Source organism: Streptomyces sp. NPDC026206, assembly GCF_040638465.1.
Classification (GTDB): domain Bacteria; phylum Actinomycetota; class Actinomycetes; order Streptomycetales; family Streptomycetaceae; genus Streptomyces.
In genome coordinates this window covers 234,069-290,774 of record NZ_JBEZYL010000004.1, presented here as the reverse complement: position 1 = coordinate 290,774, position 56,706 = coordinate 234,069, and the positions used below count along the sequence as shown (strand labels likewise).

Sequence of the window (56,706 nt, the reverse complement as noted above, 5' to 3'; positions counted from 1 at the left end):
TGGCAGGGAAGACGTACGACGAGATCGTCGCCGAGCTGGGGGTGGCGAAGAGCTCGGTGTCGCTGTGGGTGCGGGATCTGCCGAAACCCGAGCGACGCATAAGGGAGCACTGCCGCGCGATGGCCGAGGCCCGCTGGGAGCCGATCCGGCAGGCGCTCGACCTGGAACGCCGACAAGCGAAATCCACCGCAGCGAAAGAGATCGGCACACTCTCCGATCGCGACCTGTTCATCGCGGGTGTCGCCCTGTACTGGTCCGAGGGCACAAAGAGCAAGTCGCACCGGCCTAGCGAGCGGGTCACCTTCGTCAATAGCGACCCGGACATGATCAGCCTCTACCTGGCCTGGCTGCGCCTCCTCGGCGTCGATCAGAGTCGCCTCAAATTCCACCTCTTGATCCACGAGTCCGCCGATGTCGCCGGGGCGGAGCGCTTTTGGGCAGAACACGTCGGCCCCGACGTCGGCAGCTTCGGCAAGACGAGCCTCAAGAAGCACAATCCGAAGACCGTCCGCAAGAACACCGGCGAGGACTATCGAGGATGCCTCGTGGTCCGCGTCCTGAAGGGAGCCGACCTGTACCGTCGCATTGAAGGCTGGTGGTACGGCATAGTGGTCTCTGCATGTCAGTCCGATCAAGAGAATCGGACATAACGGACGAACTATCCCGGGTCGTCTAAAGGCAGGACAAATGGTTTTGGTCCATTGAATGAGGGTTCGATTCCTTCCCCGGGAGCTCAAAGTTCGAATGCAGAGGGTCCTGACCACCAGGTCAGGACCCTTGCGCGTTTCCCCCCTCTTACGCCCCGGTATCCTGCGGGTGTCCACCCCCTCGAAGCCGAAGGGCACACCCGTGAGCGCCAACCGCCCGGCAGCCGTCGTCGTCCTCGCAGCGGGTGAGGGCACCCGCATGAAGTCGGCCACCCCCAAGGTCCTGCACGCGATCAGCGGCCGCTCCCTCGTCGGACACGTCGTCGCCGCCTCCCGCGAGCTGGACCCCGAGCACCTCGTGGTCATCGTCGGGCACGCCCGCGAGCAGGTCTCCGCGCATCTGGCCGAGATCGACCCCGGCGTCCGCACCGCCGTCCAGTACGAGCAGAACGGCACCGGCCATGCCGTGCGCATGGGCCTGGAGGAGCTGTCGGACAACGGCATCGCCCTCGACGGCACCGTGGTGGTCGTCTGCGGCGACACCCCGCTGCTCACCGGCGAGACGCTCCGGCGGCTCTCCGGTACCCACGCCGCCGACGGCAACGCCGTGACCGTGCTCACCGCCGAGGTGCCGGACTCCACCGGCTACGGCCGCATCGTGCGCGACGAGGCCACGGGTGCGGTGACCGCGATCGTCGAGCACAAGGACGCCACCGAAGCGCAGCGCGCCATCCGGGAGATCAACTCCGGGGTGTTCGCCTTCGATGCGCAGCTGCTGGCGGACGCGCTCGGCAAGGTCCGTACCGACAACAGCCAGGGCGAGGAGTACCTCACCGACGTCCTGGGCATTCTGCGCGAGGCCGGGCACCGGGTGGGGGCCGCCGTGGCGGGCGACCACCGGGAGATCCTGGGCATCAACAACCGGGTGCAGCTCGCCGAGGCCCGCAGGCTGCTCAACGAGCGGCTGCTGCACGCCGCGATGATGAGCGGCGTGACGGTCGTGGACCCGGCGACGACGTGGGTGGACGTGACGGTGACGTTCGAGCCGGACGCGCTCGTGCAGCCGGGCACGCAGCTGCTCGGTGCCACGCACCTGGCCACCGGCTGCGAGGTCGGCCCGAACAGCCGCCTGACGGACACCACGGTGGCCGCCGGTGCCCGGGTGGACAACACCGTGGCGGATTCCGCGCTGATCGGTGAGGGTGCGCTCGTGGGCCCGTACGCCTATCTGCGGCCGGGTACGCGGCTGGGTGCCAGGTCGAAGGCCGGCGCGTACGTCGAGATGAAGAACGCCGAGATCGGCGAGGGCACGAAGGTGCCGCATCTGTCGTACGTGGGCGACGCCACGATCGGCGACCACACCAACATCGGCGCTGCGAGTGTCTTCGTGAACTACGACGGTGTGAACAAGCACCACACGACGATCGGCTCGCACTGCCGCACCGGATCGGACAACATGTTTGTGGCTCCGGTCACGATCGGGGACGGCGCGTACACCGCAGCCGGCTCGGTCATCACCAAGGATGTGCCCCCGGGTTCGCTCGCTGTCGCCCGTGGCCAGCAGCGGAATATCGAGGGTTGGGTTGCTCGTAAGCGCCCGGGAAGTGCCGCCGCACAGGCCGCTTCCGCAGCTCGCCAGGAGCCCGACGGCGAGCAGTGACCGTGACGCGGGACGCCGTCTGGGGCGTACCGTGATAAGCGCACTCAAAGCGACATCCAAGGAGACTGTGCTGTGACCGGGTTCAAGACGACCGGCGAGAAGAAGCTGATGCTCTTTTCCGGCCGCGCCCACCCCGAGCTTGCCGAGGAGGTCGCGTACCAGCTGGGCGTCGGCCTGGTCCCGACCAAGGCCTTCGACTTCGCCAATGGCGAGATCTATGTCCGCTTCCAGGAGTCGGCGCGCGGCGCCGACTGCTTCCTGATGCAGAGCCACACGGCTCCCATCAACAAGTGGGTCATGGAGCAGCTGATCATGCTCGATGCTCTGAAGCGGGCCTCCGCCCGGAGCATCACCGTGATCCTGCCGTTCTACGGCTATGCCCGTCAGGACAAGAAGCACCGTGGCCGTGAGCCCATCTCGGCCCGCCTGATCGCGGACCTGATGAAGACCGCGGGTGCCGACCGCATTCTCACGGTCGACCTGCACACGGACCAGATCCAGGGCTTCTTCGACGGCCCGGTGGACCACCTGTTCGCGCTGCCGATCCTCGCCGACTACGTGGGCGCGAAGGTGGACCGCGACAAGCTGACCATCGTCTCCCCCGACGCCGGCCGGGTGCGGGTCGCCGACCGCTGGTGCGACCGTCTGGGTGCGCCGCTGGCGATCGTCCACAAGCGTCGCGACAAGGACGTGGCCAACCAGGTCACGGTTCATGAGGTCGTCGGTGACGTAAAGGGCCGTGTCTGCGTGCTCGTCGACGACATGATCGACACCGGTGGCACGATCTGCGCCGCAGCCGAAGCGCTGTTCGCACACGGTGCCGCGGACGTCATCGTGACGGCCACGCACGGTGTGCTCTCCGGTCCGGCCGCGGACCGGCTGAAGAACTCGAAGGTGAGCGAGTTCGTCTTCACCGACACCCTGCCCACCCCGAACGAGCTGGAGCTCGACAAGATCACGGTGCTGTCCATCGCGCCGACGATCGCGCGGGCCGTGCGCGAGGTGTTCGAGGACGGTTCGGTCACGAGCCTCTTCGACGAACTGGGCTGAACGAACCGGGCTGAGCCGGGCCCGGCTGATGTAACGATCATGCAGGCGTGCTGATCGATTTCGGAGCGGCCTCCCCACCGGGTAGACTCATCGAGTTGCTCGGCGAGGGAGGCCGCACCGCTTTTCACGAAGCGCGGTGTGCGGCGGTCCGTTATCGACGCGCTCTTCGTAGCAGGCCTGTCGTGGGCCGGGTAACCGCCCCATTGACTGCTCACGAGGAGTGCACCATGGCTGAGGTCAAGCTCACCGCCGCCGCCCGTACCGACTTCGGCAAGGGCGCTGCCCGCCGCATCCGCCGCGAGGCCCAGGTTCCGGCCGTCATCTACGGTCACGGCGGCGAGCCGGTCCACGTGTCCCTGCCGGGCCACGACCTGATGATGGCGCTGAAGACCCCGAACGTCCTGCTCTCCCTGGACATCGAGGGCCGCACCGAGCTCGTCATCCCCAAGCAGGTCCAGCGTGACGCCCTCAAGGGCTTCATCGAGCACGTCGACCTGCTGGTCGTCGAGCGCGGCGAGACCGTCACGGTCGAGATCCGCGTTCAGACCGAGGGCGACCTGGCCCCGGGCGGCAACCTGCTCGAGCACACCCTGACCGCCCTGCCGGTCGAGGCTGAGGCCACGCACATCCCCGAGTCCGTCACCGTCTCCATCGCGGGCCTCGAGGCCGGTGCCTCCGTCCTCGCCAAGGACATCGTCCTGCCGGCCGGTGCCGCGCTGGCCGTCGACGGCGAGACCGTCGTCCTGCACGTCGTCGCCGGTTCGGTCGAGGCTGCGGCCGGTGCCGAGGGCACCGAGGCCTGATCCTCGGATCCCCGGTACTCCGGATAACTCCGGTTTTTCTTTGCGACCGCCGTCCTGCTCCACTGGAGCGGGGCGGCGGTTGGCTATGAAGGAGATATGCAGATGACGGACGACTCGAGCCCCTGGCTGATCGTGGGCCTCGGCAACCCCGGCCCCGAGTACGCGGGCAACCGCCACAACGTGGGCTTCATGGTGGCCGACCTGCTCGCCGAACGGATGCGGGCGAAGTTCAAGGCGCACAAGGCGCGGGCCCAGGTCGTGGAGGGCAGGCTGGGCGCGCCCGGTCCGTCGGGCCGCCGGGTGGTCGTCGCCAAGCCGATGTCGTTCATGAATCTGTCGGGCGGGCCGACGGCCGCGCTGCGCGACTTCTACAAGGTGCCGGTCGAGCGGATCGTGGCGGTGCACGACGAGCTGGACATCGACTTCGGGCAGCTGCGGCTGAAGCTGGGCGGCGGTGACAACGGCCACAACGGCCTGAAGTCCATCACGAAGGCGATGGGGCCGGACTACTGCCGGGTGCGCTTCGGCATCGGGCGGCCGCCGGGCCGGATGCAGGTGGCGGACTTCGTGCTCAAGGACTTCTCGTCCACCGAGCGCAAGGAGCTGGCCTTCGAGGTGGACCGGGCCGCGGACGCGGTCGAGACGCTGATCGTCGATGGTCTGGAGCGGGCGCAGACCACGTACAACGCGTAGACCCCCGCCCCTTTTGTCCTCAATCGCCGGACGGGCTGGATCGCCGGCCCGTCCGGCGATTGAGGACCGGGGTCCGGGGCGGAGCCCCGGCGGTCAGCCGGTGTTGCGCAGGCCGGCGGCGACACCGTTGACGGTCAGGAGGAGTGCCCGTGACAGCAGGGGGTCGGGTTCCTCGCCGCGTGCGGTGGCCTGGCGTTGCCGGGCCAGGAGGGTGACCTGGAGGTAGGAGATCGGGTCGAGGTAGGCGTCGCGGATGTGGAAGGTCTGGCGCAGGACGGGGCTGGAGTCCAGGAGCTGGGTTTCGCCGGTGATGCGCAGGACTTCCTGGACGGTGAGGGCGTGTTCGGTCTTGATGGTGTCGAAGACGTGCCGGAGCTCGTCGGGTACGAGGGTGTCGACGTAGTGCTGGGCGATGCGCAGGTCGGTCTTGGCCAGGGTCATCTCGACGTTGGAGAGGAAGTTCTGGAAGAAGTGCCAGCGGGTGTGCATTTCGTCCAGGACCGTCTCCAGGCCTGCTTCGCGGGCGGCCTTGAGGCCGGAGCCGACGCCGTACCAGCCGGGGACGATCTGGCGGGACTGGGTCCAGCCGAACACCCACGGGATGGCCCGTAGTCCGTCCAGGCCCGCCCCGGAGTCCGGGCGCCGGGAGGGGCGTGAGCCCAGGTGCAGCTCCGCGAGCTGGTCGACGGGGGTGGAGGCGAAGAAGTAGGCGGGCAGGTCCGGGTCCTCGACCAGGCGCCGGTAGGCGCCGTGGGCGGCGTCGGAGACGGTGTCCATGGCCGCGTCCCAGCGGGCGAGTGCCTCATCGGACTGGCGGGGGGCGGTGTGCAGGGCGGAGGCCTGCAAGGTCGCGGCCACGCTCAGTTCGAGGTTCTCGCGGGCGAGAGCGGGGATGAGGTACTTGTCGGAGATGACCTCGCCCTGCTCGGTGACCTTGATCTCGCCCTCCAGGGTGCCCCAGGGCTGGGCGAGGATCGCGTCGTGGGTGGGGCCGCCGCCCCGCCCCACGGTCCCGCCCCGGCCGTGGAAGAGCCGCAGCCGCACCCCGTAGCGGTGGGCGACGTCACGCAGACGGCGCTGGGCACGGTGGATCTCCCACTGCGAGGTGGTGATCCCCCCGAACTTCGAGGAGTCCGAATAGCCCAGCATGACTTCCTGGACATCACCGCGCAGGGCGACCAGGCGGCGGTAGGAGGGGTCGGCGAGCATCTCGTCGAGGATGCGGTCGGCTTCCTTGAGCTCGTCCGTGGTCTCCAGCAGCGGCACGATCCCGATCTTCGCCCACCCCGCGTGCAGATCCACCAGACCCGCCTCACGGGCCAGCACCGCAGCCGCGAACACATCATCGGCGCCCTGGCACATCGAGATGATGTAGGACTCCACCACCTCCGGCCCGAACCGCTCCAACGCCTCACGGATCGTATGGAACACCCCCAGCGTCTTCGCACCCCCGGCATCCAGGGGAGCGGGGCTGGGTGCGAGCGGGCGGCGTGAGCGCAGTTCCTTGGCGAGCAGCCGGCGGCGGTAGTCGCGGGGCATGTCGGCGTAGCGCCAGGACTCCTCGCCGAGGCGGTCGAAGAGCTGGCCGAGGGCGTTGTGGTGGGCGTCGGCGTGCTCGCGGACGTCCAGGGTGGCCAGGTGCAGGCCGAAGGCGGCGAGGGTGCGCAGGACGCGCTCCAGCCGGCCGTCGGCGATGAGCCGTCCGCGGTGGGCGCGCAGCGAGTCCTGGATGAGCTGGAGGTCGGCCAGCAGCTCGCCTGTGCCCAGGTAGTCGCGGCCGTCCTGGTGTGTGGTGCCCTTGGCCAGGCGCTCGCGGGTGTTGACGAGCTTCTGGCGGATGCAGGTGGCCTTGAGCCGGTAGGGCTCCTCCGCGTTCAGCCGCTTGTAACGGGGGCTGATCTCGGGCAGGAGTTCGAGGTCGCGCTGCAGGGAGGTCAGCAGCTCCTCGGTGGCTCCGCTGTTGCGGATGGAGTTCGACAGGGCCCCGCGCAGGACGTCGATCAGTTCGAGGGCGTCGGTGATGCCGTGCTCGTGCTGCAGTATCAGCACGTCCCAGGTGACCTGGGGGGTGACGTTCGGGTTGCCGTCGCGGTCGCCGCCGATCCAGGTGCCGAAGGTCAGCGGACGGGTGTCGGCCGGAAGGGGGACGCCGACGCGGTCGAGCTCGGCGGCGAGGTCCTCCAGGACGTCGCCGACGGCGTTCGCGTGCAGTTCGTCGAGGTAGTAGATGGCGTTGCGGGCCTCGTCGGTGGGCTCGGGGCGGGCCACGCGCAGCTCGTCGGTCTGCCAGAGCAGGTCGATGTTCTCGGCCAGGCGTACGTCGGTGCGGCGGCTGTCGCCGCTGCCGAGGGTGTCCAGGAGCTCGGCGATGCGGCGGAGCTTGTTGAGGACGCTGCGCCGGGCGGCCTCGGTGGGGTGCGCGGTGAAGACCGGGCGCACGCCGAGGTGCTGGACGGCATGCCGCAGGTGCTCGGGGTCGGCTTCCTTGAGCTGGTCGGCGGTGCGGGCGAGGATCGAGCCCTCGTCGTCGCGCTTGGCGCGCAGTTCGCGGCCGCGGTGGACCTGCTCGGTGACGTTGGCCAGGTGGAAGTAGGTGGAGAAGGCCCGTACGAGCTTGGCGGCGGTCTCCGGGTCCGTGGCGCCGAGCAGCTCGGCGGCGGCCACGCCGTCCGTACGGGTCAGGGCGCGTACCCGTTCGACGAGGGCGAGGAGCTCCTCACCCTCCTGGCGGACGAGGGTCTCGCCGAGGATGTCGCCGAGGCGGCGGATGTCGGCGCGCAGGGCGGCGCTGCGCTGTGCGGCGGCGTCGTCCTCGCTGAGCTGCGGGTTTCCGGCGGCGACGGTGATGTGGTCGGCACTGCTCACAGGTGCGGCTCCTTGCAGTGTTTCTGAGCACGTCTGGAGGGGTGGCGGACCGCGCTGTCCGACGTCCCCAGCATAGGTCTCCGCACGACGCGCGGTTGTCCACAGCCTCTTGCCCACCTGGTGCGCCCTGCCATACTTACGAAGCCGTAGGTTACGGAACCGTAGCCATGCTCCGAGCCCCATGAGGGAATCCATGACTGCAAGCCCCGACGTGATCGAAGATGCGCCGAAGGCCCAGGAGACTGTGCTGCCCGCCGGCACGCTGGGCAGCGACAGCAAGCGTTCGGTCGAGCAGATCACGCTGCTGCTCTTCATCGCCGTGCCGTTCGTCGCGCTGCTCGCGGCCGTTCCCTTGGCCTGGGGCTGGGGCGTGAGCTGGCTGGATCTGGGGCTGTTGGTGGCGATGTACTACATCGGCTGCCACGGCATCACGATCGGCTTCCACCGTTACTTCACGCATGGTGCGTTCAAGGCGAAGCGGCCGCTGCGGATCGCTTTGGCGGTCATGGGCTCGCTGGCGGTGGAGGGGCCGCTGGTGCGCTGGGTGGCCGACCATCGCAAGCACCACAAGTTCTCCGACGCGAAGGGTGACCCGCATTCGCCGTGGCGGTACGGCGAGAGTGTGCCGGCGCTGATGAAGGGGCTGTGGTGGGCCCATGTGGGCTGGATGTTCGATGAGGAGCAGACGCCGCAGCAGAAGTACGCGCCGGATCTGATCAAGGATTCGGCGGTCCGGGCGGTGTCGCGGCAGTTCGTGCTGTGGACGTCGGTCTCGCTGCTGCTGCCGCCGCTGGTCGGCGGGCTGGTGACGTGGTCGTGGCAGGGCGCCGTGACGGCGTTCTTCTGGGGTTCGCTGGTTCGGGTGGCGCTCCTGCACCATGTGACGTGGTCGATCAATTCGATCTGCCACGCCGTCGGCAAGCGTCCGTTCAAGTCGCGGGACCGTTCGGGCAACGTGTGGTGGCTGGCGGTGCTCTCGTGCGGTGAGTCCTGGCACAACCTCCACCACGCCGACCCGACGTCGGCGCGTCACGGCGTGCTGAAGGGGCAGCTGGATTCCAGTGCCCGGATCATCCGCTGGTTCGAGAAGGCGGGCTGGGCGTACGACGTGCGCTGGCCGGACGCGGAACGTATCGAGTCCCGGCGGCAGTCCGAGGGGTGCCCCCGGCGGTAGCCGGGGAAGGCATGATTGACAGCGTGGCGATCGAGAGCAGTACCACCGGTGACAAGGACCTGCCCCCTACGGCGGGGGGCAGGCGCGCGCGGCCCCGCCGGGTGCGGATGACCGGCGCGGAGCGCCGTGAGCAGTTGCTGGACATCGGTCGCACGCTCTTTGCCGAGCGGGGGTTCGAGGGCACGTCGGTGGAGGAGATCGCGGCGAAGGCCGGGGTCTCCAAGCCGGTGGTCTACGAGCACTTCGGCGGCAAGGAGGGGCTGTACGCGGTGGTCGTGGACCGGGAGATGCGGCAGTTGCTCGGCATGGTCACGGGCGCTCTGACGGCGGGGCACCCCAGGGAGCTGCTGGAGCAGGCGGCGTTCGCCCTGCTGGACTACATCGAGAAGTCCACGGACGGCTTCCGCATCCTGGTCCGTGACTCTCCCGTCGCGCAGTCGACGGGCACGTTCGCCTCTTTGATCAGCGACATCGCGACCCAGGTCGAGGACATTCTGGGCCTGGAGTTCAAGGCCCGTGGCTTCGACCCGAAGCTGGCCCCGCTGTACGCGCAGGCGCTGGTCGGCATGGTGGCGCTGACGGGCCAGTGGTGGCTGGACGTGCGCAAGCCGAAGAAGGCCGAGGTCGCGGCCCATCTGGTGAATCTGGCCTGGCACGGTCTGGACGGCCTGGAGCCGAAGCCGCGCCTGGTGGGACACCGCAAGAGCTGACGGCGGGGCTCACGGTTCCGGGCCTGCTTCAGCCGGTTCTGCGGGCCACCACGAACACCCGCCGGAACGCAAACGCCGTCCCGCCCGGCCCCGGCCGGATAGGCCTCCCGCAGCAGCGCCGCGTAGGTGCCGAGGAACTCCTCCGTGGCCGCGGGATCACCGGCGAGGCCGGTCAGGACCGGCCGCAGCCCCGTGCCCTTGATCCAGTCGAGGACCGGGTCCTCGCCCTGGAGCACATGGACGTATGTGGTCTCCCACGCGTCCACCTCGCAGCCGAGTGCCGTCAGCCGCTCCAGGTACTCCTCGGGCTTCAGGACGTCCACCGTCCGGTGGCCCGCCTCGCCGAGGCGGGCCCGCCAGCGGGGTGAGGCGCACAGCTCGCGCAGCAGCGCGTGGCTGGGAGCGCCGGAGTTGCCGGGTACCTGGAAGGCGAAGGTGCCGCCGTCGGCGAGAGCGTCCAGCCAGGCCGGGAAGAGGGCCGTGTGGCCCGGCACCCATTGCAGGGCCGCGTTGGAGACGATCAGGTCGTACCGCCGGCCGGCCTCCGTGGCCGGCGTCCAGTGGGCGAGGTCGGCGTGGACGAAGTCCAGGCGACCGCCGCCGATGGTCTCGCCCGCGTAGGACTCCGCCTCGCGCAGCATCGCCGCGGAGTTGTCGAAGCCCGTGATACGGGCCGTGGGCCAGCGCTCCGAGAGGAGCACCGTGGCATTGCCCGCGCCGCAGCCCAGGTCGGCGATGCGGGCGGGCCCGCGGCCCTGGGGTTGGTGCGCGGGCAGCTCGCCGACCCGGGCGAGCAGGTCATGAAAGGGTCGGGTCCGGGGCCCGCAGTGGCGGAGGTACTGCCGGGGGTCCCAGGTGGGTGCGGGGGTGGATGCGGCGTGCATGGCGAGGCCTCCCGGCGGATCCTGCGGATGTCGGCATCTCAGGATCTCCACACATTTATCTTGACGTCAAGAGACTTCATGTCGACACACCCTCTACACTGATCGTCATGGAGGACGAGGTCGATCGGCTGGTCGCAGCATGGCGCCGGGAGCGCCCTGACCTCGACGTGGAACCACTCGAGGTGCTCAGCCGGGTCAGCAGGCTCGCCCGGCACCTCGACCGTGCCCGGCGGATCGCGTTCGCCGAGCACGAGCTCGAGCCGTGGGAGTTCGACGTCCTGACCGCCCTGCGCCGCGCCGGGGCGCCCTACCAGCTCTCGCCGGGGCAGCTGCTGACCCAGACCCTGGTCACTTCGGGCACCATGACCAACCGCATCGACAGGCTCGCCAAGAAGGGCCTGGTCGAGCGCGAGCCCGACCCCACCGACCGGCGCGGTGTGCTCGTCCGCCTCACCGCCGAAGGGCAGGACCGCGCCGACCAGGCACTCGCCGGGCTGCTGGCCCAGGAGCACGCCATCCTCGCCGAGCTGTCCTCCGCCCAGCGCAGCGAACTGGCCGCTCTGCTACGCCAGTTGACCGCCCCGTTCGACAACGTCCCCGGCTAGGTCCACCGGGCCGACCCCGGCCCGGCGGGCCAGCGCGACGGCGGCCAGCGTGGAGTGCACGCCGAGCTTGCCCAGGACGTTCTGCATGTGGGTGCGGACGGTGTGCGGGGAGAGGTAGAGCCGCTCGGCAACGGCCTTGCGGCCGAGCCCGGCCACCATGCAGCGCAGCACCTCGCGCTCGCGCGGGGTGAGCGACTCCACCAGGCGCTCGCTCTCCGTGCGGTGCTTGCGCGCGGCCGTCAGCTCCCGCAGGACGCCCGTCAGCAGGGCGGGCGGCAGGTGCGTCTCGTCCCGCAGCACGCCCCGTATGACCGACAGCAGGCGCGAGAGCGAGCAGTCCTTGGCGACCCAGCCGCCGGCACCCGCCTGCAGCGCGGCCGCGGCCCGCCGTGGGTCGTCGCGCTCGGCGAGCACCACGGTCCGTACGCCCGGATGGCCCGAGCGCACCCTGGCCACCAGCGAGATGCCGTCCACCACACCCTCGCCCGGCCCCGAGCCGTCCTGGCCCGGACCACGGAGCTGGCCCGGCACCTGCACGACGTCCGAGCCGACCGTGCCGAGGTCGGCGTCGATCAGCAGGACGTCGAAGCGCCGCCCCTCAGCCGCCGCGCGCTCCAGTGCGCGCAGCGCCGCCGGTCCGCTGCCGGCCGCCGAGACGTCCACGTCCTGCTCGGCCGCGAGGGCGGCGGCGAGCGACTCGGCGAAGATGCGGTGGTCGTCGACCACCAATACCCGAATACGTGCCACAACCACCCCCATATCCCGGTAGGCAAGGGCAGTGCGGGTACGGCGCCCGAACCTGGGGCCGCCACACGCGCACGGCCGCCGCCGTGCCCTGACAACTACCCCACCCCGGGCGTCGTACCTGCCTGTCTCGCCCCCTGATCAGCGTCGGCCCCCACCGACGCTGTGCATCAGCGTACGGGCGGGGTCCGGCAACGGAAGCCGATTGGCAAAACTGCCTGACCCGGGTGTTTAAGGAGTGCTTTGTGTTCGGTATTGAGGCGCTGAGCGACTCGGAACGACGCGATGTGGTCCTCCCCCTGACCGAACCCTGACCGGCCCCTGACGAACCCCCGTCGGCGGGCACGCCGCTCGCGCCGTCGCCGGCGACTAGGCCACCCGCCGCGCGCCCGCCCCCGGCGCTACCGCGAAGACGTGCGGCGCGCGGTGGCCGGCGGCGGCGAAAGCACCGGTGACCGCCTTCTCCACCGCCCCGGCCGCCGCCTCCTCGGCCAGCACCACCGCCGAACCGCCGAAGCCCGCCCCGGTCATCCGGGCGCCCAGCGCGCCCGCCCCGGTCGCGGCCGCGACCGCCAGGTCCAGCTCCGGGCACGAGACGGCGAAGTCGTCGCGGAGCGAGGCGTGCCCGGCCGTCAGCAGCGGCCCCACCGCCCGGGCGTCACCGGCGTCCAGGAGGGCCGCCACGTCCTCGACACGGCGGTTCTCCGCCACGACGTGCCGCACCAGCACCCCCAGCTCCCCCGCGCCCGGGATGCCGGCCAATTCCTCCAGGGCGGCGGGCAGTTGCGCGTACGGCACGTCCCGCAGGGCGCGTACCCCTAGCGCCCGCGCGGCCGACTCGCACCCCGCGCGCCGCCGCGCGTACGCACCATCGCCCACCTGGTGTCCGACGCGCGTGTCGACGACCAGCAGGCGAAGGCCGTGGGCCGCAGGGTCCAGGGGGATCTGCCGCCGGGACAGGTCTCGGGTGTCCAGGCGCAGCACGTGCCCGTCGGCGCAGCACGCGGACGCGATCTGGTCCATGGCCCCGCAGGGGACGCCCACGAAGGCGTTCTCGGCGCGCTGTGCCAGCCGTGCCAGCTCGGGCCGGGCGAGCCCCAGCCCGTACAGGCCGTCCAGGGCGAGGGCCGTGGCGACCTCCAGGGCGGCGGAGGACGACAGCCCCGCTCCGGCGGGCACCTCGCTCTCGATGTGCAGGTCGGCGCCGGTGACGGCGTGACCGGCCTCGCGCAGCGCCCAGAAGACGCCCGCCGGGTACGCGGCCCAGCCCGCTGCCGCCCCCGGCACGAGCTCCGCCGCGGCCGCCTCGACGACCGCGCCCGGCGCGGCGGCCGAGTGCAGGCGCAGCCGGCCGTCGGTGCGGGCCCGGGCGGCCACCCGGGTCAGGTGGGGCAGGGCGAACGGCATGACGAAGCCGTCGTTGACGTCGGTGTACTCGCCGATGAGGTTGACGCGGCCGGGTGCCGCCCAGACCCCTTCGCAGGCGGTGCCGTGGACGGCACGGAAGACCCGGGCGGCCCGCCCGGTGCTCATGTGCGGGCCCGGGCGTCCCGGCGTGCGAAGTCCCAGGCGTCCTCGATGATCCCGGCCAGGTGGGGCCGGTTCGGCTGCCAGCCGAGCAGGCGCCCGGCCCGTGCGGCGGAGGCGACGAGGACGGCCGGGTCGCCGGGCCTGCGCCCGGCGGGCACCTCGGGGATGGGGTGGCCGGTGACCTTGCGGGCGGTCTCGATGACCTCGCGGACGGAGAAGCCGTTGCCGTTGCCGAGGTTGCAGATGATGTGCTCGCCGGGGCGGGCGGCGCCGAGGGCGAGGAGATGGGCCTCGGCGAGGTCGGCGACGTGGATGTAGTCGCGTACGCAGGTGCCGTCGGGGGTGGCGTAGTCGTCGCCGTAGACGGAGATCGCCTCGCGCTCGCCCAGCGCGACCTGGAGGATGAGCGGGATCAGGTGGGTCTCGGGCGCGTGCCGCTCACCGTGGCGGCCGTGCGCCCCGGCGACGTTGAAGTAGCGCAGGGAGACGGCGGCCAGGCCGTGGGCCGCGCACTCGCCGGTGATCATGTGGTCGGTGGCGAGCTTGGTGGCGCCGTAGGGGTTGGTGGGCGCGGTGGGGGCGTCCTCGGTGATGGGGACGGTGGCGGGCTCGCCGTAGGTGGCGGCGGTGGAGGAGAAGACGAGCCTGCGCACGCCCGCGTCCCGCATGGCCGCGAGCAGCTCCAGCGTGCCGCCGGCGTTGTTGCGCCAGTAGGTCTCCGGCCGGGCGACGGACTCCCCCACCTGCGAGAAGGCGGCGAAGTGCAGGACGGCGCCGTAGGAGCCGTCCAGCCACCGGTGGGCGTCCTGGATCCGTCCCTCGATGAAGCGGGCGCCGTCGGGGACGGCGTCGCGGTGGCCGGTGGAGAGGTCGTCGAGCACGGCCACTTCGTGCCCGGCGGCCAGCAGATGGGCGGCGACAACGCTGCCGATGTAGCCGGCGCCTCCGGTGACTAGGCATTTCGTGGTGCTGCTCATGCGCTCGCTACCTCTCGCAGTCGCCGGGCCGCGGCCTCGGGCGGCACGTCGTTGATGAACACGTTCATACCGGATTCCGAACCGGCCAGGAACTTCAGCTTCCCGGCAGTGCGGCGCACAGTGAAAACTTCGATGTGGAGGGCGAATTCATGCCGTTGGGGGTGGCGGAAGGGCGCCTGGTGCCAGGCGGAGATGTACGGCGTGGGCGGCCGTCCCGCAGTGCCCCCTTCCCCGCCTTCCCGCCCGTCGAAGATCCGGTCGAAGCGCCGCAGCACTTCCAGGTAGATGTGGGGGAAGTCGGCACGGGCACCGTCGTCGAGGGCGAGCAGGTCGGGCACCCTGCGCCGCGGGTAGAGGTGGACCTCGTACGGCCAGTGGGCGGCGTAGGGCACGAAGGCGGTCCAGTGCTCGCTCTCGAGGACGATCCGGCGGCCGTCGGCCCGTTCGCGGGCGACGGTGTGATCGAAGAGGTTGCTCTCGCCGCCGCGGTCGCGGTGGGCGGCGGCCGAGGCGAGCATGCGTTCGGTGCGGGGGGTGACGAAGGGGTAGGCGTAGATCTGCCCGTGCGGGTGGCCGAGGGTGACGCCGGTCTCCGGGCCGCGGTTCTCGAAGCAGAAGACCTGCTCGACGCCGGGCAGGGCGGCCAGTTCGGCGGTCCGGTCGGTCCAGGCGGCGAGCACGAGGGCGGCCCGGCCGGGGTCGAGAGCGGCGAAGGAGGCGTCGTGGTCGTCGGTGAAGCAGACGACCTCGCAGCGGCCGTGGTCGCCGGTGAACGAGGGGAAGCGGTTCTCGAAGACGACGACCTCGTACGCGGCGGCGGGGATCTCGGTGTGCCGGCCGTCGCGGGAGGGGCACAGCGGGCACTGTCCGGGCGGCGGGTGGTACGTGCGCGACTGGCGGTGGGAGGCGATGGCGACGCTGTCGCCGAGCAGCGGGTCGTGGCGGATCTCGCCGGTGGTCGTGGGCCGTTGGAGGGGCCGCTGGTCGACGGTGTCGCGCACGGCGTCGTCACGGGAGTCGTAGTAGAACAGCTCGCGGCCGTCCGCGAGCCGCGTCGCCGTCTTCTTCACGCCGCCCTCCTCACACACCCCCGCACACAACCGAACACAAGGAATCATGACCCGACATCGGGGTCAACAGTGCGTGAAGAGCGGCGGAAGAGTCATCCGGCCGTCGGCCGGGGGCCGCCCGGCGGGCCCACCGCGCCCGGGCCACGGGGCGGGCCGGCCCGGTCCGGCAGCGAGGCGCTGCCCGCGGCCCGGTCGAGCAGGCCCGTGCGCGCCGCGAGCGCAGCCGCCTCCAGCCGGGAGCCCACGCCCAGCTTCATCAGGACGCGCTGGACGTGGGTGCGGGCCGTGCTGGGCGCTATCCCCATGCCGGCCGCGATCAGGCGGGTGTCCTCACCCTCGGCGACCCGGACCAGGACCTCGACCTCGCGCGGGGTCAGCAGCTGCAGCAGCCGGGCCCCCTCGTCGTCCGGCTGGGCGGCGGGGTTGAGCAGCTCGGCGAAGGCCCCCTGCAGCAGCTGCGGGTCCACCGCGGCCTCGCCCGCCCGGGCCTTCATCATCGCCCGCTCGACGCCCTCGATGCGCTCGTTGTGGCGTACGTACCCGGAGGCGCCCGCGGCGAAGGCGGCCGCGATGCCCAGCGGGCTCGGCACCGGTCCGAGAACGACGACCGCGACCTGCGGGCGGTCCCGCTTGATGCGTACGACCGGGTCGAAGGCCCCCGGCTCGGCCGGGGTCGCGGTGCCCAGCAGGCACACCTCCGGGGCCCGGCTGATCACCAGGTCCGCCGCCCCGGCGCTGGGCGCCGCCGCGGCCAGCACGCGGTGGCCACGCAACTTCAGTGCCGAGGCGAGGGCCTCGGCCAGCAGCCGGTGGTCGTCGACCACCATGAGCCGCACGCCCATGCGCTAACCCCCTGTCGCCCGCTGCCGCCCACTGCCGCCCGCGCAGGTCTCCCCGGCACCCTCTTGCCCCGGAAGCTACACGCTTGTTCGACGTTCCGCGCCCCTTACCGGTGAGAAGTCCCCCGGAATGCCGAAATCCCTGCCAATCACGTGTACTTCGAGACTGAAACGGATCGTTCAGGCATGTACGCGCGACGGACAGGGATGCGGCTGGAGCGCTCGTCAAACGATCACTATCAGCTGCCGCCGAAGACCATCGTCAGGTACTCCTTGCCGAAGCTCACGGAGCTGGGCTTGCGGGCGTAGCTGCTGCCCAGATAGAGCCGCCCCTGGGACCACACGCCCCGGTGGAGGCCGGGCGTGAGGGTGCGCTCACTGTCGGCCGTGGCGGCCGGATTCTTCAGCAGCACATCGGTCTTGAACGACTTGGGATCGATCCGTACCACCTTGCCGCCCGCCTTGTAGGTGGGTTCCTGGTAGCCGATGGCGTATCCGTCCTTGTCGGCGCCCAGCGGGATCAGCGTGGAGCCGGGGAGGCCCTCGGCCTTGCCCTTGGACTGGCCGGTGGCCAGGTCGAAGCCGACCACCTCGTTGACGCGGCCGACCTGCTGGGCGTTGCCGCTCGCGTGCTCCTCGGAGGGGAGGTAGAGGGTGTCCTTGGTGATGGCCAGTTTCATGCAGCCCTCGACGTCGGTGGAGGGGCACTTCGGCGTGAACTTGCCGTTCTCCGTGGAGATCTTGGAGAGCAGCCTGGCCTCCTTGGCGCTGTCGTCGATCGCCATGAAGTCCGAGGCGCCGCTGCCCTTGCTGCCTCCGGCGTCGAGCGCGATCACCAGGGGGTCGGTGGAGGCGACGTGCACGTACTGGATGCCGGCGGGCACCTTGAAGACCGACTTGGGTGCGCCCGTGGCCGGGTCGAGGGTCTGCACCTGCATCTGCGGCCGCGAGTAATCGCCGCAGCGGCGGACCGCGACGAGCTTGGTGCCGCCGCCGTAGCCGTCGTCCCTGCAGTCGTCGCCGGGCTTGGGCTTCCACAGCTCCTTGCCGTCCAGCGACCAGGCGGCGCCGCCGCTGGTGCCGCCGGCGGCGACGGTGCCGCCGCCGATGGTGACCTCGTCGAAGCGGACGTCCTGGTCACCGGCCTTGGCGGACTTCTGCCAGAGCTTCTCGCCCTTGTTCAGGTCGAGGGCGACGACCTGGGTGCACTGGCCTGCGGCGGCCTTGTCCGCCTTGACGAGCACCGCGGTCTTGCCGTCGGCGGTGGTCTGCTGGGACGGCCAGCAGATCTCGCCGTCGAGCGGGATCTCCCACTTCTTCCCGCCGGACAGGCCATAGCCGACGATCTTGTACATGTCGACCTTGGCGAAGACCTGGTCCGTGGCCCACAGGCCCTTGACGCTGACGAGGTCGTCGGCCTTGGGCTGGTCGACGCTGAACAGCAGCTTGCCGTCGACGGGCTGGGGCGCCGGCTTGCCGCCGTCGGTGCCACCGCCCTGCTTGCCGCTCTCCTGGCCACCGGTCGTGCTCTTGGCCTCGTCGTCCTTGCCGCCGCCCTGGGTGGCGAACCAGACGCCGCCGCCGACGACCAGCGCCAACGCCACGACGGCGCTGACGATGATGGCCAGGCGCTGCTTGGACTTGCCGCTGCCGCCGTCACCGCCGGGCGCACCGCCGGGGAACTGCGCGGTGGGCGGGTACATGCCGTACTGCTGCGGCTGGGGCGGCTGGACCGCGCCGAAGGCCTGTGTGGCCATGTGCGGCTGCCCCGGGCCGCCCGGTCCCGGCTGGGCCGGGTAGCCGTAGCCGCCCGGCGGCGGGGCCTGGGGTGCCGCGCCCGGCGGGGGCGGCGGCGCCTGGGGGTAGCCGTACGCGGGGCCGGGCTGTCCCGGCGGCGGGGGCGGGGTCTGCGGGTAGCCGTACGCGGGCCCGGCAGCCGGGGGCTGGGCGGGCGGCGGGGCGCCGAAGCCGGGCGGCGGGTCCTGGGGCGCGCCGAAGCCTCCGCCGGGCCGGGCCGGAGGGCCCTGCGGTGGCTGGGGTGGCTGCGGCGGCTGTGACATCAGCTTTCCTCTTTACGCGCGGGTCCAGGGCATGAATCCGCATGAATCCGGCCAGTGTGCGGCAGGCGAGCGGGTGTTCTTTGTACCACCCGGTGCTGACAGCCCAAGGGCCGATCTCAGACGTATCCACCACCTGAGACCGGCCCGTGACGAGACTGTTGCGCCTGATGACGCCTTACGATCCGTCAGGCGCCACCGTCCCCGCCTCAGGCGTCCTCGGCCAGCTCCAGCCAGCGCATCTCCAGCTCCTCGCGCTCACCGGCCAGTTCCCGCAGCTCGGCGTCGAGCTTGGCGACCGCCTCGAAGTCGGTCGCCTGCCCGGCGATCCGCTCGTGCAGCTTGCTCTCCTGCTCGCTGATGCGGTCGAGCCGGCGCTCGATCTTCTGCAGCTCCTTCTTCGCCGCACGCGCGTCGGCGGCGCCGAGCTTCGCCTTCGCGGCGGACGCGTCCACGGCGGGGGCCGCGGGGGTCTCCGCCTCGATGACGCGCCGGCGGCGCTCCAGGTACTCGTCCAGGCCGCGCGGCAGCATCCGCAGCGCGCGGTCGCCGAGCAGCGCGAAGACGCGGTCGGTGGTGCGCTCGACGAAGTACCGGTCGTGGCTGATGACGACCATCGAGCCGGGCCAGCCGTCGAGCAGGTCCTCCAGCTGCGTCAGTGTCTCGATGTCGAGGTCGTTCGTCGGCTCGTCCAGGAAGAGGACGTTGGGCTCGTCCATCAGCAGCCGCAGGATCTGCAGCCGCCGCCGCTCACCGCCGGACAGGTCGCCGACGGGCGTCCACTGCTTCTCCTTGGTGAAGCCGAACTTCTCGCACAGCTGCCCGGCCGTCATCTCCCGGCCCTTGCCGAGGTCCACGCGGTCGCGCACCTGCTGCACGGCCTCCAGGACCCGCTTGGCGGGGTCGAGTTCGCCGACCTCCTGCGAGAGGTAGGCCAGCTTCACGGTCTTGCCGACGACGACCTTGCCCGCCGCGGGCTGCTTCTCACCGTCCGTACGGGCCGCCTCGGCGAGGGTGCGCAGCAGCGAGGTCTTGCCCGAGCCGTTGACGCCGACCAGGCCGATGCGGTCGCCGGGGCCCAGCTGCCAGGTCAGGTGCTCGATCAGGGCCTTCGGGCCGGCCTGGACGGTCACGTCCTCCAGCTCGAAGACGGTCTTGCCCAGACGCGAACCGGCGAACTTCATCAGCTCGGAACTGTCGCGCGGCGGCGGCACGTCCGCGATCAGCTCGTTCGCCGCCTCGATGCGGAAGCGGGGCTTGCTCGTACGGGCGGGGGCACCGCGCCGCAGCCAGGCCAGCTCCTTGCGCATCAGGTTCTGCCGCTTGGTCTCCTCGGTCGCGGCGATCCGCTCCCGCTCGGCCCGCGCGAAGACGTAGTCGCTGTAGCCGCCCTCGTACTCGTGCACCGCGCCGCGCTGCACGTCCCACATGCGGGTGCAGACCTGGTCCAGGAACCACCGGTCGTGCGTGACGCACACCAGCGCCGAGCGGCGCGTCTGCAGGTGCTGCGCGAGCCAGGAGATGCCCTCGACGTCGAGGTGGTTGGTGGGCTCGTCCAGGATGATCAGGTCCTGGTCGTCGATCAGCAGCTTCGCCAGCGCGATGCGGCGGCGCTCGCCGCCGGACAGCGGGCCGATGACGGTGTCCAGGCCCTGTGGGAACGCCGGCAGGTCCAGCCCGCCGAAGAGGCCGGTCAGCACGTCGCGGATCTTGGCGTCGCCGGCCCACTGGTGGTCGGCCATGTCGCCGATGACCTCGTGCCGCACGGTGGCGGCCGGGTCGAGGGAGTCGTGCTGGGTGAGGACGCCGAGCCGGATGTGGCCGGCGTGGGTGACGCGGCCCTTGTCGGCGTCCTCCAGCTTGGCGAGGATGCGGATGAGGGTGGTCTTGCCGTCTCCGTTGCGGCCGACCACGCCGATCCGGTCGCCCTCGTTCACCCCGAGGGAGATGCCGTCGAGCAGTGCACGGGTGCCGTACACCTTGTCGACGGCTTCCAGATTGACCAGGTTGGCTGCCATGCCGCTCCTTGCTCTATGGGACTGACTCCAGGATCCCATGGCCGGCCGGGGCCCCGGACCGGGCGGTGGCCGCGCTGCCCACGGCTACCCGCGGCGCCTCGTTCCGCCCGCCGTCTCCACCAGGAGCCAGCCGCCCGCGGCCATGAGCACCGCGGCCGGTGCGGTGATCCGCACGGCGACGAGGACGGCCGTGCGGCCCTGAAGGAGCCCGCCGAAGCCGACCATCGACAGGCCGAGGACGCCGAAGAGGGCGAGCGTGACGCCCAGCGCCGCGGCCGGCCCGGACAGCCGCCGGGCGCCGGGAGCGCCCGCGCCGGCCCTGCCGGCGGCCGCTGGCCGCTCCGCGCCGCGGAAGACGGCGACGAGCACGGCCGTGAGGGCCGCGGCGGCGGCGATACGGACCGGGGCCTGCGCCCACCACGCGGGGCCCGCGGGGGCGGCCAGGGGCACGTCGAGGGCGAGCAGCGTCCCGTACACGCCGAGCATGGCGGTCAGGTGCCACAGGAAGGCGGTCATGGCGATGCCGTTCGCGGCGACCACGCCGCGCCATACGCGCGGGCGGGCGACGAGCCGGGCGCCGGGGCCGCGCAGCAGCTCGACGGCGCCCACCAGCCACATGCCGTGGCACAGCAGGGCGGCGGTCGGCGGCGCCATGTTGCTGACCTTCTCCCCCGGCATGCCGACCATCGACAGCGGGTACGGGCCCAAGGCCACCAGCGCGGCGGCACCGGCCAGGCCGGCGGCGGCCAGCGCGGCGGGGACCCGCGGCCGCCGCAGCCGCCCGTCCGCCCGCAGGAACCCCAGCTGGTGCACGGCCAGCCAGACGAACGCGAAGTCGGCGAACTCCACGTACGGCACCCCGGCCGCGAAGCGCAGCACGTCAACGGTGCCCGCCGCCACGGCAAGTGCGGCGAACGCGCCCCAGCCGTAGCGTTCGTGGAGGCGCAGCAGCGGCGGGGTGAAGGCGACCATCGCCAGGTAGATGCCGATGAACCACAGGGGCTGGGCGACGAGCCGCGCGGCCACGTCCGTCAAGGTGCCGCCGCTGCCGAGGAGTTGCACGGCGAGGGCTCCGGCGCCCCAGACGGCGATGAAGACCATCGTGGGCCGCAGCAGCCGCTGCAGCCTGGCCCGCAGGAACGCGGCGTAGGCGGGGCCACCGGCCCGGCGCGTCAGGGAGCGGTAGGACAGGGCGTGCGAGAAGCCGCCGACGAAGAAGAACACCGGCATGATCTGCAGCACCCAGGTCAGGAGCTGCAGCCGGGGCTCCACGGCGAGGAGGTTGCCGACCTCGGCCCGGCCGTCCCGCACGGTCACGGCGGCCATCAGCCAGTGGCCGAGGACGACGGTGCCGAGGGAGGCGACGCGTAGGAGGTCGATGTAGCGGTCGCGCGTCGCGGGTGTCGCTGCCGCGACATCTCGCGCGCTGGTGTTCGAGGCCATGCGCGCACCCTGACGCACGGCGCCGGCTGCCCACCAGGGCGGGGGTGGGTACTTTTCCCCGGTCCCGCCCCTTCCCGTAACCGGGGCTCCGCCCCGGACCCCGGTCCTCGCCGGACGGGCTGCAATTGCAGCCCGTCCGGCGATTGAGGACAAGAAACGGTGAAAGGGCGGGTCAGGGGAGAGAAACCACCGTCGCACCCGCTGCCGGGCCGGCGGTGACGCGTACCGCCCGGCACGTCCCGGAGGACCGCAGCACGTCGGCGACCTTCTCCGCCTCCTCCGGGCCGGCCACCAGGAAGGCCGTCGTCGGGCCGGAACCCGAGACCATCGCCGCGAGGGCGCCCGCCCCCGAGCCTGCCGCCAGCGTCGCGGCCAGCGACGGCCGCAGGGAGACGGCGGCGGCCTGCAGGTCGTTGCTCGCGGCGGCCGCGAGAGCCACCGCGTCACCGGCCGCGAGGGCGGCCGGCAGCGCGGCCGACGGCTCGGGGTCCGCGATGTCCGACGCACCCGCACCGCGCAGCCGGTCGCACTCGGCGTACACCGCGGGCGTGGACAGGCCACCGTCGGCGACGGCGAAGACCCAGTGGAAGGTCCCGCCGGTCTCCAGCGGGGTCAGCAGTTCGCCGCGGCCGCGCCCGAGCGCGGCTCCGCCGACGAGGCTGAAGGGGACGTCGCTGCCCAGTTCGGCGCAGATCTCCAGCAGTTCCTCGCGGGAGGCGCCGGTGCCCCACAGGGCGTCGCACGCGAGGAGGGCGCCCGCGCCGTCCGCGCTGCCGCCGGCCATGCCGCCGGCCACCGGGATGTCCTTGGCGATGTGGATGTGAACGTTCGCCTCGCGCCCGTGCCGGGCCGCGAGGGAGAGGGCGGCGCGGGCGGCGAGGTTGGTGCGGTCCAGGGGGACCTGGCCGGCGTCGGGTCCGGAGCAGGTGATGCGCAGCTCGTCGGCGGGGGCGACCGTGACCTCGTCGTACAGGCCGACGGCGAGGAAGACGTTGGCCAGGTCGTGGAAGCCGTCGGGCCGCAGCGGGCCGACGGCGAGCTGGACGTTGACCTTGGCGGGTACGCGAACCGTCACGGCGGCGGTCACTGCGTGGCGCCCTTCTGCTCGGCGATGGCGACGAACTCGTGCACGGTCAGCGCCTCGCCCCGGGCCTGCGGCGAGACGCCCGCCGCGACCAGGGCGGCCTCGGCGGCGGCGGCGGACCCGGCCCAGCCGGCCAGTGCGGCGCGCAGCGTCTTGCGGCGCTGGGCGAAGGCGGCGTCCACGACGGCGAAGACCTCTTCCCGCGTGGCCGTGGTCTCGATGGGCTTGTCGCGCCGTACGAGGGAGACGAGGCCGGAGTCGACGTTCGGGGCGGGCCAGAAGACGTTGCGGCCGATGGCACCGGCCCGCTTGACCTCGGCGTACCAGTTGGCCTTGACGGAGGGCACGCCGTAGACCTTGTTGCCGGGCGCGGCGGCGAGCCGGTCGGCGACCTCGGCCTGGACCATCACCAGCGTGCGCTCGATGGTGGGGAACTGCTCCAGCATGTGCAGCAGCACCGGCACGGCGACGTTGTACGGCAGGTTGGCGACGAGCGCGGTGGGCGGCGGGCCCGGCAGCTCGGTGACGCGCATGGCGTCGCTGTGCACGAGCGCGAAGCGGTCGGCGCGGGCGGGCATGCGCGCGGCGATGGTGGCGGGCAGAGCGGCAGCGAGGACGTCGTCGATCTCGACGGCCGTGACCCGGTCGGCGGCCTCCAGCAGGGCCAGGGTCAGCGACCCGAGCCCCGGCCCGACCTCGACGACGACGTCGTCGGGCCGCACTTGTGCGGTCCGTACGATGCGCCGGACGGTGTTGGCGTCGATCACGAAGTTCTGGCCGCGCTGCTTGGTGGGGCGGACCCCGAGGGCGGCGGCCAGTTCGCGGATGTCGGCCGGGCCGAGCAGGGCGCCGGAATCGTCTGTGCTGGGGCTGGAGCTCACCCGTGAAGTTTACGGCCGCACACGGGCCACGGACTCGCCCCCCGGCTGATGTACAGCTTCTTGGCCCGGAAGGTCTGCTCCTGGGCGGAGGCATCCTGCGGCCGGCCGCTGCCGCCGAGGGAGTGCCAGGTGCGCACGTCGAACTGGTACAGGCCGCCGTACGTGCCGGACGCGTCGACGGCGTTGGGGCGCCCGCCGGCCTCGCAGTGGGCGAGCCCGGACCAATTCAGGCCGTCCGTGCCCTGTACGGAGGTGGGCCGGGCCTTCGTGCCGACCTTCACGATCTCGGTGCGGGGTTGCCTGACGGTCTCGGAGGAGATCCGCTTGGGCTTCTGCCGCACCCCGTTGACGGTCCGCAGCTCGTAGGTGACGCGCTCGACGCCCTTCTCGCCGCGCTGTACGACGGCCTCGGTGCCCTGGTGGAGCGTGGGGTCCTCGCGGCGCTCGGTGGTGAAGCCGATGGGCTCCTCGCGGACCTCCCGGCCGCCGGTGATGCGCATGACGGAGATCGTCTGGCCCTCGCGCGGGAAGCTGCCGGGGTCGATGGAGGTGGTGTCCTGGCCGCGCAGGGTGATGCCGGCCTGTTCGATGGCCTCGCGGACGGTGGCGGCGTTGGTGCGGACGGTGCGTTCACGGCCGTCGGCCATGAAGGTGACGCTGCGCTCGGTGCGTACGTGCAGGTCGAAGCCCTGGCGCCCGATGCGTGCGGAGCGGGAGGCGGAGAGGTAGGCGCCCTCGGCGCGCACGCCGAGCTGGCGCAGCGCGCCGTCGACGGTGCGGGCGGTGGTCCACACCTGGCGGCGCTCGCCGTCGAGGGTGAGGGCGACGGGGCGGCCGTAGCGGATGATGACGCGGTCGCCGGAGGCCAGGTCGTGGTGGGGGCCGGGGGCGACGATGTCGTGCTCGCCGACCTTCATGCCCTCGTCGGCCAGCAGCTCCTCGACGTCGTCGGCGAAGGTGTGCAGTGTGCGGGCCCTGCCGTCGACGCTGAGCTGGACGGACTTGTCGCTGGCGATGAAGGCGGAGGTGCCGCCGGCGAGGAAGGCCACGACGAGGGCCTGCGGGAGCAGCCGGCGCAGCGGCTCGGTCCGCTCGCGGGCGGTGGTGCGCTTGCGCCGGTCGGCGGCCCGGCGGTCCTCCGCGGCGGCCCGGCGCGCGGCGGCCCGGCCGCCGGTGTCGGGCAGGGCACCGGGCGCCCGGCCGGGCTCCTGACCGGTGTCCCGGCCACCGGCGTGGCCGGCGTCCACGGGGCCGGGCGGCTCGTAGGGGCCGGCGTAGGGATTGCCGTCGCGGGGCCCGTCGTGGGGCGGCGGGCCGGCGTAGGGGCCGGCGTGCGGGTCGGCGTGCCGGGCGGGGGTGGCGGCCTGGCGGGGCAGCTGCGGCTGCCCGAAGGGCTCGTACGCCTCGTAGGGCAGCTCGTGGGGCGGCTCGTAGGTCTGGTACGGCTCGTACCGCGCGTACGGCTCGTGGGAACCGTACGGATCGTGCCGCGCGTACGGCTCGTACGGCGGCGGCGTCTCCGTCGCGGCGCGGGGTGCAGCGTGGGGGCTGCCCTGTGCATGACTCACGACACTCCATGGGTCCGGCTAGGCCCGGGACTGTAGCGGAGCCGCCATCACCCACCAAAGTCGTATGGTCACAGGGTGTCGCGAAATAAGGGGTCAGTACCCGAAAGCGCGTGCGGTATTCGCAGCGACCGCCGTGGCCAGGGCGTCCTCGCCGATGTCCTTCACTTCGGCCATCGCGCGCAATGTGACCGGAATGAGGTAAGGCGCATTGGGCCGTCCGCGATACGGCATCGGTGTCAGGAAGGGTGCGTCGGTCTCGACGAGGATCAGGTCGAGGGGGGCGACGGCGAGGGCGTCGCGCAGCGGCTGGGCGTTCTTGAAGGTGATGTTTCCGGCGAACGACATGTAGTAGCCGGCGGCCGCGCACACCTCGGCCATCGCGGCGTCCCCGGAGTAGCAGTGGAAGACGACGGTCCCGGGCGCGCCCTCCTCCTCCAGGATGCGCAGGACGTCCTCGTGGGCGTCGCGGTCGTGAATGACCAGGGCCTTGCCGTGGCGCTTGGCGATGTCGATGTGGCGCCGGAAGGACCGTTCCTGGGCCGCCGTGCCCTCGGGGCCGGTACGGAAGCGGTCGAGGCCGGTCTCGCCGACGCCCTTGACCTGGGGGAGGGCGGCGAGGCGGTCGATCTCCTCGAGCGCGGCGTCCAGGGCGGCGTCGCCGCCGGGCTCACGGGCGCCCTGCCGCGACCAGCCGTCGGGGTCGCCGAGGACGATACGGGCGGCCTCGTTCGGGTGCAGGGCCACCGTGGCCCAGACGGCGTCGTGGGCGGCGGCCGTCTCGGCCGCCCAGCGGGAACCGGCCAGGTCGCAGCCGACCTGGATCACCGTGGTGACCCCGACGGCCGCGGCCTTGGCGAGGGCGTCCTCCACGCTGTTACCGGGGGCGCCTCCCAGCGTGGACTGGGGGAGCATGTCGAGGTGGGTGTGGGAGTCGGCGACCGGCACGTTCAGCGGCGCCGGAGGCGGCGGGGGGACGTTCCTGTCGTCGCTCTTCTTCCGCCCGCCGTCTTCCGGACCGCCGCTGTTCGATGCTGTCGCCTGTGCCGCCATGCACGCGATTCTAGGGAGCGCGTGCCGCGGAGCTCACTTCCGGTGGAAGGGCTTGAGCAGATCCGAGAGGTGCCAGTGGTGCTCCCGGGGCTCCGGCTCGTCCGTCTCGCGCCCCGCCTGGTGCCGCCCGTGCCGGGTCTTCGCCTCGCGCGGCTCGCGGGAACCGCCGATCTGCAGCGGTCCGGCGGCCGCCTGCATGGTGGCGGGTACGACGGTGCGTCCGGACAGGTGCAGGGCGTCGGCGATGACGGACACCTGCCCGGAGCGCATGATGCGCACCACGTGCTCGCCACAGTTCACGCAGGTCGGGCGGGACAGCGGGGACGGTACGCGCTCACCGTCCGCGTAGTACAGGACGAAGGGCCGGCCTTCCGCGTCGGTGTGGTGCCGTATTTCGTACGACTGCTCCCAGCCGTGCCCGCACCGCATGCAGGCGAAGGCATAGGACTCGTGCGCCGCCTCGAACGCCGGCGCACTGTGCTGGGGGATGGTGTGCGTACGCGTCGCGGGTTGTGCACCGCTCGAAGCTCCTGCGGTCTCGCTCATGGCAGCTCCTCTTGTCCGCTGGACAAGTCTCTCCGGGACCGGACGTCCCACAACCAGAGAACGCCCATCCCGGCGATGACGCAGCAGCCTCACCCGCGAATTGGTGCAAACTTGGCGGCTTCATGCCCTGAGGACCCGGCTGCCATGCCCAAGCTTTGCTTTTCAGGTTAGCCCTTTACCTTACGATCAGTCCGACTGTGCGGCATTTTTTGCCGCTACGACCGCATCGAAGACCTCGCGCTTGGGTAGGCCTGCTTCCGCAGCCACGGCCGCGATCGCCTCCTTGCGGCGCTCCCCCGCCTCCTCCCGGACCCGCACGCGGCGGACCAGCTCGGCCGGGTCCAGTTCCTGCGGGCCGCGCTCGGCGGCGCCCTCGACGACGATCGTGATCTCGCCGCGCACGCCCTCGGCGGCCCACTCGGCCAGCTCCTTGAGCGGGCCGCGCTTGACCTCCTCGTACGTCTTGGTCAGCTCCCGGCACACGGCGGCACGGCGGTCCGCGCCGAACACCTCGGCCATCGCGGCGAGCGTGTCGTCGAGCCGGTGCGGGGCCTCGAAGTAGACGAGGGTGCGCCGTTCGCCGGCCACCTCCCGCAGCCTGCCGAGCCGCTCCCCCGGCTTGCGCGGCAGGAAGCCCTCGAAGCAGAACCGGTCCACGGGCAGCCCCGAGACCGCCAGCGCCGTGAGCACCGCCGAAGGCCCCGGCACGGCCGTGACCTTGATGCCCTGTTCGACGGCGGCCGCGACCAGCCGGTACCCGGGGTCGGACACGGACGGCATGCCGGCGTCCGTGACGAGCAGCACCCGCGCCCCGCCCAGCAGGGCCTCGACCAGCTCGGGCGTACGGGCCGACTCGTTGCCCTCGAAGTACGAGACCACGCGGCCGGTGGTGTGCACCCCCAGCGCCTGCGTCAGGCGGCGCAGCCGCCGGGTGTCCTCGGCGGCGATCACCTCGGCGGCGCCGAGCTCGGTGGCCAGCCGTGGGGGTGCGTCGGCCACGTCGCCGATGGGGGTTCCTGCGAGTACGAGCGTTCCAGTCACGCCTCCATCCTCGCAGGGCCGCGGCGCCCGCAGCGCGGGGGCGGGGCGCGGGGGGCGCAGCGCGGGGCCGCCGGGGCACGGCGGCTAGGGACCGGCGACGAGGGTGACGTCCCGCTTCGAGGCGACGGCGAGGAAGTGCGGCAGGAGGATCCCGTGCTTGTCCTTCCTGAGCTGCAGCAGCGTGCCGTCGGCCCGCGCGGGCCCCGGCCGGTACTCCTCGCGGCCGGGGCGCGCGGAGTTGCGCCACTTGTGCACGTCACCGTCGCACAGCGCCCTGCTGCCGCCGATGCTGTCGGCCCGGCCGCCTTGCCTGAGGTTGCCGGCGACGAACACGGTGCCCGCCGGGACTCCGCGCAGCAGGGTGCAGCGGTAGGTGCCGGTCATGCTGATGGTCCCGTCCGGGGCGATGTGAACGGTGCGGTCGATGGTGATGTTGTTGCGGGGTGGCGGCGGGGGCGCGGCGGCGGCTTCGGGGACGGACGCGGGGGCGGTGACGGTCAGGGCGGCGGTGGCGATCGCGGTGACGGCGGCGCCGATGGCCTCTCGGATGCGCATGCGGTGTCGGTATCCCTCCGTCTAGCTCCGTAAAGGATGAAGCGCCAGGGATACCGGAATCAGCGGCCGAGGTGTCCGAGCGTCACCCGGTCGGGGGCGCGTCAGAATGACGCCGCGGGCGCGTCAGGATCGCGTCGGGGCACGCTCAGCCCGCGTGCAGCATCAGGCCGATGCCGGCCACCATGAGCACGGCCGCCGCGATCCGGGGCGCGCCGAAACTCTCCTTCATCAAGACCGCGCCGATCGCCGCGCCCACGATGATGGACGACTCGCGCAGCGCCGCGACCGGGGCGAGCGCCGCCCGCGTCTGCGCCCACAGCACCAGCCCGTACGCGAACACCGACAGCAGCCCGCCGAGAAGCCCCCGCACGGCGAACGGGCGCAGCTGCCCGAGGAGGCGGCCGCGCCGGGCGGCCAGGGCCCACAGGGGAATCACGAGCCCCTCCAGGACCATCAGCCAGCCGATGTAACCCAGCGGCGAGCCGGAAGCCCGTACCCCCAGGCCGTCGACGACCGTGTACGAGGCGATGGCCAGCCCCGTCGCGACGGCCGCGCCGACCGCCGCCCACTGCGGCCGCGCGCCCGACCCCCGGATCCCCCACAGCGCGAGCCCGACCAGCCCCGCCGAGGCCACCGCGACACCCGCCAGCTGCCATCCGCCGGGCAGCTCACCGGCGAACACCGCCGCCAGGACGGTCACGGCCAGCGGCGCGGTGCCCCGCGCGATCGGGTACATCTGCCCGAAGTCGCCGAGCGTGAACGACCGCATGAGCAGGCCCTGGTAGACGATGTGCAGCACGGCCGAGGCGACCAGGTACGGCCACGCCCCCGCGGCGGGCTGCGCCACGAACGGCAGCACCATTGCCCCGCAGACCACGCCCCCGCCACCCACCAGCGTGAAGGCGATGAGCTGGTCCTTGATGCCGTGCGCGATGGCGTTCCAACTGGCGTGGGTGACGGCGGCGATGAGGACGGCGGCGGCGACCAGCGGCGTCATGCGCGGCGCCCGCGCGCGCCCGGGCCCACGAGCCCGCGTATGTGTACCGGGGTGCTCATGGAGTCCGACTGTGTACCGGGATGCTCATGGAGTCCGACGCTAGCGCTCGTTGCACGGGCCACGCGACGTTGTCTTCGTCACCCGCACATCCCGCACGGGACGGGCACGTGAAGGACGTACGTCCGGGCCGTGCTCCCGGGCTCGGTCACCCATCGGTGACCTTTGCGCGGGGCGGCGTCCATGACCTCCAGGATCTCATCCATTGCGGCTCGGCATGCCGGATCTCCCCGGTCGAGGGACTGAACGGCATGATCGGCCGCGTGCAACCGGCGGGCGGTCCCGGGAAACCGCCCGACTTCGATCTGACTGCGCCCTTCACCGCCTCTCCCCAAAGCTTCTCCCGCACAGGGAGCGCGCGCCGCCCCCGGAACTCCCACAGGGTCGTTCCCTACGATGGCGCGGTGACCAGTGACACCGCGACGCACGCCCAGCAGGGCCCGACGGCAGACGAGCAGCCGCTCCCGTGGCAGCGCAGACTCCGCCGCTTCGGCTACGTGGGCCCCACGACGCGACCCGACGTGCGGGAGCGGCTCGTACCGCCGTACCCCGGGCCCGGGACGCGGCTGTGGGTCGCGGCCGGGGCCGGCCCGGCCACCGCGGAGCGGCTCGCGCGGTCGACGGCGTGGCTCGGGCCGCTGCTGGTCGCGCTCTTCGCCGGGGTCATCCGGTTCTGGCATCTGGGCAGCCCCAAGGCGGTCATATTCGACGAGACGTACTACGCCAAGGACGCCTGGGCCCTGTGGAAGTACGGCTACGAGGTCGAGTGGCCCAAGGAGGCCAACGACCGGATCATCGCCGGGGACACCGGCATCGGCGACGCCGCCTCGTACGTCGTGCACCCGCCCGTCGGCAAGTGGGTCATCGGCCTCGGCGAGTGGCTGTACGGGCTGAACCCCTTCGGCTGGCGCTTCATGGTGGCCGTGCTCGGCACCCTGTCGGTGCTGATGCTGTGCCGCATCGGGCGCCGGATGTTCCGGTCGACGTTCCTGGGGTGTCTGGCGGGAGCACTGCTCGCCGTCGACGGGCTGCACTTCGTCATGAGCCGGACGTCGCTGCTCGACTCGGTACTGATGTTCTTCGTACTGGCCGCCTTCGGGTGCGTACTCGTGGACCGGGACAAGGCCCGGGCCCGGCTGGCGGCGGCGTTGCCAAAGGACGAGGACGGGATCGCGCGCCCCGACGCCGACACGGGCGACCGGACGCCGCTCGGGTGGCGGCCCTGGCGGATCGCGGCCGGGGTGTTCCTCGGGCTGGCGTTCGCGACGAAGTGGAACGGTGGCGTGTATCTGGCCGCGTTCGGGCTGCTGATGGTCCTGTGGGACGCCGGCTCTCGGCGGCTGGCCGGGGCCCGGCACCCGTGGCGGTCCACGCTGCGGCGCGATGTGCCGTGGGCGTTCGCCTCGACCGTTCCGGTGGCCGTGGCCGTGTACGTCGCCTCGTGGACCGGCTGGTTCGCGAACAGCGGTACGTACGACCGGACCGCCGGCTGGCAGCACAGCGGCTTCTACCGGCACTACGCGGAGACCGAGGGCGGCCGGAGCCCGGACGGGTTCCTCGCCGGGATCCTCAACCCGCTGCGCAGCCTGTGGCATTACGAGCAGCAGGTGTGGCAGTTCAACACGACCCTCTCCTCGCCGCACACCTACCAGTCCAACCCCTGGAGCTGGCTGGTCCAGTCCCGCCCGGTGTCCTACTTCTACGAGTCCCCCAAGGCGGGCCAGGACGGCTGCCCGATCGACACGGCCGACAAGTGCGCCCGCGAGGTGCTCGCCCTGGGCACGCCGATGCTGTGGTGGACGGCGTGCTTCGCGCTGCTGTACCTGCTCTACCGGTGGGCGCTGCGGCGCGACTGGCGGGCCGGGGCCGTGCTGTGCGCGGTCGCGGCCGGCTACCTGCCGTGGTTCATGTGGCAGGAGCGGACGATCTTCATCTTCTACTCGGTCGTCTTCGTGCCATTCCTGTGCCTGGCGGTGGCCATGCTGTTCGGGGCGGTCCTGGGGCAGCCGGGGTCCTCGGAGCGCCGGCGGGTCGTGGGCGCGGTCGGGGCGGGCACGCTCTTCCTGTTCATCGTCTGGAACTTCATCTACTTCTTCCCGATCTACACGGGCCAGCCGATTCCCATGGACGCCTGGCGGAACCGGATGTGGTTCGACACCTGGATCTGACGCCGTCGGGGGCACCCCCCGTACGGCAGGACGGCGGACGGCGGACGGCGGACGGCGGTGCCGCAGCCGGCGGACGACGGTGCCGCGGCCGGAACCTGACGCCATGCCCGACATCACTTCATGTGTCACTCCCCTCCCGTAGAGTGCCCGATGAGGTTTTAATCAGGTGATTAAAGCCAGGAGGGGGCAGGAAAACATGCGCACTGGCGCAAAGATCGCTACAGGCGTCGTGGGCGCCGCGATAGTGGGGGCGGCCGGGTTGGGGGCCTACAACCTGGTCGACGCGGTCGCGGACGGCGGTTCGGGTACGCGCACCGAGGCGGCGCCCGTCAAGACCGGGCCGCCGTCGGGGAGCGAGACGGAGAAAACCGCGCGGGACTTCCTCGCCGCGTGGGCGGCGGGCGACATGCGCAAGGCGGCCGAGCTCACCGACAACGCCGAGGCCGCCACCGCCGCGCTGACCGGCTACCGCGAGAACGCGCACGTCGAGAAGGTGGAGTTCAAGCAGGGGGCGGCCACGGGCGCCAAGGTGCCGTTCTCCGTCACCGCGGAGGTCGTTCTCGGCAAGCAGCGCTCCACCTGGACGTACGACTCCTCGCTCGCCGTCGCCCGGGGCCGGACCAGCGGCCGCCCGCTCGTGGACTGGCAGCCCACGGTCGTCCACCCCGAACTCACCGCGGGCCGGACGCTGCGGACCGACTCGGCCCCGGCGCAGGTCACCGCCGTCGACCGGGACGGCACCGAGCTGAACGTCACGGACCACCCGTCGCTCGCGTCCGTACTGCCCGAGCTGCGCAAGCGGTTCGGGGAGAAGGCGGGTGGCGAGCCGAGCGTGGAAGTACGGCTGGAAGGCGCGCCTGCGGGCGGCGCGAGCCCGGGCGCCGGGGGCCAGGCCAAGGCGCTGCACGTCGTCTCGAAGGGCAAGCCCGGCAAGCTGCGCACCACCCTCAGCGCCGCCGTGCAGCGCGCCGCCGAGGCCGCCGTCAGCAGACACAGCGACGCCTCCGTGGTGGCGGTGAAGCCGAGCACCGGCGAGATCCTGGCCATCGCCAACGCCAAGAAGACCGAGTTCAACCCGGCGTTGTCCGGCCAGACCGCACCCGGCTCCACGATGAAGGTCGTCACCGCCGCGATGCTGCTCGAACAGGGCAAGGCATCTCCCGGCAAGCCGCTGCCCTGCCCGAAGAACGCCACGTACGGCATGACGTTCCACAACGTGGAGCAGAGCGAGAACCCGGGGGCCACCTTCGCCCAGGACTTCGCGGCCTCCTGCAACACCGCCTTCATCTCCCTCGCCGACCAGGTCCCCGACGGCGCGCTCGCCGCCGAGGCGCGCGACGTCTTCGGCCTCGGCCTGGAGTGGAAGTCCGGCATCCCCACCTCCGACGGCAAGGTGCCCGCCGACAGCGGGGCCGGCAAGGCCGCCGCGCTGATCGGGCAGGGCCGGGTGCAGATGAGCCCGCTCAACATGGCCTCCGTCGCCGCGACCGTACGCACCGGATCGTTCCACCAGCCCTACCTCGTCGACCCCGCCCTCGACGGCCGCGAGCTCGCCAGGGCGCCCCGCGCCCTGTCCCCGGCGGCCGCCCGCGACCTGCGCTCGATGATGCGGCTCACCGCGGTCTCCGGCACGGGCGCCAGGGCGATGGCCGGGCTCGACGGCGAGATCGGCGCCAAGACCGGCTCGGCGGAGGTCGACGGCCAGACCAGCCCCAACGGCTGGTTCACCGCCTACCGCGGCGACGTGGCCGCCGCCGCAGTCGTCCCGCAGGGCGGCCACGGCGGCGACTCGGCCGGCCCGGTCGTCGCGGCGGTCCTGCGCGCGGGGTGAGTGTGCGGCGGCTACGACGCCGGCGCGTACCAGTTCCACGTCTCGCACGTGCTCTACGAGTTCAAGGACCCGGAGGGGTCGGTCCGGGCGATGCGGGAATGCCTCAGGGTCCAGCCGCGACAGGAACGCCAGGGCCGTCTGCACTCCAACGCTCTTCTCGCGCAGCGCCAGTTCGAGCTCGGGCATCTGGAGGCCGCGTGCGCGACGTGGCACACGTTCCTCGACGACTACGTGCAGCTTTCCACCGCACGCGGCGACGAGCACTTCGCCACGATGCGGCGCCGCATCCGGCCGTACACCAAGACCCACGCGGTGCGGGCACTGGCCGAGCGGGCCCGCGAGGTGGCGGGGGCCAAGGCATGACGTTCACCGGCAGGGAAGACGCGGAACGCTGCCCGCAGGCGTCATCCGCGCTATCGTTGGGATCGCTGTACAGAAAGCCCGCCACAGACCGCCGGGAAAATAGGCGATCCGTGACGGGCGTACCGAAGAGGGCGGCCGTACGGGGCCTATTGGGTGTAGGCCCCGCCGGTCACGCCTTGCCGGTCAGGATCAGGGCGAGGGCGGCAAGGGCGACGAACAGTTCCACCCATGGGGTGACTGCCTTCGCCCACCGCTTTCCCTGATTCCAGTCGATCAGCGGCTTCGGCTTCCTATGGCGCACCCTTCCTCAGGTCGGAGGCCCGCCTACTGCGAGACTCCACGAGGGAGCCTCGGACACGGCGACCACCGGCCCCCGCGCCCGAGGCCCCTGGATGGAGTCCCGAACGCGGGCGAGCCGACCCGAGGGTCAGCAAGGTGCTTGGCACGTCAGGGCGAGAACACTAGCCCCCTCGCCCTCCAACTGGGCGGTTTCTGCGGGACTTTGGGCAGCGCGGACACACCTTCGAGTGGTTCGCCCCGTCACTCCCCCCGCAACGCCGTCCCCGCAGCCCCACATTCCGGGGGCGCGCGCTCCCTGTGCGGGAGAAGCTTTGGGGAGAGGCGGTGAAGGGCGTGGAGAGTGCGCTACGTTGCGCGCAAGAAGCGACCCCAACGCCGGAGGCAACCGGCGAAGGGGTCTACACCCACGAGGAGTAGGAGCTCCCCGGGATGCTCAAGCATGCTATCGCCCCTGCCGGTTTCTTCACTCAGGTGCCGAACGAGATCCTCCGTCACCCCCGGCTGTCGGCAGCGGCCGTCCGTCTGCTGACATGGCAGCTGTCGCTCCCCGACGGATCCGGCCAGCCGTTGTCGGAGACGGCGGAACGGGCGGGGATCAAGAAGACCGCGTTCATCCGCGCGAAGCGGGAACTGCTCGCTGAGGGGTACGTCCACGAGTGGCGGCGCCAGGGCGAGGGGGGCCGCTGGACGACCAGGCAGCTGGTGTCGAACGTCCCGCTGACCCCGGAGGAGGCGCGGGCCGTACGGGACGGCGGCCAGCCGACGGCTCAGGAACCGACCGTCGGCGAACCGGCTCCTCGGGCCGTCGGCCGTCCCCAGGAAAAGACTGAGGAGAACACTCCCCACCCTCCCCACCCGCTCGCCGAGCGCGGCGCGCAGGCGCTGACCGAGGTGACGCGGGGCGAACGCAAGCTGCGCCTGGCGCCCAGGGACATCCGCGCCCTGGCCCCGCTCACAGCCGAATGGCTCGTACGCGGTGCGACCCTCGCCGACCTCCGGGCCGCCCTGACCTCGGACCTCCCGCCCGCGGTCCGCTCACCGGCGGGTCTCACGCGCGACCGCCTGGTCCGCAAGATGCCGGACCCGGCACCGGGGCCGGTGCCCCGGCCGCAACCGTTGCGAGCCTGCACGGGCGGCTGCGGCCGCATGATCCGCCCGGTCGCGGACGAGACGGCCTGCCGGGACTGCCGTGTGGACGCGGCGACAGGCACCTACAGCTGCGACGACGTCTCGGGCGCGATCGCCGCCACGAAGCGCGGGATGGCGACGATCCGCGAGCTGCTGCACGCCGGGACCGCAACGACATGAACCCCACTGCGCCGCCGCTGCCCTGTCCATCGGAGGCCTCGAACGAATGCAGTCGTCCCGCTCACTGGCAGCCCTGGGTGCCGTACGGTGATCAGGCACCCCTTGGAGGACGCATGACCACTCAGCCGGTTGACGACGGTGGCGCACTGATCCCGAGACCGGAGAAGACATTCCCCGCGCTGCGGGCCGCACTCGCGCAGGTCGCGCCGTCCCGGCTCGCGGAGATGACGACCGAGCGGGACACGGTCTTCACTATGGCCACGCAGTCGAACAGCTTCGGACCGATCGCCATGTTCCAGCTCAAGTGGGCCACTGTGATCGAGGTCGAGCGGTTTCCCGGGATCGCCCGTCGGTTGCACGCGGCCGAGCATGCCGCTCAGTCCCTGGACCGGGAAGATCCGGCATGGCGAGCCGCGATGGACGAGATCCGGAAGATCATGGATGCTGCCCGCGCGAAGGTCACCGATGGGTGACTGGGCCTGGGAGTACGACCCGGACGCACGTCATGTCATCGGCGAGACGCCGAACCTCGCCTTCATCGCGCGAGTGGAAGAACGCGCCGACGAACTGGTCCGGGCCGCAGCGGCCCTCTACCTCAACGGCACGGCCTACCAGGGACGGTCGCCCGGCTTGCAGGAGGAAGTCCTTTCGGGCGGAATGTTCCAGTACCTGACGGTCGCGCGGCAGCAACGTCTGTATATCGTCCAGACGACTCCCTGGCCCCTCTGACCGGTCCCGTGACCGGATGGCCGCGGGCGGGTGCGGCGCGCTTACGACGTGACGATGTTGCCCGGGTCGTCCAGCCACGCGGTGTGGCCGTCCGTCGTGACCGTGAGGCCGAAGCGCTCAACGCCCGGTCTGCCGTTTCCGGCCCACCAGCGGTAGGCGGACTCCGCCTCGTCCCACAGGCGCCGGGGCCCGGACTGGTAGACCTTGGCCTCCCCCCGGTCGTCGCGGAAGACGACGACCGCCCAGGACCTGTCCGTCAGGCCGTAGAACCACACCGGGCGCCGACCGTCCCGTTTGCGGTCGGCGACGTGCGTGACGCCGGGCATCCGCAGGCCCAGGGCGAACTCGACGGCATCGAAACTGCCTGCGCCGCAGAACTCGGCCTCGCTGATCGTCGTGGACGACGTGTCCGCATCGTCCATCGCCCCCGGCGTCACGTACGCGTCGTGCCGGGCCCGCACGAGTCGCTGCGCGCGCATGCGCATGAACGCGACCGGACGTGTGAACGGGCCGGTCGCGTTCCGCCCGTCCTCGGCGACGCGCAGCCTGGCCGTGGCCTCGGCCGGGCCGTAGTACGTCCCCCAGGGGACGAGGATCAGGCCGCCCGGCGTCGTCTGCTCGACCCACGCGAACGGAATGGTCCGCAGACCGCACGTCGCGATGACGCGGTCGTACATAGCCCGTTCGGGGCACCCGTGGAAGCCGTCGCCGTGCACCACCTCCACGGGCAGCCCGAACCGTTCCAGCGCCTCGCGCCCGGCCGCGGCGACAGCGCCGTCCACCTCCACTGTGACGACGTTCCGGGCGCCGAGCCGGTGCGCGAGCAGTGCCGCGTTCCAGCCGGTGCCCGTGCCGATCTCCAGTACGCGTTGTCCCTCGTGGACGTCCAGGTCGGCGAGCATGGAGAAGACGAGACTCGGCATGGACGACGACGAACTGAACGACTTTCCCGGTGCGGTGCCGTCGTGCTCTCCGTCGTCCCACTGCGTGACGATGGGAGCGTCCGATTCCGCGTGCATCCGCCACGCTTCCGGGTCCCTCGCTTTGTCGACACTGACGTTCCGGCCGGTGGCCATGTCGTGGGGCCACATCACGTCGGGCAGGAATTCCGCGCGGGGCACGGCATGGAAGGCCGGGGCCCAGTCCGGCGAGAGCGCCCCCGCATCGAGAAGGAGACGGCCCAGCCGCTCACGGCTGGGCCTCCCCTCCTGCTCGGTGCGGGCCGTCACTTGCGGTGCGTCCCATCACCGGGGGGCGTCGAACCGTCGGGCGTCGGCTCGTCCGTCGGCGCCCACGGCTGCCCGGGGAGGCCGTCAGCCTCGCCGTCGTCCTTGCCGTGGCCACCGCCTTGCGCGGATCGTGTGACCGATTCCAGATCCATCGTGAGCCCCTCTCCTGACGTATCGCCGTGCTGCTGTACGGGCGAGCCGGTCGTTCCGTCACGGTCACATTCGGCCCGGCCGCCCGCCCGGTGGGCCGATGAGGTCCACCCGGACGTGTCCGGCAGGGACACCTGCGCCATAGCCGTCTTCACGAGTGCGCCTCCCGCTGGTGGACGCCCATGCGGGTGGCCGCGTCGCTCATTGCCACGGAATCGCCCCGCTTCTCCGCCTCGCGCCGGTCCCTTTTGATGCCGTCGCACTGGGTGCAGCGCGGAACGGCCCTGCAAGGTGGCATGGCGGAACGCGAGCTCACCGCTGCACCCCGCGTCCGATGCACTCAGCGAGCTTGAGAGCGACGTCGCTGCGAATACGGCCCAATTGGACGAGGTCCAGGTCCGGCGAAGCCACCTCGACGCTCAGCGAAGGCAGCACGATGCCCGCTACCGCCAATGCCGTCTGCAGCTCTTCCTTTGCCCGACCCGCGTCGACGGTGTCCTTCGTACGCGTGATTGCCATGCACCGGACCGTACGGAGGAGGCGGTGACGCACTCAATGAAGTTGCAGGAGATTGCATTCCAATCTCCGTCGACTCAGGGCCTCTTGACCACGTCGGCCCCTATGGGCGAGGGTCGTGCAAGCTAGCGCAACCCACTCGGCATGGGAGGCAGGCATGACCCTACGATTCATCGGAATCGACCCGAACACGGGTGACGGCGAGTGCCCCACGGTGTGGTTCGACGAAGACGAGCAGGAGTTCGTCTTCCAGGGCTGGAAGGCTGACGAGGCACTTCAGTCCAGGTGCCTGGCGACCGGTCCCATCCCGCCGACCGAGACAGTGGTCCGGCTGCCCGCCCGCATGGGGCCAATGATCAGGAGGGCGTGTGATGTCGCAGAACGTGCCCAGCTTTGAGGAGCTGCTCCACGGCTGTGAGCGGTCGGCAGTACACCTGGAGACACGGGATGTCTACGCGGTGGATTACGAGAAGTCAGGATTCACCGCTTGGAGGGCAGGCCACCGGCACAACCCCGCCGACCGGGCTTCGTGGTGGCGCCCATGGCTCGATCTGGTGTCCGCGACCGTCAGCCGCGGTGTGGTGATCAGGCGGGCCCGCATCGTGTCCGAGCCGGTCACCGAGTACATCCAGTACGAGCACAGCGGCACGTTCACCAACATCGCGGCCGGCGAATCCGTCCGCTGGCTGTCCCGGCGACACGCCTCGGACCTTTGCCTGCCAGGCAATGACTTCTGGGTTTTCGACGACCGGCTGGTGAGGTTCAACCACTTCACGGGCGATGGTTCTTCGATCGGCGGGGAAATGCGCGAGGAAGAGGCAGTCGTCAAACTCTGCTCGTCGGCATTCGAAGCGGTCTGGGACCGGGCCGTCCCTCACGAAGAGTTTCACGTATAGAGCCACGGAACAGCCGGCTCATGACCAAGTCTCCTTCGTCCAGCGCCCAGGCTGCACGCGAAGCTGTCGCCATGAGGCTCCGCGAGATCCGCCTGGATGCCGGGCTCACCGGACGTGAGCTGGCCTTCCGTGCAGGATGGCATCCGGCGAAGACTTCCCGGATCGAGAACGCCAGAACGCCTCCCTCGGACGCGGATGTCCGCAGGTGGTGTGCCGCGTGCGACGCCGTTGATCAGGCGGCGGACATCATCGCCGCTTCTCGTACCGCCCACTCCATGTGGACGGAATGGCGACGCACACAGCGGACAGGCTTGCGCCGGTTGCAAGAGTCCTACGTTTCCCTGTTCCAAGAGACACGGCTCTTCCGCGTCTATGCGTCACACCTTGTTCCCGGCCTGCTCCAGACCGAGGGCTATGCCACCGCCCTGCTCTCCTCCATCACAAAGTTCCGTCACATTCCCGACGATGTGGAAGACGCCGTCAAGGCACGACTGGCCAGGTCGCGAGTTCTCCAGCAAGGTGATCACCGGTTCGCCCTGGTGATCGAGGAATCTGTACTCCGCTATCAGATCGGCGATGCGGCGACAATGGCGGGACAGCTCGGCCATCTTCTGTCGGTCGGCTCTCTGCCGTCCGTCTCCCTTGGCGTGATCCCGTTTGCAACCGGCGCACGAAGAGTGTGGCCCATGGAAACGTTCCACGTGTACGACGAAGACCTGGTGTCAGTCGAGTTGCTCTCGGCGAGGGCGACAATCCGACAACCCACCGAGATCGGCCTGTACGCAAAAGCGTTCGGAGAACTTTCACGGATGGCTCTCTACGGTGCCAGCGCGCGATCTCTAATCGTCTCAGCCATTGAGGCACTCGACGACATCTGCACGTAGGGGCGTGAGGCCCCTAGTCCCCCCGCAACGCCCCCCGCAGCCCCACATTTCCCACCAGGATCCCGCCGTCCACCGGCAGCGTCACGCCCGTGATCCACGCCGCGTCCGCCGAGGCCAGGAAGGCCACTGCTGCCGCGATGTCCTCCGGGCGGCCCACGCGTCCCAGCGGGTAGTGGGCCGCCGCCCGTTCCAACGCGGCTTCCCGGCCCTCCCAGTTCGGGGTGCGGACCGTGCCCGGGGCGACGAGGTTGACGCGGACGCCGCGGGGGGCGCACTGGCCGGCGAGGGTGCGGGTGAGGCCGGCGAGGGCGGCCTTGGCGGCGCTGTAGGCGTGGTTGCCGAAGTCCTGTTCGGCGTTGACGGAGCCGATGTTGACGATGGCGCCCCGGCCGTCCGGTGCCGCCGCGAGGTGGGGCATCGCCGCCCGTACGCACCGCATGGCGCCGGTCAGGGTGATGTCCAGGTCGCGGGACCACTCCTCGTCCGGGAGGTCCTCCACCAGGGGAGGGTCGGGGTGGCAGGAGAAGGCGTTGTTGACCAGGACGTCGAGGCGGCCGAAGCGGTCGGCCGCGTACGCCACCGCGGCCTCGGCGGCCGCGCGGTCGGCCACGTCGCACGCCAGGGACTCGGCGGCGAGGCCGTCGGCCCGCAGCGCCGCCGCGGCCCCGGCCGCGCGCTCGCCGTCCAGGTCGGTGACGAGCACCCGCGCGCCCTCGGAGGCGAGGCGGCGGGCCGTGGCGGCGCCGATGCCGCGGCCCGCGCCCGTGATCAGTACCGCACAGCCCTCGAAGCGTCCCGGTGCCATGCGGGCAGCACTACCCCGCCAGGGCCTTGGCAACCGCCCGCACCAGCGCCTGGGCGCGCGGGTCGGCGGTGACGTTCTTCTGCATGCCGTTGGTGACGTAGCCGAAGGCGATGCCGGATTCGGGGCCGGCGAAGGCCAGGGAGCCGCCGCGGCCGGGGTGGCCGAAGGAGCCGGGGGCCAGGAGCGGGGAGGCGGGGCCGTGGAGCATGTAGCCGAGGCCGAAGCGGGTGCTCACGACCAGGACGCGGTCCGGGCCCGCGGACTCCTCCGTGCGGGCCATGGTGAGCGTCGCGGGGGCGAACAGCCTGCGGCCCCCGTCCACGACGCCGGTGAGCGAGGCGTAGAAGCGGGCCAGCGCGTCCGCCGTGGCGATGCCCGCGGAGGCGGGCAGTTCGGCGGCGCGGTAGGCGGGGTCGTTCTCGTCGGCGAGCGGGGAGATCGCGGCGAAGGCGCGGCGCGTGAGCGACGACGGGTCGCCGTAGGCGTCGGTGACCGACGCCTTGGCGCGGACGCGCAGGCCGGCGGAGGGGGCGGCGGCCGGGGCCTCGATGCCGGCGATGCGGCCCACCCGGCCCTGCTCGGCCTCCGGCAGGCCCAGCCACAGGTCCAGGCCCAGCGGCCCGGCTATCTCCTCGGCGACCCAGGTGCCGATGGACCGGCCGGTCACGCGCCTGACCAGCTCGCCGATCAGCCAGCTGTAGGTCTGCGCGTGGTAGCCGTGGTCGGTGCCGGGCTCCCAGGCGGGCGTCTGCGCGGCGACGGCCCGGGCGCCGCTGACGCCGTCGATGGCCTCGGCGGGGGTGAGCGGGGTGTCGAGCACGGGCAGCCCGGCGCGGTGCGAGAGCAGGTGCCGTACGAGCACGCGCTCCTTGCCGTTCGCCTTGAACTCCGGCCAGTACGTGCCGACGGGCGCGTCGAGGTCGACCTGTCCGCGCTGGTGCAGGAGCAGCAGCACGGCCGCGGCCACACCCTTCGTGGCGGAGCGCACGATCTGCGCGGTGCCGCGGGTCCACGGTTCGGTGCCGTCCGCGTCCTTCGTACCGCCCCACAGATCGACGATCCTGCGCCCGTCCCGGTAGACGGCCACGGCCGCGCCCCGTTCGCCGCGCCGTACGAAGTTGTCCGCGAAGGCGTCCCGGACCGGTTCGAAACCGTCCGCCACCGTGCCCTGGACGTCCACCACTGTTTTCCGCTCCTACCGTGCCGATCGCTACAAAAGCCTCCACCATGGTGCAACGCGATCGCGGGTGCTCCGGACCAGGGGTCACCCCCGCAGGGCCACCGACCGCGGATCGAAGCCGAACGGGAGCTCCAGCCGGTGGGCCCGCATCAGCTCCTCGTCGCAGAGCAGGTCCCGGGTGGGGCCGTCCGCCGCGATGACGCCGTCGCTCAGCACGACGGACCGTTCGCACAGCTCCAGCGCGTACGGAAGGTCGTGCGTGACCATCAGCACAGTGACGTCCAGCGAGCGCAGGATGTCGGCGAGCTCGCGGCGGGAGGCGGGGTCGAGGTTGGAGGAGGGCTCGTCGAGGACGAGGATCTCCGGCTCCATGGCCAGTACGGTCGCCACGGCCACCCGGCGCCGCTGCCCGAAGGACAGGTGGTGCGGGGGGCGGTCCGCGAAGCCGGACATGCCGACCCGGGCCAGGGCCCCGGCCACGCAGCGCTCCAGCTCCGCGCCGCGCAGCCCGGCGGCGGCCGGGCCGAAGGCGACGTCCTCGCGCACGGTGGGCATGAAGAGCTGGTCGTCGGGGTCCTGGAAGACGATGCCGACGCGGCGCCGGACCTCGGCGAGGTGGCGCTTGTCGACCGGCAGGCCCGCGACGCGCACGGTTCCGGCGCCGCCGCTCAGGATGCCGTTGAGGTGGAGGACGAGCGTGGTCTTGCCCGCGCCGTTGGGACCGAGGAGGGCGACGCGTTCGCCGCGTGTGACGGCGAGGTCGACGCCGAAGAGGGCCTGATGGCCGTCGGGGTAGGCGAAGGCGAGGCCACAGACCTCGAGCGAAGGCGGTACGGGGGTCATGTCAGCATCCATCCGGTCAGGCAGACCGCCAGCGCGGCCAGCGGCAGCGCGGCCGCGTGCGTCCACTGCGCACGCGACGCGGTCACCTCGTCGATCACGGGCATCGAACCCGCGTAGCCGCGGCTGACCATGGCCAGGTGGACGCGTTCCCCGCGCTCGTACGAGCGGATGAACAGCGCCCCCGCGGACTTGGCCAGCACCCCCCAGTGGCGCACGCCGCGCGCGGTGAAGCCGCGCGATTCACGGGCGATGCGCATGCGCCGCATCTCGTCGGTGATGACGTCCCCGTAGCGGATCATGAAGGACGCGATCTGGACGAGCAGCGGCGGCATGCGCAGCCGCTGCAGGCCCAGCAGCAGCGCGCGCAGCTCGGTGGTCGAGGCGAGCAGCACGGAGGCGGCGACGCCCAGGGTCCCCTTGGCGAGGATGTTCCAGGCGCCCCAGAGACCGGACTGGCTGAGCGAGAGGCCGAGGACGTGCACGCGTTCGCCCTGTGCCACGAACGGCATGAGCACCGCGAAGGCGACGAACGGCACCTCGATCAGCAGCCGCCGCAGCAGGAAGGCCAGGGGCACCCGGGCCGCGACCGCGACGGCCCCCAGCAGCAGCGCGTACAGGCCGAAGGCCCACAGTGCCTCGCGCGGCGTGGAGACCACGATCAGCACGAAGCAGAAGACGGCCGCGATCTTGCAGTGCGGCGGCAGGGCGTGGACCGGTGAGCGAGCGTGCCGGTAGAGCTTGTGGGCGTGTCCCGCACCCATGTCAGCCGGTCCCGCTCTCGGCGGAAGCGGCGGAAGCGGCGGGGGCGGCCGCGGTGGTCGTGGTCCGGTCGCGGCGGCGGCGTACGGTCACGAACACTCCCGTGCCCACGGCCAGGGTCGCGCCGACGCCGATCACACCGGCGAGCCCGCCCGAGATGCGCTCGTCGGCGACGTCCTTGACCTGGTAGTCGGCGAGGGGGGAGCCCTTGGCGGCGTGGTCCTCGGCCTTGCTGTCGATGCCCTTGTCGTGGGCGACCTTCTCCAGCCCGTCGGGGCTGGTGGAGGCGTAGTAGCTGACGAACCCGGCGAGGGCGAGGGCGGCGACGAGCCCGGCGGCGGCGAGGCGGCGCGTCGAGCGGGCGGCGGCGGGGGACACGGCCGGGGCGGTGGCCGCGGCGGGGGCGGGGTCGGGGGCGGTGGGCGGCACCGTCGTCGTGCCGTCCGCCGTGCGCAGCTCCAGGGGCCTGGTCAGCCCGCGCGCGCCGTGGACGAGGTCCGGGCGCACGGCGATCACGGCGCCCACGGTCAGCGCGGTGATGACGGCCTCGCCGATGCCGATGAGCACGTGTACGCCCACCATCGCGGTGAAGACCTTGCCCAGCGGTACGTCGGTGGTGCCGCCGAGGGCGTAGATGAGGGTGAAGGCCCCGGCTGCCGCGGGTACGGACACCAGGGCGGCCACGAAGGCCGCGGCGGTCACGGACGGGCGGCGGCGCGGCAGCACCTTCACCAGCAGCCGGAAGAGGGCGTAGGCGACGACGGTGGTGACCACGGCCATGTCGCTGATGTTCACGCCGAGGGCGGTCAGCCCGCCGTCCGCGAACAGCACGCCCTGCATCAGCAGCACCACGGATATACAGAGGACCCCTGTGTAGGGGCCTACGAGTATCGCGGCCAGCGCACCGCCCAGCAGGTGGCCGCTGGTGCCGGCCGCGACGGGGAAGTTCAGCATCTGGACGGCGAAGACGAAGGCCGCCACGAGCCCCGCCAGCGGGGCCGTCTTCTCGTCCAGCTCTCTGCGGGCCCCGCGCAGGCTGACCGCGACGGCGGCCGCGGCGACGGCCCCCGCCGCCAGGGAGACCGGGGCATCGATGAACCCGTCGGGTACATGCATGGCGAGCTCCGTCCGTTCGTGCATCGCTCGTGGGTCCGGCTGTTCGGTCCGGGAGTGGCCCGGCCGGTGTGATTCAGCCATCTCGTTCAGTGGTGAACCGCTCGATGATAGTGGCGAGCTGCAAATCAGTGGCAAGAGCGTGTGCGATGCGACTGCGCGCCCCTCGCTCAGCCCCACGCCTGCCAGAGGTGGCGAGTCGGGGCAACTCCCCAAATGCTGGGCACGGGAGGTACGTCACCATGACCACGGCCACCGCGCCCGCCCCACAGGCCCCGGCCCCGCCCGTTTTGAGCCGCCGCCGCACGAATCTCGTCTTCATCACGATCGTGCTCGGCATGCTGCTCGCCGCTGTCGACCAGACGATCGTCTCCACCGCCCTGCCGACGATCGTCGCGGACCTGGGCGGCGGCGGGCACATGGCGTGGGTGGTGACGGCGTACCTCCTGGCCGAGACGGTCTCCACCGTCCTGGTGGGCCGGTTCGGCGACCTCTTCGGCCGGAAGGTGATCTTCCAGCTCAGTGCGGTCGTCTTCACCGCCGGCTCGGTCTTCGCGGGCGCCGCGACCTCCATGGCCATGCTGATCGCCGCCCGCGCCGTGCAGGGCGTCGGCGGCGGCGGGCTGATGGTCACCGCCATGGCCCTGATCGCGGACGTCATCCCGCTGCGCGAACGCGGCAAGTACCAGGGCGCGCTCGGCGCGGTCTTCGGCGTCACCACGGTCGTCGGGCCGACCCTCGGCGGCATCTTCACCGACCACGCCACCTGGCGCTGGTGCTTCTACGTCAACGTGCCCGTCGCCATCGTCATGGTGGTCATGGCCGCCCGCACGATCCCGGTCGTCCGCTCGGCGGTGCGCCCGGTCATCGACTACCTCGGCATCGCCCTGGTGGCGCTCGGCTCCTCCGCCCTGGTGCTCGGCCTGGAGTGGGGCGGCAACACCTACGCCTGGGCCTCGGCCGTCATCATCGGCCTGTTCGCGGGTGCGATCGCCCTGCTGACGGCGTTCGTCCTGGTGGAGCTGCGGGCGCAGGAGCCGATGCTGCCCATGCACCTCTTCCGCAACCCCGTCTTCACCGTCTGCTCGGCGCTCAGCTTCATCGTGGGCTTCGCGATGCTCGGCGCGCTGACGTACCTGCCGACGTATCTGCAGTACGTGGACGGGGTGTCGGCCACGATGTCGGGTGTGAGGGCGCTGCCGATGGTCGCCGGGCTGCTGGGCGCGTCCATGCTCTCCGGCATCACCGTCAGCCGCACCGGCCGCTACCGCCTCTTCCCCATCGCGGGCATGGCCGTGATGGCGCTCGGCCTGTACCTGATGTCGACGATGGGGCCGTCGACGGGGGCGTGGCTGGAGTCGCTGTACATGTTCGTGCTCGGTGTCGGCATCGGGCTCGCCATGCAGGTGCTGACGATCGCCGTGCAGAACACCGTGCCGTACCACGAGCTGGGCACGGCGACGTCGGGCGTGACGTTCTTCCGCACGCTCGGCAGCGCCTTCGGCACGGCCATCTTCGGCACCCTCTACGGCAACCAGCTGATCCCCAACCTCACCGGCGCGCTGGCCCGTTCGCCCGGGGTGCCGCCGGCCGCGGTGCAGAGCCCGCAGGCGCTCGCCCAGCTGCCGGCGGACCTGGCGCGGCCCGTCGTCGACGCCTACGCGGACACCGTGAACTACGTCTTCCTGTGGGTGGTACCGGTCGCCCTGGTGGGCTTCGTCGCCGCCTGGTTCCTGAAGGAGGTGCCGCTGCGCGACAGCGCGCGGGCCGGGGCCTCGGACATGGGCGAGGCCTTCGCGGCGCCGGATTCCGCCGAGTCGGACCGGCAGTTGGAGCGGGCGGTGGCCGGCGTCATGCGCAAGGCGAAGGGCGGCCCGGTCAGCCGCCAGATCCTCGACGCGTCCGGCAGCCATCTCGACCCGGTCGAGGCGTGGACGCTGGGCCAGATCCACTGGCGCGTGCGGCTGCGCGGCGACGCCTCGCTGTCGTCGGTCGCCGCCGCCCACCACATGCCGCCGGAGGTCCTGGAGCCGGCCTTCGCCCGAACGGCGCGGGCCGGGTACGTGCGCGTGGAGGGCGACCGCCTGTCCCTGACGCCCGCGGGCGAGGCCGAGCTCGACCGGCTGGGCACGGCGTGGCGCTCCTGGCTGGCCACCCATCTGGACGACTGGGACATCGGCGACGCCGAGGACCGCGCCCGGATGGACCGGGCGCTGGATCTCCTGGCGGAGCGGCTGCTGGAGGAGGACGAACACGCGCGGGAGCGGACGGGGGTGTGAGGTCGCCCGGGGCCCGTGGGAGGCCGCCCCCCGCCGAAGCCAATGGGGTGAATCGCGGCAAAGCTGTGCATGTAAGCAAATATTCGGTCAACTCCCTGAGGGCCACGTCGGAGTGGACGTGGACGAAGGAGGTTTCATGCGACCGGAGGAGATAGCGATGCGCGGTTACCGGCGACTGACCGTTCCGTCCGTCATCACGGCGGCCCTGATGCTCGGCGGTGCGGCCCTGCCGGGCACGGCCGCGGGTGCCGCGCCACGGTCGGGACCGGCTCCTGCGCACGTGGCGGGCCCGACGGACTACGAGGAGGCCGCCTGCGAGGGCCCGGCCCCGGGAGAGGGAGACGTCTACTCGCGGCCCCCCAGGGTGGGGCCCCCGAAGGGCGTACTGCCCAAGGACCCGCAGGGCACACACCACAAGGACCCGCACGGCACACACCACAAGGACCCGCAGGGCACGCCTGCGAGGGACTCGGCGGGCATGCCTCACAAGGATCCCGCAGCCACGCCTGCGAAGGACCCGGCAGGCATGCCTCACAAGGATCCCGCAGCCGCGCCCGTCAAGGACCCGGCAGGCAAGCCTCACGAGGATCCCGCAGCCGCGCCCGTCAAGGCACCGGTGGGCGCGCACGCGCAGCACCGCAGCCTGCCGCTGAAGTGGCCCAGGGGCATTCCGGAGCGCGACGAGGCCGTGCGCATGCTGGAGGAACTGGACGTCAAGCCCTTCAACAGCAAGGGCTACGACCGCTCGCGCTTCGGCTCCGCCTGCTGGGTCCGGCACGGCGTCGACAGGTGCACCACCCGTGAGATCGTCCTCAAGTTCCAGTCCCTCGTACCGGCGACGCTCGACGGCAAGTGCAGGGTCGTCGGCGGTCAGTGGCACAGCGAGTACGACAACAGGATCATGGCCGATCCGGTGCACATGGACGTCGACCACATCGTGCCGCTGCGGCACGCGTGGGGCTCCGGGGCGAACACCTGGTCGCCCGAGAAGCTGCAGGAGTTCGCCAACGACCTGACCGCCTCGCCGCAGCTGATCGTGGTGTCCACCTGGAGCAACCGCCGCAAGGGCGACAAGGGGCCGGACAAGTGGCTGCCGCAGGGCGGCGAGTGCCCTTACAGCCAGGCGTGGGTGGCGGTGAAGGACTACTACGGCCTGAGCGTCACCCGGGCGGAGAAGGCCAAGCTGCTGCAGGTCCTCTCCACCTGCGGAACCTGACGGAGCCTGACCCAGGTCTGGCCGGGCGGCGCTACAGCGCCGCCCGGCTGCCGGTGCTCACCGGCGCCGTCGCCCGCGCGGCGCGCTGCGCGGCGTCGGCGACCTGGTCCGCGGTCAGCACGTAACCGGTCTCCGCGTCGGCCGTCGAACGGGCGAAGACCACCCCGTACACCTTGCCCGCCGGCGTCAGCAGGGGGCCGCCGGAGTTGCCGGGGCGGACGGTGGAACGCACGGAGTAGACCTCGCGGGTGGTGACGCCGTCGCCGTAGATGTCCTGGCCCTTGGCGCGCAGCTCGTTGGCGACGATAGCGGCGCGCAGGTCGAGGCCGCCGTTCTCGGGGAAGCCCGCGACGACGGCCGCGTCACCGCGCTTCGCGCTCTTGTCGAAGGGCAGCACGGGCGCGTCCAGGCCCGGCACGTCCAGGACGGCGACGTCGGCCCGGGGGTCGAACAGGACGACCTTGGCCCGGTACGCACGGCCCACCCCGCCGATCTTGACGGTCGGGTCGCTGACGCCGGCCACCACGTGGGCGTTGGTCATCACGTGCTCGTCGGCGTAGACGAAGCCGCTGCCCTCCTGGCCGCGCCGGCCGCTGCCTACGTCCGCCACGCCCTCGACCTTGACGACGCTGTTGCGGGCCGCCTGCGTCGCGGCCGGGGTGACCGCGTCGCCGGACGGCTTGGGCACGCCGGTGGCGGGCTCGTTCTCGAAGGGGTTGAAGACCTGGGGGAACCCCGCGCCGGACAGCGCGTCCGTGGTGCGGCTGAACCACGTGGGCGCCTGCTCGGGCATGGCCCGCTGCACCGCGCCCAGCAGTGCGGAGTCCTTGATCTCCCGCGTCAGCAGGGTCGAGTTCGCCGATACGAGCACGCTCGCGGCCACCCAGCCGACCAGCAGCACCGCCAGCGAGTTGACGGCGGCCCCGCCCACGCCGTCGACGCCGCGCACGGGCGCCCACGTCAGCCGGGAGCGCAGCCGCCACGCGAGCCGCCCGGCCAGGGCGTGCCCGACGGCGGCGGGTATGAGCACGACCAGCACCGCGACGACAGCCGCCGCCGACGTCCCGGCCTCGAAGGGCTCCAGCGCGTAGGGCAGCGCCCACACGCCCAGCACGGCTCCGCCGAGGAACCCGGCGAGCAGCACGACGCTCGCCACCAGGCCCCGGCGGTAGCCGGAGACGGCGTAGCCGAGGACGACCAGCATCAGCAGCACATCAAGCAGGTTCAACGCGGAGCCCTCTCCTTCACACGCGCCCCCGGTCGCGCCCACTGGCGTGGACTAAGGAAAACGCCGGCCCGGAGGCCGGCGGTTCCCATTCATGCCGAATTCGTGGCGTACGCCACGAAGCGGCGCGCCGCCGGAGGCGGCGCCGGACCCGGGCGGTGAACCCGTACCGGCCCGGGCGGAGAGGGTGCCGGGCCATGAAGCGGTGGTCCTCCCCTGACGCAGGCCGCCGTGGGCACCTGTTTCCCCGCCGCCGCGGCGAACAGCCCCCATGACGCGGCCCGGCGGTGCCGGACCCACCGGAAGTGGGCCGGCACCGCCGGGCCGGAGGCACCGGGGTCGCGTCAGACGCGGACCGGCTCGCGCTCCTCGCCGTGCTCGGCGGCCCCGGCCGCGGCCGGGGCCGCCAGCCGCTTCCGCAGCTGCTCGCCCTCGACGTCGACGTTGGGCAGCACCTTCGCCAGCCAGCCCGGCAGCCACCACGCGCTCTTGCCGAGCAGTGCGAGCACCGCCGGGACGATGGCCATGCGCACCACGAACGCGTCGAAGAAGACGGCGATGGCGAGGCCGAAGCCGATCATCTTGATCATCGGCTCCGAGGAGCCGATGAAGCCCGCGAAGACGCTGATCATGATGACGGCGGCCGCGCTGACGACCCGCGCACCGTGCCGGAAGCCGGTCACGATGGCCTGGCCGGGCCGCTCCCCGTGGACGTACGCCTCACGCATCCGGGTCACGAGGAAGACCTCGTAGTCCATGGCGAGGCCGAAGACGACACCCACCATGAAGATCGGCATCATGCTCATGATCGGACCGGTCTCCTCGACGCCGAAGAGCGCGCCGAGCCAGCCCCACTGGAAGACGGCGACGACCGCGCCCAGGGCCGCGACCACCGAGAGCAGGAAGCCGAGCGCCGCCTTGAGCGGCACCAGGACGGACCGGAAGACGATCATCAGCAGCAGGAAGGCCAGGCCGACGACGAGCGCCAGGTAGGGCAGCAGGGCGTCGTTCAGCTTCTGCGAGACGTCGATGTTCATCGCCGTCGAGCCGGTGACGAACACCTTCGCGCCGTTGTCCGAGGCGGTGGCGGCGCCCTTGTCCCGGATGGCGTGGACGAGGTCCTCGGTCTCGGTGCCGCTGGGCTTGGACCTGGGCACGACGGTGATCGTCGCGGTGTTCCCGGCCTTGTTCAGCGGGGCCGGGACGACGGCGGCGACGTCGTCGAGTCCCTTGACCGTGTCCGTGACGGACTGGACCGCGCCCTCGGCGTCCTTGCTGCCGGCCGCGTCCACGACGAGCAGCAGCGGGCCGTTGAAGCCGGGGCCGAAGCCCTCGCTCAGCAGGTCGTAGGCCTTGCGCTGGGTGGTGTTCCTGGGCTGCGACCCCTCATCGGGCAGGCCCAGCACCAGCGAGCCGGCGGGCACGGCGATCGCGCCGAGCCCCAGCACACCGGCGAGCAGCACCACGGCCGGGCGGCGCAGGACGAGGCGGGCCCAGCGGGTGCCCAGGTTGGGCTTGTCCTCGGCGGGGGCGCTGCCCTCGGCCTTGCGGTTCTTGCGGGACAGCGCCTGGCGGCCCGCGAAGCCCAGCAGGGCCGGGATGAGGGTGAGCGCGATGAGCACGGCGATGGCGACGGTGCCGGCGGCGGCCACGCCCATCTTCGTCAGCATGGGGATGTTGACGACGGCCAGGCCCACCAGCGCGATGATGACCGTCAGGCCGGCGAAGACCACCGCCGAGCCGGCCGTGCCGACCGCCCGTCCGGCCGCCTCCTCGCGCTCACGCCCCTCGGCGATCTCCGCGCGGTAGCGGGAGACGATGAACAGGGCGTAGTCGATGCCGACGGCGAGGCCGATCATCGTGGCGAGGGTCGAGGTGTTGCCGCCCAGGTCCAGGGTGGAGGCGAGCGCGGTGATCGAGGAGACGCCGATGCCGACGCCGATGATCGCGGTCAGCAGCGGCAGGCCCGCGGCGACCAGCGAACCGAAGGTGATCAGCAGGACGACCGCCGACATGGCGATGCCGATGATCTCGCTGGAGCCGCCGCCGTCGGGCATCGACTGCAGCGCGCTGCCGCCGGTCTCGACGGTCAGCCCGGCGTCCCGGCCGTGCTGCGCGGCGCCCTTGAGGGTGTCGCGCGAGGCGTCGGTGAGCTCGTTGGCCTTGACCTTGTAGGAGACGGACGAGTACGCGATCGTGCCGTCCTTGCTGACGGCGTCGGTCTTGAAGGGGTCGGCGGCCTGGGCCACCTGCGGGCCCGTCAGCTCGCCGACCGTCTTCTCGATGGCGGCCTTGTTCTTGGGGTCGGTGACCTTCTGGCCTTCGGGGGCCTTGAAGACCAGGCGGGCGGAGGCGCCGTCGGCCTTCATCTCCGGATTGCGCTTCTCCAGGAGGTCGAAGGCCTGCTGCGCCTCCACCCCCGGTATGGAGAAGTTGTCGTTGGTCGACTTGGACGCGCTGGCGGCGCCCACACCGGCGAGGACCAGCAGCACCACCCATATCAGGGCGGCGTACCAGCGGCGCCGGAAGGCGAGCCGGCCGAGTTTGTAGAGGAACGTGGCCACGAGCGTGGTGCTCCCGTCGGGTCGGATACGTAAGGAATTCGGATACGTAAGGAACTGGATGTGGGAACCAGCCCGACGGGAGCGGTGCGTCAGGTGGAGCCTCGGTGGGGTTGGCCGCGGGGTAACGGCATCAGGGATCGAGGCCGAGAGCGGGGAGGATCACGGCCTCGATGTAATGGGAGAGGTAGTCGGCGTCCGCCGGCCGGTCCTCGATCAGCGGGCGCGCGAAGAAACCGCCGAACATCATGTGCGCGACGTAGGGGATCGCGGGGTTGTCCGCCGCGAGTTCGCCCCGTACGACAGCGCGCCGGAGCATCGCGTCCAGCGCCGCCAGCTCGGGCTCGATCAGTACTTCGCGCAGCGCCCGGTGGAGATCCTGGTTGCTGTGCACCGCGTGCCCGAGCCCCCGCATGAGGGCGGTGTCCTTCTCCATCCGCTCGGTGTCCGCACGGCACACCATCGCCCGGAGGTCGTCGCGCACCGTACCGGTGTCGATGTCCGCCAGGCTGACCGGCTTGTTGTGCCGCAACGCCCGCGCGACCAGCTCCGGCTTGCCCCTCCACTGGCGGTAGAGGGTGGCCTTGCTGGAGTGCGTACGCGCGGCCACGGCGTCCATCGTCAGGGCGTCGTAGCCGACCTCGCACAGCAGCGCGAGTACCGCCTCGTAGAGCTCGGCCTCGCGTTCGGGGGTCAGTCTGGTGCGGCGCACGGCCGGCTTGGGTGGTTCCGTCGGCATACCGCCCCTCCCTTCACACGAGTCGTACGAAACGGTTTCGTACAGCCGAGCGTAGGACAGGGCCGGCCCGGCGAGGAGCGAAACGGCATCGTTTCGATGGTGTTCTGCGTCACGGCTGAGTTGCCGCGACGGGGCGGGGCCGAAACCATGGATGGGTGAGCGACGCACGCGCGGCCGCCGGGCCGCAGATGAGTCCGAAGCCCGCAGGTACGCCGCGCGGGCGGAGAAGCGAACCGTCGAACACACCGAGCGATGCCTACGTCCGCTTTCCTCATCTGCACGGCGATCTGCTCTGCTTCGCGGCGGAGGACGATCTCTGGCTGGCGCCCCTGGCCGCGCCGGGGGCCGGTGCCGGGCGGGCCTGGCGGCTGACGGTCGACCGGACCAGGGTCGGGCATCCGCGCTTCTCGCCCGACGGCCGGCACATCGCCTTCACCAGCTGGCGCAGCCTCGACCCCGAGATCCATCTGGTCCCCGTCGAGGGCGGCCCGGCCCGCCGGCTCACCTACTGGGGCAGCACCGACACCCGCGTCTGCGGCTGGACGCCCCCGGAGGACGGCGTCTCGCACGTCCTGGCGGTCAGCTCGCACGGCCAGCCGTTCTCGTATTTCTCCTGGGCCTACAAGGTGCCGACGGACGGCGGCCCCGGCGGGCAGCTGCCGTGGGGCCCGGTCTCGGATCTCGCCGTCGCGGACGTCGACGGGGAGCACCGGACACTGATCCTCACCGGGAAGCCGCCGCACGAGCCGGCGTCCTGGAAGCGTTACCGGGGCGGGGCCACCGGCCGGCTGTGGCTGCAGGGCGACCGGCTGCTGCCGGAGCTGCGCGGCCACCTTGACTCGGTGATGTTCGTCGGCGGGCGCATCGCCTTCCTCTCCGACCACGAGGGTGTCGGCAATCTGTACTCCTGCCTCCCCGACGGCTCGGGCCTGCTCCGCCACACCGATCACCAGGATTTCTACGCCCGGCACGCCTCCACCGACGGCTCGCGCGTGGTCTACCAGTGCGCGGGCGAGGTGTGGCTGGTGGAGGACTTCGGCCCGCAGGGCCGCCCCCGCCGGCTGGACCTGCGGCTCGGCGGGCCGCGGGCCGGCCGGCGGACGTACCAGGTGCAGGCCGCCCGGCACGTCGAGTCGCTGAGCGTGGACGGCACGGGCCGGGCGAGCGCGGTCCAGGTGCGCGGCAGCCTGTACTGGCTGACCCACCGCGACGGCCCGGCCCGCGCCATCGCCGACACCCCGGGCGTGCGGGTGCGGCTGCCGGAGATGGTGGGGTCGACCGGCCGGGTCGCCTACGTCACGGACGCGGCGGGCGAGGACGCCATCGAGATCGCCCACCTGCCGCGCGCGTCCGGCCCGTCGGAGCCGCGGCGGCTGGCGGCGGGCCGCATCGGCCGGGTGCACGAGCTGCTGGCCTCGCCGGACGGCGAGCGGCTGGCGGTCGCCGCGCACGACGGGCGGCTGCTGCTGGTGGACGCCTCGCCCGACGGGGACGGGGAGGCCGGCGAGCTGATCCGGTCCGCCAACGGCCCCGTGCGCGACCTGGCCTTCTCCCCCGACTCGGCCTGGCTGACCTGGTCGCACCCGGGGATCGGGCGTTCGCTGCGCCAGATCAAGATCGCCAGGCTGTCCGACCGGCTGGTCGTCGACGTCACCAACGGCCGCTTCGAGGACGAGCAGCCGGTCTTCACCCGTGACGGCCGCTATCTGGCCTTCCTCTCGTGGCGCGGCTTCGACCCGGTCTACGACGTGCACACCGGCGACCTTTCCTTCCCGCTGGGCTGCCGCCCCTATCTCGTGCCGCTGTCGTCCGTCACGCCCTCGCCGTTCGCGCTGTCGACGGAGGGCAGGCCGGCGGCCGGCGGCCTGGACCTGGAGGACAGCGGCGAGACGGGCGACGCGGGCGCGGTGACGGTGGAGGCGGAGGGGCTGGAGAGCCGGGTGACGCCCTTCCCGGTGGCCGCGTCGAAGTACTCCGCGCTCCACCCGGTCGGCGGTGGCGGCCTGGTGTGGCTGCGCTGGCCGATCTCCGGCGCGCTCGGCGAGACCTTCGCCAACCCGGCCGAGACCTCCGGGCGCCCCACGCTGGAGCACTTCGACCTGTCCAAGGCCAAGCGCACCGAACTGACCAGTTCCCTGGACTGGTTCGCGGTCAGCGGCGACGGCACCCGGCTCGTCGTCAACGACGAGGGTGACCTGCGCGTCGTGCCGGCCACCGACCCGGCGGACTCCGACTCGACCGTCTATGTCGACATGCGGCGTATCCTCCACGACGTCGACCCCGCCGCCGAGTGGCGCCAGGCCTACGCCGAGGCGGGCCGCATCGTACGGGCGTACTTCTGGGAGCCGGGGATGTGCGGCGTCGACTGGGACGCGGTGCTGGAGCAGTACCGCCCGCTGGTGGAACGGGTCGCCTCCCCCGACGAGTTCGCCGACCTGCTGCGCGAGGTCCTCGGCGAGCTCGGCACCTCGCACGCCTATGTCAGCCCCGCGCGCCGCAACGAGGGCCCGCCGCACTACCAGCGCGCCATCGGCCTGCTCGGCGCCAATCTGACCCATCAGAAGGACGGCTCCTGGACGGTGCGGCGGGTACTGCCCGGCGACTCCTCCGACTCCAAGGCCCGCTCGCCGCTGGCCGGTTCGGGCATCCGTGAGGGCTCGGCGCTCACCCACGTCGACGGGCGCCCGGTGGATCCCGTCGCCGGCCCGTACCCGCTGCTGGCGGCGGCCGGCGGGACGACCGTCGAGCTGACCTTCACGTCGCCCGAGGGCGAGGGGCACGCGCGCCGGGTCGCCGTCGTGCCGCTGGTCGACGAACGGCCGCTGCGCTACCAGGACTGGGTGACCAAGCGGCGGGCGGTGGTCCACGAGCTGAGCGACGGCAAGTGCGGCTACCTCCACATCCCCGACATGGGCGGCTCCGGCTGGGCCCAGTTCAACCGGGACCTGCGGATGGAGATGTCCCGGCCCGCGCTTATCGTCGACGTCCGCGGCAACGCGGGCGGCAACATCAGCGAGCTCGTCGTCGAGAAGCTCACCCGCACCATCATCGGCTGGGACCTCACGCGCGACGCCCAGCCGGTCTCGTACGCGAGCAACGCACCGCGCGGTCCGGTCGTCGCCATCGCCGACGAGATGACGTCCTCCGACGGCGACATGATCACCGCGGCGTTCAAGCTCCAGGGCATCGGCCCGGTCGTGGGCCTGCGCACCTGGGGCGGCGTCGTCGGCATGACGGGCCGGCACCGCCTGGTCGACGGCACCTCGATCACGGTGCCGATGAACGCGGCGTGGTTCGACGCGTACGGCTGGGGCGTGGAGAACCACGGCGTGGAACCCGATGTGGAGGTCGACCGCACGCCGCTGGACTGGGCCGAGGGCCGCCACAAGCAACTGGACGACGCGGTACGGATCGCGCTCGACCTGCTGGAGCGGCACGGCACCGCCCAGCCGCCGGACTACTCCGGTGTGCCGGACCTGCGGCGGCCGGAGCTGCCGCCGCGCTGAGCACCGGGGGCGTACGCGGACACGCGAGGGGCGCACCAAGGGGCGCACCCGGGTGCCGGGTGCGCCCCTCGCCTGCGAGACCTACTGGCGGTCGTCCGTCTCGTCCCGGAGGTCGTCGAAGGACTCCTGGCGGTTCTCCTGCTCCCTGCGCTCCTTGAGGCGGTCCTGCGCCTGCCGGCCCTTCTGCTGCGCCTGCTTCTTGGCCTCTTCCGCCTTCTGCTTCGCCTGCTGGGCCTTGCCCTGCATCTCGTCCTTGATGCCCATGGGTGTCACTCCTCGTGGAGGTCGGGTATTCGGGCCGCGACCAGCCTCACACGCGAGGACGAACGTCGCATTTCGATCAGTGACGCTCCGTGTTCGCCGCCGTGTCCGCCGCGCCGCCCGCTCCCACCAGCCCGAATCGCACCCCTGCCAGCCGGGGCTCGGCGCGCCGCATCTGGCGGGCGCCGCCCGCGGTGAGGAGGGCGGGCAGGTACCCGCGCACCGGCTGCATGCCGCGCAGCCACCGCTGTCCGTACACGTGCGCCGACCGCCGCTCGATGCCCGTCACCAGCCGGT

The 56,706-nt window shown here is 71.9% G+C and carries 50 protein-coding genes, 1 tRNA gene and 2 pseudogenes (2 of these 53 running past the window's edge); 21 read left to right on the top strand and 32 right to left on the bottom strand.

The features are described 5' to 3' along the window. The 6 genes from AB0F13_RS09775 to pth all read left to right on the top strand — a co-directional run. Nucleotides 1–650 carry the 3' portion of a hypothetical protein gene (locus AB0F13_RS09775; RefSeq protein WP_362077897.1) on the top strand. It extends 49 nt beyond the left edge of the window, so the window shows 650 of its 699 coding nt (coding positions 50–699); its start codon lies beyond the left edge, outside the window; its stop codon occupies nt 648–650. Nucleotides 651–661: 11 nt separating this feature from the next. Further along, a tRNA-Gln gene (locus tag AB0F13_RS09770) sits at nt 662–732 on the top strand. 117 nt (nt 733–849) lie between these two features. Beyond that, entirely contained in the window at nt 850–2,307 is a 1,458-nt protein-coding gene (glmU, locus tag AB0F13_RS09765; protein WP_362077894.1) for a bifunctional UDP-N-acetylglucosamine diphosphorylase/glucosamine-1-phosphate N-acetyltransferase GlmU, read from the top strand. 72 nt (nt 2,308–2,379) lie between these two features. Beyond that, nucleotides 2,380–3,357, top strand: coding sequence for a ribose-phosphate diphosphokinase (locus AB0F13_RS09760; RefSeq protein WP_362077891.1), 978 nt, complete (start codon nt 2,380–2,382; stop codon nt 3,355–3,357). A gap of 227 nt (nt 3,358–3,584) precedes the next feature. Further along, nucleotides 3,585–4,160, top strand: coding sequence for a 50S ribosomal protein L25/general stress protein Ctc (locus tag AB0F13_RS09755; protein ID WP_362077888.1), 576 nt, complete (start codon nt 3,585–3,587; stop codon nt 4,158–4,160). 102 nt (nt 4,161–4,262) lie between these two features. Beyond that, nucleotides 4,263–4,853 (top strand): aminoacyl-tRNA hydrolase, encoded by a 591-nt coding sequence (pth, locus tag AB0F13_RS09750; RefSeq protein WP_362077885.1) that lies wholly within the window; start codon nt 4,263–4,265, stop codon nt 4,851–4,853. A 93-nt stretch (nt 4,854–4,946) separates the two neighbouring features. Here the strand turns inward: pth and ppc are convergent, their stop codons facing one another. Next, the gene (gene ppc, locus AB0F13_RS09745) at nt 4,947–7,634 is read right to left on the bottom strand and encodes a phosphoenolpyruvate carboxylase (RefSeq protein ID WP_362078086.1); all 2,688 of its coding nucleotides are present in this window, start codon (nt 7,632–7,634) and stop codon (nt 4,947–4,949) included. Nucleotides 7,635–7,911: 277 nt separating this feature from the next. On the opposite strand from ppc, the gene AB0F13_RS09740 reads away from it, so the two are divergent. Both AB0F13_RS09740 and AB0F13_RS09735 read left to right on the top strand, forming a co-directional pair. After that, a complete protein-coding gene (locus tag AB0F13_RS09740; RefSeq protein WP_362077882.1) occupies nt 7,912–8,892 on the top strand; it encodes an acyl-CoA desaturase in 981 nt (326 codons plus the stop codon). Nucleotides 8,893–8,903: 11 nt separating this feature from the next. Next, complete coding sequence (locus AB0F13_RS09735; protein ID WP_362077879.1) at nt 8,904–9,602, top strand: TetR/AcrR family transcriptional regulator; 699 nt, start codon at nt 8,904–8,906, stop codon at nt 9,600–9,602. 28 nt (nt 9,603–9,630) lie between these two features. On the opposite strand, the pseudogene AB0F13_RS09730 reads toward AB0F13_RS09735, so the two are convergent. Further along, nucleotides 9,631–10,486: pseudogene (locus tag AB0F13_RS09730) on the bottom strand (trans-aconitate 2-methyltransferase). A gap of 107 nt (nt 10,487–10,593) precedes the next feature. On the opposite strand from AB0F13_RS09730, the gene AB0F13_RS09725 reads away from it, so the two are divergent. Further along, a complete protein-coding gene (locus AB0F13_RS09725; RefSeq protein ID WP_362077876.1) occupies nt 10,594–11,091 on the top strand; it encodes a MarR family transcriptional regulator in 498 nt (165 codons plus the stop codon). On the opposite strand, the gene AB0F13_RS09720 is transcribed toward AB0F13_RS09725, so the two are convergent. From AB0F13_RS09720 to AB0F13_RS09645, 16 genes are all read right to left on the bottom strand, one after another. Next, on the bottom strand, nt 11,050–11,838 hold the full coding sequence (locus tag AB0F13_RS09720; RefSeq protein WP_362077873.1) for a response regulator transcription factor: 789 nt from the start codon (nt 11,836–11,838) through the stop codon (nt 11,050–11,052). The two genes, AB0F13_RS09725 and AB0F13_RS09720, sit on opposite strands and share 42 nt — an antisense overlap. 366 nt (nt 11,839–12,204) lie before the next feature. Continuing rightward, entirely contained in the window at nt 12,205–13,368 is a 1,164-nt protein-coding gene (gene galK / locus AB0F13_RS09715) for a galactokinase (RefSeq protein ID WP_362077870.1), read from the bottom strand. Beyond that, a complete protein-coding gene (gene galE, locus AB0F13_RS09710; RefSeq protein ID WP_362077867.1) occupies nt 13,365–14,342 on the bottom strand; it encodes a UDP-glucose 4-epimerase GalE in 978 nt (325 codons plus the stop codon). Before galE ends, galK begins: the two co-directional genes overlap by 4 nt. Further along, nucleotides 14,339–15,412, bottom strand: a complete 1,074-nt coding sequence (galT, locus tag AB0F13_RS09705) for a galactose-1-phosphate uridylyltransferase (RefSeq protein WP_362077864.1) — start codon at nt 15,410–15,412, stop codon at nt 14,339–14,341. The genes galE and galT overlap by 4 nt, the downstream gene beginning before the upstream one ends. Nucleotides 15,413–15,504: 92 nt before the next feature. Then, the gene (locus AB0F13_RS09700; RefSeq protein ID WP_362077861.1) at nt 15,505–16,254 is read right to left on the bottom strand and encodes a LuxR C-terminal-related transcriptional regulator; all 750 of its coding nucleotides are present in this window, start codon (nt 16,252–16,254) and stop codon (nt 15,505–15,507) included. Between the two features lie 236 nt (nt 16,255–16,490). Further along, nucleotides 16,491–18,311, bottom strand: coding sequence for a PQQ-binding-like beta-propeller repeat protein (locus AB0F13_RS09695; RefSeq protein ID WP_362077858.1), 1,821 nt, complete (start codon nt 18,309–18,311; stop codon nt 16,491–16,493). A 206-nt stretch (nt 18,312–18,517) separates the two neighbouring features. Beyond that, nucleotides 18,518–20,326, bottom strand: coding sequence for an ABC-F family ATP-binding cassette domain-containing protein (locus tag AB0F13_RS09690; protein ID WP_362077855.1), 1,809 nt, complete (start codon nt 20,324–20,326; stop codon nt 18,518–18,520). 84 nt (nt 20,327–20,410) lie between these two features. Continuing rightward, a complete protein-coding gene (locus AB0F13_RS09685; protein ID WP_362077852.1) occupies nt 20,411–21,769 on the bottom strand; it encodes an acyltransferase in 1,359 nt (452 codons plus the stop codon). Nucleotides 21,770–21,941: 172 nt separating this feature from the next. Then, on the bottom strand, nt 21,942–22,856 hold the full coding sequence (locus AB0F13_RS09680; RefSeq protein WP_362077849.1) for a 4-(cytidine 5'-diphospho)-2-C-methyl-D-erythritol kinase: 915 nt from the start codon (nt 22,854–22,856) through the stop codon (nt 21,942–21,944). Beyond that, nucleotides 22,853–23,734 carry a 16S rRNA (adenine(1518)-N(6)/adenine(1519)-N(6))-dimethyltransferase RsmA gene (gene rsmA, locus AB0F13_RS09675; protein WP_362077846.1) on the bottom strand — a complete coding sequence of 294 codons (882 nt, stop codon included), beginning with the start codon at nt 23,732–23,734 and terminating at the stop codon, nt 22,853–22,855. Before rsmA ends, AB0F13_RS09680 begins: the two co-directional genes overlap by 4 nt. Continuing rightward, nucleotides 23,731–25,302 (bottom strand): ubiquitin-like domain-containing protein, encoded by a 1,572-nt coding sequence (locus AB0F13_RS09670; RefSeq protein WP_362077843.1) that lies wholly within the window; start codon nt 25,300–25,302, stop codon nt 23,731–23,733. The genes rsmA and AB0F13_RS09670 overlap by 4 nt, the downstream gene beginning before the upstream one ends. Before the next feature lie 93 nt (nt 25,303–25,395). Next, nucleotides 25,396–26,352 carry a TatD family hydrolase gene (locus AB0F13_RS09665; protein ID WP_362077840.1) on the bottom strand — a complete coding sequence of 319 codons (957 nt, stop codon included), beginning with the start codon at nt 26,350–26,352 and terminating at the stop codon, nt 25,396–25,398. A 33-nt stretch (nt 26,353–26,385) separates the two neighbouring features. Next, nucleotides 26,386–26,898, bottom strand: coding sequence for a hypothetical protein (locus AB0F13_RS09660; RefSeq protein ID WP_362077837.1), 513 nt, complete (start codon nt 26,896–26,898; stop codon nt 26,386–26,388). A 186-nt stretch (nt 26,899–27,084) separates the two neighbouring features. Then, the gene (rsmI, locus tag AB0F13_RS09655; protein ID WP_362077835.1) at nt 27,085–27,939 is read right to left on the bottom strand and encodes a 16S rRNA (cytidine(1402)-2'-O)-methyltransferase; all 855 of its coding nucleotides are present in this window, start codon (nt 27,937–27,939) and stop codon (nt 27,085–27,087) included. An 84-nt stretch (nt 27,940–28,023) separates the two neighbouring features. After that, a complete protein-coding gene (locus AB0F13_RS09650) occupies nt 28,024–28,494 on the bottom strand; it encodes a DUF6299 family protein (protein ID WP_362077832.1) in 471 nt (156 codons plus the stop codon). A gap of 145 nt (nt 28,495–28,639) precedes the next feature. Beyond that, on the bottom strand, nt 28,640–29,491 hold the full coding sequence (locus tag AB0F13_RS09645) for a DMT family transporter (RefSeq protein WP_362077830.1): 852 nt from the start codon (nt 29,489–29,491) through the stop codon (nt 28,640–28,642). Nucleotides 29,492–29,952: 461 nt separating this feature from the next. On the opposite strand from AB0F13_RS09645, the gene AB0F13_RS09640 reads away from it, so the two are divergent. The 3 genes and pseudogenes from AB0F13_RS09640 to AB0F13_RS09630 all read left to right on the top strand — a co-directional run. After that, nucleotides 29,953–31,716: a phospholipid carrier-dependent glycosyltransferase gene (locus AB0F13_RS09640; protein WP_362077827.1), complete on the top strand. Its 1,764-nt coding sequence runs from the start codon at nt 29,953–29,955 to the stop codon at nt 31,714–31,716. A gap of 196 nt (nt 31,717–31,912) precedes the next feature. Then, entirely contained in the window at nt 31,913–33,547 is a 1,635-nt protein-coding gene (locus AB0F13_RS09635) for a penicillin-binding transpeptidase domain-containing protein (protein ID WP_362077824.1), read from the top strand. Nucleotides 33,548–33,553: 6 nt separating this feature from the next. Beyond that, a pseudogene (locus AB0F13_RS09630) lies at nt 33,554–33,910 on the top strand (hypothetical protein); the annotation flags it as partial. Between the two features lie 169 nt (nt 33,911–34,079). Here AB0F13_RS09630 and AB0F13_RS09625 read toward each other — a convergent pair. Further along, nucleotides 34,080–34,211, bottom strand: coding sequence for a hypothetical protein (locus tag AB0F13_RS09625; RefSeq protein WP_362077821.1), 132 nt, complete (start codon nt 34,209–34,211; stop codon nt 34,080–34,082). Between the two features lie 428 nt (nt 34,212–34,639). Between AB0F13_RS09625 and AB0F13_RS09620 the strand changes: the two genes are divergently transcribed. From AB0F13_RS09620 to AB0F13_RS09610, 3 genes are all read left to right on the top strand, one after another. Then, nucleotides 34,640–35,518, top strand: coding sequence for a hypothetical protein (locus AB0F13_RS09620; RefSeq protein WP_362077818.1), 879 nt, complete (start codon nt 34,640–34,642; stop codon nt 35,516–35,518). Between the two features lie 113 nt (nt 35,519–35,631). Next, nucleotides 35,632–35,991, top strand: a complete 360-nt coding sequence (locus tag AB0F13_RS09615; RefSeq protein ID WP_362077815.1) for a hypothetical protein — start codon at nt 35,632–35,634, stop codon at nt 35,989–35,991. Then, entirely contained in the window at nt 35,984–36,247 is a 264-nt protein-coding gene (locus AB0F13_RS09610) for a hypothetical protein (RefSeq protein WP_362077812.1), read from the top strand. Before AB0F13_RS09615 ends, AB0F13_RS09610 begins: the two co-directional genes overlap by 8 nt. Nucleotides 36,248–36,288: 41 nt before the next feature. On the opposite strand, the gene AB0F13_RS09605 is transcribed toward AB0F13_RS09610, so the two are convergent. From AB0F13_RS09605 to AB0F13_RS09595, 3 genes are all read right to left on the bottom strand, one after another. After that, nucleotides 36,289–37,476 carry a methyltransferase domain-containing protein gene (locus tag AB0F13_RS09605; RefSeq protein ID WP_362077809.1) on the bottom strand — a complete coding sequence of 396 codons (1,188 nt, stop codon included), beginning with the start codon at nt 37,474–37,476 and terminating at the stop codon, nt 36,289–36,291. Then, on the bottom strand, nt 37,473–37,628 hold the full coding sequence (locus AB0F13_RS09600; protein ID WP_362077806.1) for a hypothetical protein: 156 nt from the start codon (nt 37,626–37,628) through the stop codon (nt 37,473–37,475). Before AB0F13_RS09600 ends, AB0F13_RS09605 begins: the two co-directional genes overlap by 4 nt. Nucleotides 37,629–37,938: 310 nt before the next feature. After that, complete coding sequence (locus tag AB0F13_RS09595) at nt 37,939–38,145, bottom strand: hypothetical protein (protein WP_362077803.1); 207 nt, start codon at nt 38,143–38,145, stop codon at nt 37,939–37,941. A gap of 154 nt (nt 38,146–38,299) precedes the next feature. Between AB0F13_RS09595 and AB0F13_RS09590 the strand changes: the two genes are divergently transcribed. The 3 genes from AB0F13_RS09590 to AB0F13_RS09580 are packed head-to-tail and all read left to right on the top strand — an operon-like array spanning nt 38,300 to nt 39,922. Beyond that, a complete protein-coding gene (locus AB0F13_RS09590; RefSeq protein ID WP_362077800.1) occupies nt 38,300–38,539 on the top strand; it encodes a hypothetical protein in 240 nt (79 codons plus the stop codon). Continuing rightward, on the top strand, nt 38,514–39,038 hold the full coding sequence (locus tag AB0F13_RS09585) for a DUF6879 family protein (protein WP_362077797.1): 525 nt from the start codon (nt 38,514–38,516) through the stop codon (nt 39,036–39,038). Before AB0F13_RS09590 ends, AB0F13_RS09585 begins: the two co-directional genes overlap by 26 nt. A 20-nt stretch (nt 39,039–39,058) precedes the next feature. Next, nucleotides 39,059–39,922, top strand: coding sequence for a helix-turn-helix transcriptional regulator (locus tag AB0F13_RS09580; protein ID WP_362077794.1), 864 nt, complete (start codon nt 39,059–39,061; stop codon nt 39,920–39,922). A 13-nt stretch (nt 39,923–39,935) separates the two neighbouring features. Here the strand turns inward: AB0F13_RS09580 and AB0F13_RS09575 are convergent, their stop codons facing one another. The 5 genes from AB0F13_RS09575 to AB0F13_RS09555 all read right to left on the bottom strand — a co-directional run bounded on the left by AB0F13_RS09575 (nt 39,936) and on the right by AB0F13_RS09555 (nt 44,625). After that, nucleotides 39,936–40,727, bottom strand: coding sequence for an SDR family oxidoreductase (locus AB0F13_RS09575; protein WP_362077791.1), 792 nt, complete (start codon nt 40,725–40,727; stop codon nt 39,936–39,938). 10 nt (nt 40,728–40,737) lie between these two features. After that, nucleotides 40,738–41,907: a serine hydrolase domain-containing protein gene (locus AB0F13_RS09570; RefSeq protein ID WP_362078083.1), complete on the bottom strand. Its 1,170-nt coding sequence runs from the start codon at nt 41,905–41,907 to the stop codon at nt 40,738–40,740. An 84-nt stretch (nt 41,908–41,991) separates the two neighbouring features. Further along, complete coding sequence (locus AB0F13_RS09565) at nt 41,992–42,762, bottom strand: ABC transporter ATP-binding protein (RefSeq protein WP_362077788.1); 771 nt, start codon at nt 42,760–42,762, stop codon at nt 41,992–41,994. Next, a complete protein-coding gene (cbiQ, locus tag AB0F13_RS09560) occupies nt 42,747–43,511 on the bottom strand; it encodes a cobalt ECF transporter T component CbiQ (RefSeq protein ID WP_362077785.1) in 765 nt (254 codons plus the stop codon). Before cbiQ ends, AB0F13_RS09565 begins: the two co-directional genes overlap by 16 nt. A gap of 1 nt (nt 43,512) precedes the next feature. Beyond that, nucleotides 43,513–44,625: an energy-coupling factor ABC transporter permease gene (locus AB0F13_RS09555; RefSeq protein WP_362077782.1), complete on the bottom strand. Its 1,113-nt coding sequence runs from the start codon at nt 44,623–44,625 to the stop codon at nt 43,513–43,515. A 239-nt stretch (nt 44,626–44,864) separates the two neighbouring features. Here AB0F13_RS09555 and AB0F13_RS09550 point away from each other — a divergent pair, with 239 nt between their 5' ends. Then, complete coding sequence (locus tag AB0F13_RS09550) at nt 44,865–46,901, top strand: MDR family MFS transporter (protein ID WP_362077779.1); 2,037 nt, start codon at nt 44,865–44,867, stop codon at nt 46,899–46,901. Nucleotides 46,902–47,037: 136 nt separating this feature from the next. Next, complete coding sequence (locus tag AB0F13_RS09545; protein ID WP_362077776.1) at nt 47,038–48,117, top strand: DUF1524 domain-containing protein; 1,080 nt, start codon at nt 47,038–47,040, stop codon at nt 48,115–48,117. 31 nt (nt 48,118–48,148) lie between these two features. On the opposite strand, the gene AB0F13_RS09540 is transcribed toward AB0F13_RS09545, so the two are convergent. The 3 genes from AB0F13_RS09540 to AB0F13_RS09530 all read right to left on the bottom strand — a co-directional run bounded on the left by AB0F13_RS09540 (nt 48,149) and on the right by AB0F13_RS09530 (nt 52,615). Further along, nucleotides 48,149–49,345, bottom strand: a complete 1,197-nt coding sequence (locus AB0F13_RS09540; protein ID WP_362077773.1) for a MarP family serine protease — start codon at nt 49,343–49,345, stop codon at nt 48,149–48,151. Nucleotides 49,346–49,686: 341 nt separating this feature from the next. Continuing rightward, nucleotides 49,687–51,906, bottom strand: a complete 2,220-nt coding sequence (locus AB0F13_RS09535) for an MMPL family transporter (protein WP_362077770.1) — start codon at nt 51,904–51,906, stop codon at nt 49,687–49,689. Between the two features lie 130 nt (nt 51,907–52,036). Further along, nucleotides 52,037–52,615 carry a TetR/AcrR family transcriptional regulator gene (locus tag AB0F13_RS09530; RefSeq protein WP_362078080.1) on the bottom strand — a complete coding sequence of 193 codons (579 nt, stop codon included), beginning with the start codon at nt 52,613–52,615 and terminating at the stop codon, nt 52,037–52,039. Between the two features lie 215 nt (nt 52,616–52,830). Here AB0F13_RS09530 and AB0F13_RS09525 point away from each other — a divergent pair, with 215 nt between their 5' ends. Beyond that, nucleotides 52,831–56,148 (top strand): S41 family peptidase, encoded by a 3,318-nt coding sequence (locus AB0F13_RS09525; protein ID WP_362078078.1) that lies wholly within the window; start codon nt 52,831–52,833, stop codon nt 56,146–56,148. Between the two features lie 81 nt (nt 56,149–56,229). On the opposite strand, the gene AB0F13_RS09520 is transcribed toward AB0F13_RS09525, so the two are convergent. Beyond that, nucleotides 56,230–56,412 (bottom strand): hypothetical protein, encoded by a 183-nt coding sequence (locus AB0F13_RS09520; protein WP_362077767.1) that lies wholly within the window; start codon nt 56,410–56,412, stop codon nt 56,230–56,232. A 76-nt stretch (nt 56,413–56,488) separates the two neighbouring features. After that, on the bottom strand, nt 56,489–56,706 hold the 3' end of the coding sequence (locus tag AB0F13_RS09515; protein WP_362077765.1) for an SDR family oxidoreductase. It continues 667 nt past the right edge of the window; 218 of the gene's 885 nt are visible here — the last part of the coding sequence; its start codon lies beyond the right edge, outside the window; the stop codon is at nt 56,489–56,491.

What these genes read in the sequence shown, in the direction of transcription:
- AB0F13_RS09755 (WP_362077888.1), top strand. Translation starts at nt 3,585, where the DNA reads ATGGCTGAGGTCAAGCTCACCGCCGCCGCCCGTACCGACTTCGGCAAG.
- pth (WP_362077885.1), top strand. Translation starts at nt 4,263, where the DNA reads ATGACGGACGACTCGAGCCCCTGGCTGATCGTGGGCCTCGGCAACCCC.
- AB0F13_RS09740 (WP_362077882.1), top strand. Translation starts at nt 7,912, where the DNA reads ATGACTGCAAGCCCCGACGTGATCGAAGATGCGCCGAAGGCCCAGGAG.
- AB0F13_RS09735 (WP_362077879.1), top strand. Translation starts at nt 8,904, where the DNA reads ATGATTGACAGCGTGGCGATCGAGAGCAGTACCACCGGTGACAAGGAC.
- AB0F13_RS09725 (WP_362077876.1), top strand. Translation starts at nt 10,594, where the DNA reads ATGGAGGACGAGGTCGATCGGCTGGTCGCAGCATGGCGCCGGGAGCGC.
- galK (WP_362077870.1), bottom strand. Translation starts at nt 13,368, where the DNA reads ATGAGCACCGGGCGGGCCGCCCGGGTCTTCCGTGCCGTCCACGGCACC.
- galE (WP_362077867.1), bottom strand. Translation starts at nt 14,342, where the DNA reads ATGAGCAGCACCACGAAATGCCTAGTCACCGGAGGCGCCGGCTACATC.
- AB0F13_RS09700 (WP_362077861.1), bottom strand. Translation starts at nt 16,254, where the DNA reads ATGGGCGTGCGGCTCATGGTGGTCGACGACCACCGGCTGCTGGCCGAG.
- AB0F13_RS09695 (WP_362077858.1), bottom strand. Translation starts at nt 18,311, where the DNA reads ATGTCACAGCCGCCGCAGCCACCCCAGCCACCGCAGGGCCCTCCGGCC.
- AB0F13_RS09690 (WP_362077855.1), bottom strand. Translation starts at nt 20,326, where the DNA reads ATGGCAGCCAACCTGGTCAATCTGGAAGCCGTCGACAAGGTGTACGGC.
- AB0F13_RS09685 (WP_362077852.1), bottom strand. Translation starts at nt 21,769, where the DNA reads ATGGCCTCGAACACCAGCGCGCGAGATGTCGCGGCAGCGACACCCGCG.
- AB0F13_RS09665 (WP_362077840.1), bottom strand. Translation starts at nt 26,352, where the DNA reads ATGGCGGCACAGGCGACAGCATCGAACAGCGGCGGTCCGGAAGACGGC.
- AB0F13_RS09660 (WP_362077837.1), bottom strand. Translation starts at nt 26,898, where the DNA reads ATGAGCGAGACCGCAGGAGCTTCGAGCGGTGCACAACCCGCGACGCGT.
- AB0F13_RS09650 (WP_362077832.1), bottom strand. Translation starts at nt 28,494, where the DNA reads ATGCGCATCCGAGAGGCCATCGGCGCCGCCGTCACCGCGATCGCCACC.
- AB0F13_RS09645 (WP_362077830.1), bottom strand. Translation starts at nt 29,491, where the DNA reads ATGACGCCGCTGGTCGCCGCCGCCGTCCTCATCGCCGCCGTCACCCAC.
- AB0F13_RS09635 (WP_362077824.1), top strand. Translation starts at nt 31,913, where the DNA reads ATGCGCACTGGCGCAAAGATCGCTACAGGCGTCGTGGGCGCCGCGATA.
- AB0F13_RS09620 (WP_362077818.1), top strand. Translation starts at nt 34,640, where the DNA reads ATGCTCAAGCATGCTATCGCCCCTGCCGGTTTCTTCACTCAGGTGCCG.
- AB0F13_RS09615 (WP_362077815.1), top strand. Translation starts at nt 35,632, where the DNA reads ATGACCACTCAGCCGGTTGACGACGGTGGCGCACTGATCCCGAGACCG.
- AB0F13_RS09610 (WP_362077812.1), top strand. Translation starts at nt 35,984, where the DNA reads ATGGGTGACTGGGCCTGGGAGTACGACCCGGACGCACGTCATGTCATC.
- AB0F13_RS09600 (WP_362077806.1), bottom strand. Translation starts at nt 37,628, where the DNA reads ATGGATCTGGAATCGGTCACACGATCCGCGCAAGGCGGTGGCCACGGC.
- AB0F13_RS09595 (WP_362077803.1), bottom strand. Translation starts at nt 38,145, where the DNA reads ATGGCAATCACGCGTACGAAGGACACCGTCGACGCGGGTCGGGCAAAG.
- AB0F13_RS09590 (WP_362077800.1), top strand. Translation starts at nt 38,300, where the DNA reads ATGACCCTACGATTCATCGGAATCGACCCGAACACGGGTGACGGCGAG.
- AB0F13_RS09585 (WP_362077797.1), top strand. Translation starts at nt 38,514, where the DNA reads ATGTCGCAGAACGTGCCCAGCTTTGAGGAGCTGCTCCACGGCTGTGAG.
- AB0F13_RS09580 (WP_362077794.1), top strand. Translation starts at nt 39,059, where the DNA reads ATGACCAAGTCTCCTTCGTCCAGCGCCCAGGCTGCACGCGAAGCTGTC.
- AB0F13_RS09575 (WP_362077791.1), bottom strand. Translation starts at nt 40,727, where the DNA reads ATGGCACCGGGACGCTTCGAGGGCTGTGCGGTACTGATCACGGGCGCG.
- AB0F13_RS09565 (WP_362077788.1), bottom strand. Translation starts at nt 42,762, where the DNA reads ATGGATGCTGACATGACCCCCGTACCGCCTTCGCTCGAGGTCTGTGGC.
- cbiQ (WP_362077785.1), bottom strand. Translation starts at nt 43,511, where the DNA reads ATGGGTGCGGGACACGCCCACAAGCTCTACCGGCACGCTCGCTCACCG.
- AB0F13_RS09555 (WP_362077782.1), bottom strand. Translation starts at nt 44,625, where the DNA reads ATGCATGTACCCGACGGGTTCATCGATGCCCCGGTCTCCCTGGCGGCG.
- AB0F13_RS09550 (WP_362077779.1), top strand. Translation starts at nt 44,865, where the DNA reads ATGACCACGGCCACCGCGCCCGCCCCACAGGCCCCGGCCCCGCCCGTT.
- AB0F13_RS09545 (WP_362077776.1), top strand. Translation starts at nt 47,038, where the DNA reads ATGCGACCGGAGGAGATAGCGATGCGCGGTTACCGGCGACTGACCGTT.
- AB0F13_RS09525 (WP_362078078.1), top strand. Translation starts at nt 52,831, where the DNA reads ATGAGTCCGAAGCCCGCAGGTACGCCGCGCGGGCGGAGAAGCGAACCG.
- AB0F13_RS09520 (WP_362077767.1), bottom strand. Translation starts at nt 56,412, where the DNA reads ATGGGCATCAAGGACGAGATGCAGGGCAAGGCCCAGCAGGCGAAGCAG.